This is a genomic window from Pseudoalteromonas sp. NC201 (assembly GCF_002850255.1).
Lineage (GTDB): Bacteria > Pseudomonadota > Gammaproteobacteria > Enterobacterales > Alteromonadaceae > Pseudoalteromonas.
On the sequence record NZ_CP022522.1, the window covers coordinates 3,757,501 to 3,814,670 of the forward strand.

Genomic DNA, 57,170 nt, shown 5'->3' on the forward strand with positions numbered 1-57,170 from the left:
ATACACAACAAGAAAAACAATCAAACTTATCAACCACTACATTATATGTAGGTAATCTACCATATCGAGCCAACGAACATGTTGTCCGCGAGCTTTTCGAAGAGCAAGGGCAAGTATTTTCAGTTCGCCTACTTAAGGATAAAAACACAGGCAAACGACGTGGTTTTGGTTTTGTTGAGATGTCTAAGCAAGATGCAGAAAAGGCGATTACTCAACTCAATGAACGTGAATTTCAACAGCGTACATTAAAAGTAAGAGAAGCAAAGCAAAAGCCTGAAGGTGAGATGGATCACTCACCCGCTTAATTAATCTTTATTTAAATTAATAATAGAGATTACTTCTTTACTACCCATTACTGGTGCCGTTGCATAGAAACGCACTTCCGATGCACTCGGCACCTTTTCTCCTACTACTATTTGACTTCCCAACAATGACACTGCGCGATTGGCTATTGCTTTGCCAGAATCAACCAGCTCCACATGCTTCTGTAAGCAATTCTTGATATCGTGAGCTATCAACGGAAAATGTGTACATCCCAACACTAGCCTATCAACAGTGGCTGGAATGTAAAGCCGGTCTATTTCCGCGCAAAGTGCCTCTTTATCCAACTCGTTATGCCAATAAAAGTGCTCAGCGATCCTTACAAGCTCCGTTGAATGCAAAGTTTCAACTTTACAACCTGAGGTAAAATCCATGATGAGCTTATGTGTATAAGCATTATTTGACGTTGCCGGTGTTGCCAATAGTGCGATGTGCTTGGTCTTTGAACTAGACGCAGCAGGCTTAACAGCAGGAACAACACCTATAATTGGAATCTGGGTATGTTTTCTGGCTTCTTCCAACGCGTATGTTGAAGCGGTATTACATGCAATAACGATAAGATCAACATTGCCCAAGTATTGCTGTTGCCAACGAATAAGTCCCTTGATACGTGATTTGATTAGCTCTTGAGGCTGAAGGCCATATGGGAGAAAAGCGTTGTCCATAACATAACTAAATGAACCCCCCTGCAAACATACCTTTAAGTGCGACAGCACACTGGTGCCACCGATCCCCGAATCGAAAACCAAAATATGCGACAAACTTCATACCTCAAATCAATGAAGTATGAAGTTTGCCATGAGTCCTCGCGAAAATAAACTGGCTTAGCTTGTTTGTTTTTGCTCAACTTGCTCTTTATTTAGTTCATTCAGTTTACTAAAAAAGCTACTAGCATAATCCAAAAATTCATTTAGTCTCGACTGACCTTCATTCATCCAAGCAAGCAGGTTTGGCAACTCATTATCGGCATTGAGTCCCTTAGCTTGCTCTTGCACATCTGCTAACTGCTTATTCAGTGGCATAAATGCCTTCTCTAAGTCTTTCATTGGATTGCCTTGCTGATATTGAGCAATCGCAGCAGATGTTTTACTTTGTCTTAAATCCATCGTGAAATTAGTGATCTGATCTGAGTTTAAGCTAAGCGACTTTGCCAAATCGAAAGCTTCATCGTATTCACCACCGAAAAAAGAATCACTGACATTACGGATATCTTCCATCATATCGTTAATTGCCTGCTGCTCCTCTTCGTTCAGCTCACCATTTACCTTAATTGAGAAACTAACCTCATGAGAGGACTTAGTGCCATATGCCATGCCATAATCATTACCTTTTTGCGCGACACTCGCAGCGGCTCCCTGAGCATACGCATCGGAGAATGAAATAACGACTTCATCCCCTTCAGCTGTAGTAAATGCATATTCAGCCTGATTAGAAAGGCTCGCAAACTGTGCGGCACTGATCGCTAATGCCTTTGGCGATTTTTCTTCAAACAATTCTTTTTCAAAATCATCTAAACCTTTAAAAATCCCTTCTCGTGATTTTTCAATACCATCTTCGATGTCGGAATTGAAAGCGCCCGTGCCTTTTAACTCTTCGCTGGCTTCATCAATACCCTGTAGCACGCCCTTACGTGCCCCATCTAGCATGGATTTCAATTCGTCATCATTTTTGCCGTCGACTTTGGCTTTCTTCACTGCCCCCTGAACAAAATCGAGTACATTTTTGACAATAGATTCAAAATCAAATAGTGGCTTGTCTTTTTTATCTTGTGTCGGCTTCTCAATCCCCAACGCTTCTGCAAGCTTATCATCAAGAATTTTAGCTGCTAGCTTAGATTTATTCCCCGCATAGCTGTCCGAATTAATTTGGATATTTGGTCCTATCCCTTTGCTCTTTCCAGGCTTATGCTGCATCGCTGGATTGAGCAACTGATTTAATTGCCCGATTTTCATGGTATGCCCTCCAATATATTAGTTAGATTATCGGCATATTTGCGCAAAGCTAAAGTATAATGATTAAAAAAACAGCAAACCAGACGCATCAGTGATGCTAGACTGGACAAATTAGCAACGCTCCCTAAAATAGCGCCTCTTAATTCAACATAGATGGTTTTAGCATGGCAGTAATAAAAATTGATGATTCAGCATACGAGCAACAGTTAGCAGATAAAGCTGAGCGTATCACAACACAATTTGCACAGTTTGATGCACCTGCACTTGAAGTGTATGAATCTGCAACTCGCCATTACCGCCAGCGCTGTGAATTTAGAGTATGGCATGAGGGTGAAGATCTGTTTCACATCATGTTTGACCAGCAAACAAAAGAAAAGATCCGTGTTGATAGCTTTGATCCTGGTGCGCCGCTTGTCAATGAAATGATGCAGGTGATGATACATCAGCTGAAAGGCAACGAAATATTGCGTCGTAAACTGTTTCAGATCGACTACCTCACGACACTGAGTGGTGAAGTACTGATCAGCTTGCTTTATCACAAGCAGTTAGATGAAGCGTGGCAAACCGCGATGCAGACATTGAGAGCCGAGTTGCAACAAACCTATAAAGTTGATTTTATCGGTCGTGCTAGAAAACAAAAGGTTGTGTTTGGCAACGACTATGTAACTGAGAAACTAAGCGTTAACGGTAAAGAGTATATTTATCAGCAGGTTGAGAACAGCTTTACGCAACCGAATGCGGAAGTGAATCAGAAAATGCTAGCTTGGGCGCAGTCCATCAGTGAACCGCTAAGCAACGATCTACTTGAGCTTTATTGTGGTAACGGTAACTTTTCAATTGCATTGGCTGGTTCATTCAATAAAGTGCTGGCTACGGAGATCTCTAAATCATCAGTAAAGTCTGCACAATTTAATATTGCAGCAAACAAAGTCGATAACTTAGATATTATTCGCATGTCGAGTGAAGAGTTTACACAAGCCATGAAAGGGCAGAAGTTTTCTCGATTAGATGGTATTGATTTACAGTCCTATGATTGCCAAACGATTCTTGTCGACCCGCCTCGTGCTGGTATGGATGAATTAACCTGTCGCTTAGTCAGCAACTACGACAACATTATTTATATCTCATGTAATCCAGACACATTAGAGCGTGATTTAGCCTTGTTATGTGAAACACATAAAATCGCACGCATGGCAATTTTCGATCAGTTCCCTTATACCCATCATATTGAATCTGGCGTTTACTTAGTGAGAAAGTGATCTCTAACGATTAACGACTGGCTGCCATCGCTGTGATAAGTGCTGGCAGTTGAGTTTCGCTAAAGACTTGAATACCGGATTGCTGTAATAAAGACGCCGTTAGCCCCTGCCCTACTATTTTTTTACCTGTATGACTACCATCGTAAATCAGATTGCTGCCGCAAGACGGACTGGACTCTTTTAACAACGCAAACTTTATATCGTGCTGAAGACAAGCCGCTAGCGCTTTTTTAGCACCGAGTTCAAACGCGGTGGTAAAATCATCCCCTTGTTTACTCAAAACTTTACCATCTGCTATTTCAGCCGATGGGCGAGGTGTTGGTAAACCACCAGATACTTCGGGGCACAGCGGTAAGACCCAATTTTTTTGCCGCCAATACTGCAACGTATTGTCTTGAAGGCTTTGTGAAGAGGCGTCATACCTCACCGGATAACCTAATAAACAGCTAGAAACTAAAACTTTAAACATAAAAAAGCCCCGCAACAATTGCAGGGCTAGTCTAATACAAATTAGATTTTATTTCTTTGCTAAATAATTCACCAAAGCTGCAATTTGCTCAGGCTTAGTCGTACCAGACTCACGAAGCAATAGCTTGTATTTACCGTTTACCACGAACATTGGTACACCTGTTAGCGCGCCTTTATCAGAAAGTGTCTTCTGCATTCGTTGCATTTTTGAAGCTTTAGTACGAACAGAGAAACTGGCATAAAGTTTATCAAACTTCTCTTCTTCAACACCTTGTGCAATAAAGATATCTTTTACATCAGCAAGTTCATTGATTTTTGCGCGCTTGCCATGGATATGATTAAACATGGCTGCAACTATCTTGTCTTTTTGTGGCAGCACTTCAGCAGTTGCAAGTGCTTGTGCCAACACTTGTTGGATCTCAGGCTCTCTTGGACCAACAAAATCTATATGGCTCTTTTTAAACTTAACGCCTTCGTCCAGCTTTGGTTTAACGTCAACGATTAAATTTTCCATTGCGTTACAGGCTGGACAATAAAAAGAAAAATACTCCATTACCTCAGGCTTTTTCGTGCCACGCTCGGCAATAACTTCATAATGCACACCTTCTTCAAATGGCGCAGCCTGAGCAAGAAGAGGAAGCATTAGTGCAACCGCTAAGCCTTTTAATACTTTCAACATACTAACTTTCTCCAGTCCTTATTTTTTTAATAGATATGCGATCAATTCATCAAGCTGCTCTTGGCTCTTGATACCTTTCATTTCGATTCTGTATTTGTCATTTACGATAAAAGTTGGAACGCCTGTTAGTGCACCTGCGTCAGAAAACTTATTTTGTGCTTTAAGCATGTTATTTTCAGCACTCACGACAGGCATACTCGTTACAGCCTGCTCAAACTTTTCAGCAGAAATCCCATTTAACTCCATTAGTGTTTTCAAATCTTTAATGTCTAACAGTTTGTTTCTTTCAACATGAATAGCATTAAAAATCTTCTCAGCAATCACATCCGCTTTGCCTTCTTGCTCGGCAATAATATAGGCATAGCTAAGATTACTTTGCGTCTCTGTAGGAATACCTCGTAGGAAGTTTACATGGCTTTTTTCAAAGCGAGCTTCCTTTGGTAAATTCTTTTCAATCGCTTTTGCAATTGGCTCAAAGCGGAAACAGTGAGGACAGTAAAAAGAGAAAAACTCGGTAACTTTCTCTGATTTACTCTGTTCGGTTGTTAAGGTCGTGTAGTGCTCACCTTCGGTAAAGTCTGAAGCCATTGCTGCAATAGGCAAAAATAGTGCGACTAATGCGATTCTGAATTTCTTTAGCATGTTACTCTCTCTAATTTTAAGGAAATAGGCTCAAACTTGGTTCATCTAATGCGGCAAATTGCTCTTTTAACGCTAGGATCTGTTGTTCCCAGTATTTGTCTGTCGCAAACCAAGAAAAGTTCCGTTCGAATGCAGGATCCTGCCAGCGCTGTGCCAACCAAGCCATATAATTCACCATTCTCATGGCACGTAGCGGCTCAATTAACGCAAGCTCTTTTGAATCAAACGGCATAAATTCTTCGTAACCCATAAGCAGGGTGTCTAACTGTACCAATTGCTCGTTGCGTTCGCCATTTAACATCATCCACAAGTCTTGTATTGCAGGGCCTTGCTGACAATCGTCAAGATCCACCAACATCAATTGATCTCTAGACCACAATAAATTTCCAGCATGACAATCCCCATGAAGCCGAAGTGTTTTAGTAACTTGATACTTTGAGGTTGCTTTGTTAATAACTTGCTCAAGAATAGTAACAAATGGAGTATGTAGATGACTAGGTACTAGCTGGCTTTTTAGCAGTGTTTGTTGCGCATCAACCAAAAAACGCTGGGTATCGAGCTGTGGTCTATGCTCGAATGCTCGCTCAGCCGACAGACAATGCAAGCGCCCTAGATAGCGACCTAAAATTTCTAAGTGGTCTAGATTATCGAGCTCGAACTGGCGTCCACCAACGCTTGGAAACAACGTATAGCGGTAACCTTCATGAAAGTGCAGACTACGCCCAGCAATAATTAAAGGTGCCACAACTGGCACTTCAGCTTCTTTCGCTGCCAGCGCGAACTCATGCTCTTCAAGAATTTGTTCATCCGTCCAACGCGCTGGGCGGTAAAACTTCACTACATAACGCTTGCCGTCCTCAGAACCAAATTGATAAACACGGTTTTCATAGCTGTTCAGGGCCAATAACCCCGTTGTAGGATATATCTCAAGTGCCTCAATCGCATCTAAAATAAGATCCGGTGTCAGTGCGTTAAAACTAAAATCGTTCATAATGTTTATAAAAAAGCGAGGTTTTATACCTCGCTTTTACCTTACTCTATTATCTTCCTTTGAAGAAATTGGTCGGCTGCGCCAGCCGCTCTTCTGGATCTTCTTGGTTAATAAGCACAAACTCAAATTCGGTTACTGGCTTTTTCAAATCATATGGATCAATCACAACAGAGAGTGGCACATCTAATGTCGTGCCTGCAGCTAAGTGCACCTCATGCTTACCGATCACCTGATAATTACTTAGACCCGTTATTGCAATAGAAAATTTCTGCTCAACTTGCGCTTTGTTTATCACTTTCAAGGTATAGGTATTTTCTACCAATCCCTCAATATTGACACGATAAAGTTGATTTCTATCCCGAATAATATCAAGATCCATCGGCTTACGCATCGCAATATTCGCAACTAATGCACCAGTGATAACGACCAGGATCATTAAATAACCGATTAATTTACCACGTACTGGTTTGGTCTTTTCGCTAGATGATTCTAAATTGCGCTCTGTAGTGTAAGCAATTAATCCGCGCGGGTAGTTCATCTTATCCATAACACCATCACAGGCATCAATACACGCACCACAGTTGATGCATTCATATTGCAAACCATTACGAATATCGATACCGGTAGGACACACCTGAACACACAGGTTACAATCAATACAATCTCCTAGACCTAGCTCTTTTGGATCTTGCTTGCGTCCTCGAGGACCGCGACTTTCACCTCGTTCGCTATCATAAGCGACGGTAAACGTATCCTTATCAAACATGGCTGATTGGAAGCGAGAGTAAGGACAGATGTGTAAACACATAATTTCCCTCATCCAACCGGCATTACCATAAGTACAAATGGTAAACACGATGATGCTAATGACGGAATAAAAACCTGCTGAAAAAGTAAGTAAATCAGGGAGCAATGAGCGGATCGGGGTAAAGTAACCAACAAAAGTGATTGCGGTATACAGTGAAAAGAGTATCCAGCTACCGTGTTTTGCCGTTTTTCGCCAAAACTTGTCAAAATCCATCGGTCTCTGATCTAGTTTTTTCCGTTGGTTTGCTGTTCCTTCAAATTTTTCTTCAAACCAAATAAAAATAAACGTCCAAACGGTTTGCGGACAGGTGTAGCCGCACCATACCCGGCCATAGAAGGTGGTCACCAAGAACAGAGCAAATGCCGCTATCATCAGAATAAAAGCAAAGATAGTCAGATCTTGTGGCCATAGTGTCATGCCAAAAATATTAAACTTCTGCTCAAAAATATCGAACAACACCGCTTGATGGCCGTGAAAGTTTAACCAAGGTAAAGCCATAAATGCCAACATACCAATAAAGCCGATACGCCTTCTTAGCAGTTGATGTAGGCCAGACACCGCCCGGACATATATGCGATTACGAGGATTAAAACGATCGGGCGTAGAGCTATTGAGCGATTTCCCTTCAGTGCCACCTATTGGCTTTTGAATTTTTACTTCAGACGGTATGTTTTTAACCTTGATTCTTTCGTTCTCCATGGAAGCTCCTTAGTGCTTTGGAACGAGATGCACTTGCTACAGTGACCTTGAAAAATACAGGCTAAACTATTGCAATGTGCCCCATGACATAGTTTAGCGCTTACTATTATACGCTTTGAAACCCTATGATTAATAGTAAGTTGAGCTAAAACCCACCATAAATGATGAGAGACTTGTTGCGACCTGACAGACAAGTTTATTACACTAGGAACAAGATTTTTGTTAGCTAGATCAAATCAGCGTCAGATTATGAAAAAATTCTTAGTATTAGCCATTATAGTCGTTGCTCTGTTTACTGTGGATCATCCATTGATTAAAGAGCCAAGAGATAGGTTACTCGGTCAAGGCGTTGAAGTGCTAAGCGAGTCCAGCAAAGTACAACGCAGTACGGCTGCAAGAATCGCCAGAGCCAACGTCGTAAAAACAATTACCATGACAGATGACGAAAAGCGCTATATTGATGAAGCCCTTGCAACAGATGAAAAAGTAAGACTTTTCCACCTCAAGTATTGTAAAGAAAACGACTATAACTTGTATTTTTACGGCCCCGATCTCGTCAAAATCTGTGAAATTGCAGAGCAAGCCATTCATGAAGCAAAGGGATTATAATGGACTTTAGTCAATTAAATAAAAAGTCGGCAAAATCCTTTAATGATCAAAAAGCACTCATTAAAAAGCTTAGTCAGGGACGTGATGTCAATTGCCCAAGCTGTCAGCAACCCATAGCACTCAGTTTAAGCCAATCGACGTCAAATAGAGCTGTGGCGCAATGCCAGCAGGGTTGCACATTTATCGAGTTAGATCTCGCATAAAGATTATTCAAATAGTCCACTATTCACTGCGGCAACTTCGACTAACTCAGCATAAGATGCGGCAAACTCGTCAGCCAATTGCGCTTGAGTTAGTTGAAACTCGGCCAGTGACTGTCCTATTTTGTCACAGTAAATCGTTAACTGTTGCTCACCAAGTGCAAAAAGCCCTAGTTGTTCTGTACTCACTTGCAAAGCTTGTTTAATATCGTCGGCGAGCGGACTGGACATCAATTGCTCGTAAAAGGGCGTTGCCGCCATTAAAAATCCTTCGGCCCAATTAATTTTTTGCTCAAGTGGTGTTTCACCATTCCAAGGCAATTGAAATTCAGTTTCGTATACCTGCTCAGAAATCTCATGATGTAAGGCCATCAATGCAAACGCAATACTCTCATCTAATTCTGGATCCGCATTGGTTAAAGTCTTAAGCCACTTATCAACCTCAATACCGTTTGGGTCTATGCAGGTAGCAAATAAATATCCTTGTAAAAAAGCGATATCAATAGAAAGCTTGCGCGCAGAAAAGTAGTTTTCTAAATTCAGCTGATCAGCTGCAGTAAAAGAGAAGTCGTGCATAGTGTTGCCTTGAACTTAGGCGCCGTATCAGCGCCTACAAAAATACTTTTATATTAATAACTAACCTGAGATTAGATTAATACCAATTAGTCTTAATACTTGCTCAATTTGAAGGAGCAAATCTGACGCTAACTGCGTTAAAAATTTCTCATTTAGAACAACTAAATAGCAAAATTTTCGCCTTGCCTACATGGATGTAGGTACCTTGGCGATAGCAGGACGCGTAAGCGGTGTTATCGGCAAGATTTTCTCGCCTCAAAATAGGTCACTTAATTAAGCAAATTGGTATAACTAAAGTCTGATATGACAGAAGTATATTATAAATTTACCGGGTAACGACCTTCGCCATCCGGTCTACCCAAAAACTTAACCGCATCGTGTACTTCTTTTGGTAGACTTGCATCTGGCTTAATATTACCAGATACGCGAAACTGGAAATTGGCAGCAAGTGTCGCATCAGCCTGTAAGCCCAGACGATTTTCAGGGTCAACAAGCACGGCAATATCTCCTGATTTACAATCGAGCTGGCCACTAAGGTCGCCGATACTAAACCAACCATTCATGCCTTTAACATCAATATTTGGACTACTTATCTCACCATTTAGTCCTTCACAGTATGGTGCACCACTTTGGTACTTTTTCACATTGACGATAACACGCCCTTTGGCATCAACCGGCAATGGCAGGGTTACTTGATCCATAGCCTGCTCAACACTGAAACGAAGTGAGGCATTATTTACCATCACTGATTTACTGACTAAATTCGATGAGAAATTAGCTTTTCCTGAGATCTCATTTTTATCTCTCGCATTACCAAACTGTACATTGCCTGCCAGATCACCGAGTAGTAAAGCCGACGGTTCAAGCTCCCACTGAACCTGATTCAATTGAATGTTATTGAATCTCACACCGCTCACTTGACCATGCCAAACAGAACCATTTACTGCACCTAGCTGCAAATTAGCTGGCAATTGACCTTTAAAAACTTGCAGCAACACCGCTGCTGGCATAGTAAAAGCACTAAAAATAATAAATGCGAGTAAAAATATAATGAGTAGAGATAGTGTTTTTTTCATAATTATTTCTCTAAAACCAAGCGACTAACACGCACAAAGCCAGGTAAATTCCCTTGTGTAAGGTCTAGGTTTTCTACTTTTACTCCATGCTTATTTGTCAGTTCATCTATCCAAGCAACAAGTTTATTAAATTCCACATCATCGATGGTTAAACGCAGGCTTTCGCCACTAGGTTGCATTTTACTGATATCGATTTGAAAGCGGCCACGGGTGTTATTGACTATCTGGCTGATATTACCGCCGCTAATCACCTGTGCAGGGCTGTTAGATTTCAGCTTATTCACGCTTTGACCAACCCAATTTACGAGCTCGTGATTACGTTTTAGCTTAGCTTCGGCATCGCTGACAGCCTGATTTAAAGGTTTGAATATACCCATTATCAGAACAAAAACGACAAAAATAACGCCGGCAACGATCAGCAGTTTTTGTTCTTGCTCTTTTAAACCACGCCAATAGTTAACTGCTTGCTGCTTCATGCTGCACCTCGAATACGAATTTCACCCACCACAAAGTCACCATCATTGTTCAGGGCCCCCTGTTCAACGCTTACACCGCGTTGCTCTAAAATTGCTTTGACCTGACCAAATATCTGGAACTCTTTTGCGCGCGCTCTAATTCTGAGTTCATTCCTACGTTTGTCGTAACGTAGCGTTTCAGGAGCGAAAGCATCAACCTCTTCATAAATGGCCACAAAATGATTTGTTAATTCGAGCAAGCCGCCTTGCTCCGTACCAGATAAAGCATCAAGCTCATTTTGGATCTGTTTTTTCAATAAGTGCGGACGCACTACTTTATTTGGAAATGCCTGTTGATACATAGCAACCGCTTGGGTTTCTAGCTGATTAGCTTGATGACTTATTACATACAGTTGAGTGCCTTTAATTGCGATAAAGCTCACTACTGCCACGCTCGCCGCTATTAAGCCACTGCGCCAATCACGCCACCACTGCGGTTGCTTTTTCTTCGCAGCGAACCGACCTTGACGCAAATTAAAATCAATATTTGATAATGATTTCGCGAAGATGGCTAAAGGTAAATCGTAATCTTGTTGTTGCGCAGTGAGCGCTATCGTTTCTGAGAAATCACTTGCAGGGCTAAAATGCGCCAGCTGCTCAACACCCGCAATGGCGAGGTACTCGTTAACCCAGCTAAGTTCAGCAGTGCCAACTTGCCAAGCATTGTGTTTGAATAGCCATTGCAGCCCTAACTGCACGGCACTAGTCATCTCTTCATGAAGCGGCAGACATAAGGCGTCTGGTAGCGCTTTACTTACACTGATCCCTGCGTCATCGAAGGCACTAAACCAGCTTTGTAGCCAACTGCTATCACAAATCGCAACATCGATAGTATGTGTGTCGGCTTTCATACCCGGTTTACCAATTGCGATAAATAGCGCATCGATGTCGGTCGCGACATGTTCCTCAAGCATAAATGGTAAGGCTTGCTCTAGTTTCCTATTCCATTTTGCTGGTAATTCTAGCGTGCGTAACTGCACCGCTGTCGCTGGTAGTAACAAAACAACTGGTCTCGTTTGCGCTTTTTCGGCAAGGCTACCAAGCTGTTCACTCCCTTCTAATTCACCACTGGCAATAATTTGTTGTTGTTCTGTTGACCACACTAACCAGTGTATTGTCGCCTGGTGTGACTGATCCACACGGATCAATAATTGTTCTGTCACTCTACGCCTCCAAATTTACGAGCAAGCACGTACGCTTTACCATCTTTTGTTTCTATAATTGATGTGAGAGAAAAGCGTCGCTCATCAAACACAGCTGTTGCTCGCAACTGAAAATAATTGCTGTTAATCGTAAAAATTTTGGAAGTCTTGTTAGGGTCTTTGACCCCTTGATTCGCGACTTCCGTGTAAAATTCATTGATATCGGTAAAACCTTTTTTCGGCCTTGCAGAAATAATAGCTTCAGCACCTGATTTCGATAAACCAGGCATAAGCGCACTGAGTAAAAGCGCTTGTTCTGGCAATATCGTATTGACGTTTACCGCGAGCTCCTCACTACCGGGGATCACGCAAACATAAGGCTTAATTTTTTCCATCACCAGTGGGTTAAAGCCCTTAATCACGCGTAGCTCACTAACAGACGCCATCAAATTATTAGCCGTTAAATAAGGCGTCTGATTAGACATATACTCGTCTTCTTCTGCCCCTGAGCGGTAAGTAATGCTATCTTCGTCAAGCCAATCGTAGACACTATCAGCAAGGGCTTCCTCGCTTTCGTTACTCGGCAAATCCTCAATATTCTTCAAAAGCTCCAATAGCGCAGCATGGGCTGGGTTAGTGTTCTTTCCACCAATCTGCTGACCACCTTGGTTATTTCCATTTGTTTGTGACTTTGCTCTCAAGGCATTCAGGTTTAGGCATGCCTGTAAGTCTGTAACTTTACCGCTCAACGTACCATGGTCAACGGGGTAAGGCACTTCTTCACGAGCCCAAGGCTGGTCTAGATTAACGGTATCAGGATCATCTTTTTTCGCTTGTATCAACGCTCTTTTGACTAATTCCTCAGCACCATAGCTATACCACTTGGCTTGTTGCTGAGTTTGAATATTCGAGGCCTTTTGTACCTGCACCATTAAACTACTCGCCATTTCAGCGGCAATTGTCGCTGCCAATGCAACGATGAAAAGTACGATAACAAGCGCTGCACCTTGCTGCTTCATGGCTGTTGCCCCTTATCATCAGCGACACCACTGCCTGGCGTTAAAAATAAACGGCTTATTGGATCCGAGTCTTTTCTTTGCAACGTCACTTTAATCGCTTTAGGTAACGATTTCGACTTCCAATCAGCTTGCCATTTTAGTTTGTCGTCCAAAAATTCAAACTTTAATTCTTCGACATCTTCCAAGATGACCTGCGCGCGTGGCTCTGTTCCATCTAGCTGATCAACGTATATTCGATAAATACGCTCAAGCTTGTCATCGATAACCCGATAGCCCACTGCCTGCAGTTCAGAGCGAGGCAATAAACTAATAGGGTTAGTCCAACCATCACGAACAAAAGCGATACCATCATATTGGCTCTCAAGCTCATACCGGCCATGGATGATATAAGTTGGGCTAAAATCCCCTGCTTCATTTCTGACTTCTCGCTTAGTGATCTGATTAAAATCCTGATCCATCAAGCGGAAAGTCGTTTGTAGACCTTCAATTTCGGCAATTTTTTCCGCTGATGCAGCTTGGGCCTTCAGCGTTGAATCTAAAATTTGGTGAGTCGCCGTCACCACCACCGCTAAAATAGCCAGTGCCAACAATACTTCTATTAGCGTGAAACCACGCTGAGGTGTACGCACTGTCACTACTTACTCCGGTACATAAAAGTGGTGATGTCATACACTGAGTTTTTGAGTTCAGGTTCGCGGAAAACGTGCACGGTGAGCTTTACAAAGCTAGGATCTGCGGTTTGTTGGATATGCTGTTGCCAATACCAAGTGACCCCGGCCATTTCCTCTTCGCCTTTGTTACCATTCTTCCCATGCCAGTCATCGCCTTGCGCACGCAAAAATACCAAGCGATTTTCTGCCACCCACGACGCATAGGTCTGCTCTTCAAGCGAGCCGATATGGTTTATATGTTCGCTTGTTGCTTGCATTGCAGCAATACCAGCGACAGCACAAATACTGAGCGCAACCATGACTTCAAGTAAGGTAAAGCCTACGCTTTTTTTAGCGTTCATTCTTCAGGTTCCCGCTTCAGCCCTACTGGTGCCATAAATTCACCTTCGACAAAAAATATTGGCTCTTGAAGCTCTTTATTTTCCACACTTAATCTAAATGCGCTGACTTCACCGGAAGATAAAATAAGTACTTGCGGGATCTTGAGCTTTTTAAGTTCAAGCAAATTGTCGTCGTCGCCGCCACTCATCAACTCTCGCCAATTTGCTTGCTCAAGTAAGTTATCTTGAGACCAAGGCAGATCTTCTAAGATTAATTCCACTTTGTACTGCTCAGGCAGCTCAATTGGTTTGTAGATATCGTCGGCTTCGAAAGTTCGCCACTTCTCACCGTCAAAAACCAAAAACTCAATCACACCTTTATCTAAGTGAAAACCAAGTTCAACCTGATTTAGTACTGCAAATTCTGATGCAAGATTAATCGTCCCCTGCACACGCATAGCCATGGTTTCGAGCTCTTCCTCATCACTATCACTGACGGTATAAGTAATGAGGTTTACTGAAAAAGCAATGATCACCAAGACAATAAGGACTTCTAGTAAACTAAAGCCCTTTACCTTAGCTAATGCCGGTTTATGCAGAGGTGCTAACATAGATTAACGTTCGTCTTCCGTATCCCAGTTACCGATATCATCATCAGTTCCAACTTCGCCATCCGGACCCATTGAAAAGATATCGATTTGGCTCATTTCGCCAGGACTTACTAATTGGTAAGGATTACCCCATGGATCTTCTGGAAGCTTAGAAATAAAGCCACCTTCAGGGAAACGTTTTGGTACCGGGTCAATATTGGTTTGCGTTACCAAAGCTTCCAAGCCTTGCTCTGTAGTTGGATAGCGTTTGTTTTTTAGTTTGTACATCTTCATTGCGTCTTCAATCTGACGAATATCTAGACGTGCCTTTTCTTTTGCTGCTTCTTCTTGTTGACCCATCACGTTAGGCGCAACGATAGATAAGATCATACCGATGATAACAAGTACCACCATCACTTCTAGTAGTGAGAAACCTGATTGTTTTTTCACAATGTTTACCTCAATGCTGTTATTGATGACCATGCAAAAACATGCGATGGCCTTTCCTTTTTGACTACAATCCTACGGCTTTGTTCATCGCCATAATCGGCTGAAGAATCGCCATAACTATAAAGAGTACAATAATTGCCATCGTCGCTATCATCGCAGGTTCTAGCAACTTCAGCGAGACATTTACCATACTTTCAAATTCTCTTTCTTGGTTATTCGCTGCACGCTCAAGCATCTGTTCTAATTCACCCGACTTTTCTCCGCTGGCAATCATGTGCAGCATCATAGGTGGGAACATTTTGGTCTGTTGCAACGACGCTCTAAGGCTTGCACCTTCACTCACCCGAGTCGCAGCTTCAGCAACGGAGGCTTTGATTTTTTCGTTCTCAAGTACTTGGCCTGAGATTTTCATGCCCTCAAGTAGCGGAACAGAACTCGATGAGAGAATACTTAAGGTACGCGCAAATCGTGCAGTATTGACACTGCGAGTTACCTTACCAAGACCTGGTAAACTCAGCAGCTTACTATCATACCAAAAGCGGATCTTAGGTTTTTGTAATGCTTTTTTAATCGCGTAGGTGCCAATGACAACCACTGCCAATGTGATCATCCAGTAGTTTTGTACAAAATTACTGGCAGCCATAACCCACTCTGTTGTCCAAGGCAGTGCTTGCTTAGATTTCTCAAAGGTCTTCAAGATCTTTGGTACTACCGTTCCCAATAGAATGGAAACAATCGCGATAGCAAAGATGACCAAAATAATGGGATACACCATCGCTTGCGTAATTTGGCTGCGCATATGCTGGCGCTGTTCAGTGTAATCGGCCAAGCGATTTAGTACTTCATCTAAGTGCCCTGACTTTTCTCCAGCGGCAACCATTGAGCGGTACAAGTGATCAAATACGTGAGGAAACTCCGACATACCATCTGCGAGTGTATAACCTTCAACGACTTTTGATCTTACCGCCATCAGCATACGCTTTAGTCTTGGCTTTTCGCATTGCTCAGCTACAGCCATCACCGCAGCTTCAACAGGTAAAGAGGATTGGATCAAGGTCGCCAACTGGCGCGTGATCAAGGCAAGGTCTGATACCGAGGGACGGTAGCCTTTAAAAAGCGTAAAACCACCACTACTTTGGTTTTTATCTTTCTCCGCAGCAGGCAAAACTTCAAGTGGCATCATGGCTTTTTCTCTTAGCATCTGCCTAACTTGCTTCGCCGTATCCGCCTCTAAAATTCCTTTCTTCTCTTTGCCTTTACCATCTAAGGCGCGGTATTCAAACGCTGCCATTAGCCTTCCTCACGTGTTACACGCATTACTTCTTCTAAGGTTGTTTGACCAGCAAGTACTCGCGAACAGCCATCTTGTCGGATGCTTGGCGTACGCTTACGAATATACTTCTCAACCGCCTGCTCACCTTTACCGTTATGAATAAGTTCACGGATGGGCTCATCAACGATGAGAAGCTCATGAATACCTGTACGGCCTTTGTAACCATTGAAGTTACACTCTTCACAGCCGACTGCACGGAAGATTTGCGTGCCACTGTCTTTGGCCACACCCAGTAGTTCACATTCTCGTTCATCCGCCAAATGCGCTTCTTTACAGTTAGGGCAAAGCGTTCTTACCAATCGCTGTGACAGCACGCCTAGCAGTGATGAACTCAAAAGAAACGGCTCAACCCCCATATCTTCCATACGCGTGATAGCACCGGCGGCTGTATTCGTGTGTAGTGTGGATAATACCAAGTGACCGGTCAAAGATGCTTGAACACCAATTTGCGCGGTTTCTAAATCTCGGATCTCACCGACCATCACTACATCGGGATCTTGACGTAGGATTGCACGTAAACCTCGAGCGAATGTCATATCCACTTTTGGATTCACTTGTGTTTGGCCAATGCCAGGGATCTCATATTCAATCGGATCTTCAACCGTTAAAATATTGCGATCCTTAGAATTGATTTGTGTCATGCCTGCGTACAGGGTCGTACTCTTACCTGAACCCGTTGGACCAGTAACCAGTATAATACCGTGAGGCTTGGCTATGATCTCTGCAAACGCATCGCGGTTTGCTTGGGTCATGCCCAAATCTTCGAGATCTAATCGCGCATTATTTTTGTCTAACAGACGTAGCACCACTCGTTCACCAAAGCTTGATGGCATCGTTGATACACGCACATCCACGGCTCGTCCCGCGATCCGCAGACTAATACGACCATCTTGCGGCACACGTTTTTCTGCGATGTCGAGCTTAGCCATTACTTTGATACGAGAAACTAATAATGAAGACAATTTACGGTTTGGCTTCAAGACTTCTTTCAGTACACCATCAACCCTAAAGCGAATAACTAGTTCTTGCTCGAATGTTTCGATATGAATATCCGATGCACCTTCTTTTATCGCTTCACTCAACATGGCATTAATTAGCTTGATGATAGGCGCATCATCATCCGCGGCAAGCAGGTCTTCTGTTTGTGGCAATTCTTCAGCAAGCGAGAACAAGTCCATCTCGTTGCCGATGTCTTCCATCATCTGTTGTGTTTCAGAGCTGTCTCTTTGATAAGACGCCTCAAGCATATGCTCAAAGCGTTCTTCATCTAAAGCTTCGAGATGTAATGTCTTTCCTGCAACTCGGCGTACCTCCATCAGCGTTTCAAGATCAAGCGTACCTTTGTGAAAGAGCTTAGCCTGATCGCCATCAGGGCTGAGTAACACCCCTTTGCGACGTGCAAACGAAAATGGCAAACGTAAAGTGATTGCAGGGACGGGCGGCATTTCAGCCACCTCACCTAGTATTGGCTCAGCGCTTTGCAGCTGCGCTGCCATCTCTTCAGCTTCAGCTCCTAAATCCGGCGTGACTTTCTCATCAATCATTTTCACGCTCTTTTTTGTTTTGTTCTTTTAAGAACTCTTCATACGTCGGTGGCAGAGTAAGCTTATCATCCCACTTAGGTAAGATTGGCGTGTCTTCAAATGGCATTAGCTCAATGCCATCTTCTCTTTGTTTATGCTGCTCACCACGGATAAAGTTATATTTTGAATGGCTAATTTCATTCATACTGCGGCTATCACGTACAATAGTCGGACGAATGAATACTAATAGGTTGCGTTTTTCCTTTTTAGTCCCTGTTGATCTAAATAGGTGACCTAATATTGGAATGTCACCCAATAGTGGTACTTTAGATACACTTTCTTGAACGGTTTCATCAATCAGACCACCTAAGATAACCATGCCGCCATCATCAGCAATAACCGTGGTATTGATAGCACGTTTAGCCACTCGAATATCCACCGACGTCGCACCTTTCACGCTTGATACTTCTTGTTCTATCGTCAGTTGAACCGCTGTGCCATCGTTAATCTGAGGGGTTACTTTTAATTTAATACCCACTTCTTGGCGGTCTACCGTTTGGAACGGGTTTGAATTATTGTCGTTCGCCGTTGAACCCGTAACAATTGGCACTTCTTCACCGACGATCATGGACGCTTCTTCGTTATCCATAGTCGTAACCGATGGCGTGGCAAGAATATTTGAGTTGGTATCAGTAGTTACCGCTTGAATGATTGCACCCCAATCATTCTTGACAATACCTGCGGCTAACCCATTAATACCGCCTAGAACTTTGGCAAGCCCAGTCAAATCGCCCTTAACAGTCTCATCATATTCCGTTGTTTTTCCAGATTCTGTACCTGTTATATTTTTAGTGACTGTTTTGTCACGTGCTTGCTCAGCAGCAACCGCTATGGATCCAATTGGTGCAGTTGTACCGTCATTAAACTGTAGCATACCGCCTTTTTCAGAGATCCATTGTAAGCCAAGGTTAATACCATCGGCTTCAGAAACCTCAACAACAATCGCTTCAACCAATACTTGGGCACGACGGATATCCAGTTTTTTAATAACTTGACTCAGTGAACGCATAGTGTCTGGCTGCGCCGTTATCACCAATGAGTTTGAGTCTTCATGCGCCTCAATGCTGGTTTCATTTTTGCTACTACTGCGAGTTCTTGCTTGCTGACCTGCGGCTTGCTCTTCTTCAATCGATTTACTCACGCCTTGAAGAACCTTAACCAGATCTTCAGCTTTTGCGTAATTCAGATAGAAGACCTGAGTATTGCCTTGGGATTGCAACTCGTCGTCTAAACGCTTTATAAGCTCAGCAGCTCGGCTACGCGCCTGTGACTCGCCGCTGACAATGACGCTATTAGTGCGGGTATCTGACACAATTTTCGGGATAAGGAAGTCTGGTACACCGCCTTTCCCTGAGTCTTGAAAAATCTTTTCAACGACTTTAACAACATCTTCAGCAGTGGCATGCTTCAGCTTAACGATATCAACACGTTTATCACCTGCTTGGTCAACCGTTTTAATTATATCAACTAGGCGATTCACCGAGGACGCGTGGCCAGTTAGCATCATCACGTTTGCTGAATTTAGATTGGTTACGTGACCACCATCTTTTTGGTCACTGAACTGACGAATAAGTGGACCAAGCTCTTGCACGCTAACGTTCTTCACGCGAACAACGCGTGTTACCATTACGTCACCATTACCTAGCTCTTCACCAGATACCAAAGGTACATTTGACTTTTTACCATCAGAACTACGAACTACCTTAAGCACACCGCTATCCATTTCAATAACAGAATAACCATACACTTCCAGCACGTTTAAAAAGAACTGATAATAAAGCTTTTCATCCATCAACTCATAACTGCGAACATTGATATTACCGCGCACGTTAGGGTCTATGATGATAGTTTTATTCAGCTTATCACTAACGATATTAATGAATTCATTAATATCGGTACCTTTGAAGTTCGCGGCATATTCAACCGCAGAAACAGAAAGTGAAATACCAGCAGCAATCAAGAGCGTTGCATACTTAGCTAACCCTTTTTTGGTTTTTGTGAGGTGTAGCTTTTTACCCATTATTCTAAAACTCCAAAATTAGTAACTTTACAGGCTAAACTGCACATCCATCACTTGACCGTCTCGCTCAATCGTGATGTTCGCATCTGTGCTCGTTCTAAGTTCATTAATAGCTGACATAGCCTGTTTCATATCCGTGAGCTGAAACCCATTAATTGCGATTGCTAAATCATTCGCTTTAAGCCCCACCTGTTCGAACAATTCAGGATCCTTTCCAGGTGAGAGACGATAGCCAATAACTTCGCCGTTACGCTGTTCCGGAGCAATCTTAATATAATCAAATAATTTACCTGGATCGCTGAGCAATTCCTGGCGACGATTTGCTAGTTCATTTCGAGATGGGGTTGGTGAAGCTGTGCTGTTGACGGTTTTCTTTGACTTTGTTGGCATCGCCACAGTGCGACTAAACTCTATACCATCTAACATCAGCGTTTCAAAACGCCCACTGACATCCAAAATCACACGATCAGGTAACACTCGGGCAAGCTTAGCGCGAGTGCCTGTGATTGGTGCATCAACTGAGTAGGTCTCCTGGCGACCCTGAGACTCGATAATAGCAAGACCCGCACCATCATCTTGGCTTACCGCTACGATACCGGTTAGCCTAACGTTAAGCGTTGTTTCTGGTGCATCAGAAACCACGGGCTGTGGTTTGGTATCAGGCTTAGCATTTGCCTCACCAAACAAATTTTGAGCGACAATTCCTTGGCTTGTGATACCGCTACTTGATTGACTATACAGTTGTGATGCTGGAAGCAAGGGTTGTGTTTGTGGCACTGGCCATAACAACCAAAATAATTGCGAAAAGAGAAACGCAACGTAAACAACCGACAGGACAACAATGATACGACTCAATTTTGCGTGAGGCAAACCAAGCCAAAACTTCTGAAGCTGTTGTAACTGTAATTCCATATAATACTTTTCTTATTTTCTTGAACGCCCCAGTGTACCGCCTCGAAATTTTTTCAACAAGCGTGCATTTGTTAAACTTTTAATTAAATAGGTACACCGTAGGCCAATTAACTGAATCTAAACTTAACCTTGGAACATAGACACACATATTAGTTCATTTTTTAGGTAAAGTGCGATTAACTCACAAGTTTAGTGCCTGTCATCTACTTTGTTTGCATAACGAAATATGCTAAATTTGTTAGGTTAAATTTCACACTAGCAAATAGTTAACGAATTGTGACAAAACTCCAACAGGAAAACAACCAATCTGAACAGAAAGTTCGTATTGATAAGTGGTTATGGGCTGCTCGCTTTTACAAAACACGAGCGCTTGCTCGCGATATGGTCCAAGGTGGCAAAGTACATTACAACGGTCAACGCTGTAAACCAAGTAAAACGGTTGAAGTCGGCGCGGTAGTGAAATTAGCCCAAGGATATGAAGAGAAAGAAGTAACCATACTCAAAATCATGGAAAAGCGACAAGCGGCTCCAATTGCTCAAACTCTTTATGAAGAGTCTGAAGCAAGCATTGAAAAACGAACGCAAAACGCGTTGGCGCGCCAAAACAATAGCTTGTTTGCGCCTCGTCCTGCCACTAAGCCGGACAAGAAACAACGCCGTGAATTACTTAAATTGAAATCAAACTAGGATTTTCATTGATGCAGACTGATTTACTTCATCGTTATATTTTTGACAAGCTAGACGTACGTGGTGAGCTTGTACAAATAGAACAGACTTTTACTGACATCATTAGCGGTCACAACTACCCAGAGCCTGTGCAACACCTATTAGGCGAGTTATTGGTTGCAACCAGTTTACTGACCGCTACGTTAAAATTTGAAGGTGACATTGCGGTTCAGCTCCAAGGTGATGGTCCAGTAAAATATGCGGTGATCAATGGTAATCACAAACAACAGATGCGTGGCGTGGCAAGGCTGCAATCTGAGGTTTTGGGATCATCTATACCTGAGCTCATGGGCAAAGGGTATATGGTTATCACCATTACACCGACAAAAGGCGAACGCTATCAAGGCATAGTTCCCCTTTCTAAAGAATCACTTGCCGAATGTTTAGAAGAATACTTCGAGCAATCTGAGCAATTGAAAACCCGTTTATGGTTCGCAACAAGCCTAGTCGGCGATAAAGTGAAAGCGGCAGGTCTGTTTTTACAAGTACTGCCCGTCAATAAAGAAAAGTCTGTTGCCGATTTCCAACATCTTGAAGCACTAAGCGACACGATTAAAGATGAAGAGCTACTAGATTTAGACGCCAATACCGTACTAACTAGACTGTATCACGAAGACAATCCTCAACTTTTTGAACCGCAAGCTATCTCGTTTGTATGTGGATGTAGCCGAGAAAAAACCGAGAATGCGCTGGCCAATGTCGGACTAGAAGCCTTGATGGAAGACTTGCAAAAACACGGCGAAGTCAATATTAGCTGTCATTACTGCTTGAAAAACTACGTTTTTAACGAGCAAGATATTAAATCGTTATTTAATTAAGTTGCGCTTTAGCCCTTAATTACAAAATGAAACCGCCATTTTTGGCGGTTTTTTTATGGCTATTGGGTGATACCGGTGTCATAAAACATACAAAAGTTATGACACCGGTATCATTGAAATTATTCAAGTTTTTTGACGTTTTTATGTAATTTTAAGCACTCTAAAGGCTCGAATATCTCAATTTCATCTGTTACTATAAATTTAGCTAAGGGCAAGAGTACCCCAGAGCTATCCCGTTCAACTCTCACTTTTTAGGTATAAACATGACTTCAAGCGCTACTCGTTTTGTCGATTTAACCGCAGCTGAACTTGTCGAACACGCTATCCGTCGTGGCGAGGGCACTTTAGCCGCAAATGGAGCTTTTGTTGCAAAAACTGGTCGTCGTACTGGACGTTCACCAAACGACCGTTTCATCGTAAAAGAATCAAGCACAGAAAATGACATCCAATGGGGTAACGTAAACCGCCCATTCGAAGGTGCTAAGTTTGATGCTTTATGGGCTCGCGTAGAAGCGCACGTTCTTGAAAATGACCACTTCGTCTCTCACTTAGAAGTCGGTGCGGATCCAGAGCACTATTTACCAGTCGTTGTAACGACTGAAACTGCTTGGCACCACATTTTCGCTAAAAACATGTTTATCGAACCTAACTCTTATAACAAAACTGATTTACCTGAATGGCAGGTGATGAACGTTCCTTCTTTTGTTTGTGATCCTGAGCGTGATGGTACAAACAGCGATGGTACCGTTATCATCAACTTTGCACAGCGCAAAGTGCTTATCGCAGGTATGCATTACGCCGGTGAAATGAAGAAGTCGATGTTCTCTGTACAGAACTTCTTACTACCAGCAAAAGGTGTGCTACCTATGCACTGTAGTGCAAACGTTGGCGAAGCTGGTGACACAACGTTATTCTTTGGTCTATCAGGAACAGGTAAAACTACGCTTTCTGCGGATCCTAAGCGTTTTCTTATCGGTGATGATGAGCACGGTTGGGCACCTGGTAGCGTATTCAACATTGAAGGCGGTTGTTATGCGAAATGTATCGACCTGTCACAAAAGAACGAGCCTGTTATTTGGGATGCAATCCGTTTTGGTACTATTTTAGAAAACGTCGTGCTAGATGAAACGCGTACTCCTGATTATACCGATTCAAGCTTAACGCAAAATACGCGTGCAGCTTACCCTCTTGAGCATGTTGAAAAGCGTAAAGTTGAAAACCGCGCGGGCGAGCCTCGTGCAGTTGTATTCTTAACTTGTGACGTGAGCGGCGTATTACCTCCAGTTTCAATCCTAAGCGAAGAAGCTGCGGCTTATCACTTCCTTAGTGGCTACACAGCGAAAGTAGGCTCAACTGAGATTGGTTCAACTTCTGATATCGAATCAACTTTCTCAACTTGTTTTGGTGCTCCTTTCTTCCCGCGTCCAGCAGGCGTGTACGCTGAGCTACTAATGAAACGCGTGCGTGAGTTTGGCGCTAAAGTTTACCTAGTAAACACAGGTTGGACTGGTGGTCCTTATGGCATTGGTAAGCGTTTTGACATTCCAACAACTCGCGCCGTGATTGATGCAATCGTAAACGATACATTAGAGGGCGTTGAGACACAGCACATTGAGGCACTAAATTTAGATGTACCAGTGGCAGTGGAAGGTGTTGATAGCAAGCTACTTAATCCGGTAAATACATGGCAAGATCAGGCTAAGTATGCGGAATATGCAGCTAAACTTGCGGCTGACTTCAAAGAAAACTTCGCTAAATACGATGTTTCTGAAGCAATCAAAGCAGCAGGCCCTCGCGGCTAACCTAAGAAAGGTTCCTTTATCAAAAGCGCCCCTTGTTTGGGCGTTTTTTTGCGCCTGATTTTTTACACATGAATATCTTTCAACAAACTTATTATTAACATTTAGGTACATACATGCTTATATATTGCTGATTATTTAAACAGCACGTATAAGGAAAACCATGAAATTACAATTAAAAAAGAAACAACTAAAATCGCTGCAAGCGAAAGATCTAAACAATCAGGCGACCAGAAAAATTGCTGCCGCGGGCGCGACTTTTGGCTCTAGAGTTGATTGTGGCAGTTGGCAAATTTGTGATACTCACGTTGCAATTTGTGAGTCAATGGGACTTTGTCGTTCAGTAGATATCTGCTAATAACGCGATAACCAAGTCCTTTAATAGGGCGAAAACTCGCCCTATTACGACGTACTCCAAAGCTTATTTAGCACCAACTTTTTAAAGGTTAATACAAATTGTTTCATTGTGATTGGAATGATAGCCACAAGCGCAATTCCCTTATCAAAGTCAGGATTAACACAACAGTAAAGTGCAATCTCAGTTTTGCTGCTTTCTCTAAAGCGTGTAATTTCAGCCTCGCTGTAATTGGTTTTGCGTCCAACAGCTTTCAAACACCTTAGGCCATTATAAGGGCTTACCAAGCCAACTGGATTGATGGTGTCATAGAGAATTGCTATCGCGCTATTTTGAGACAAGCTATTCGGATAAACTTCGGCGATATTTTTTGCCATGGCCCTGAACATGGCGGGACTGAGCATGGTATCTGCATATAACAGTTTTCTACGTGGGTTACGTATATAACGTTTTAATACCTCGATAAGAGAAAACCTAAAGGTACTGTTTTTCCCTCTAAAGTCAGGCAAAAAAGCAGCTGAAGCGCCAACAATGCAAACATCCTTGTTGCTATCATCAAAGGTCAATAAGCAATAGCCGACAATGTCACCGCCTGATAAAAACAACCGGAGTCTGCGCTTTGTGCTTTCGCCTTTTTCAAAGTACAAAGCAAAGTAATGCTCTACCTCGACATTGGAAAAGCTTGTCGCTATCACTCGCTTCAATTGGTTTAAATACTGTGTATCTAACACTCCCTTTTGATAGCTTAAATCCCTATGCTTTATTGTGCTCAACTTGCTCGCCTACCCTATTGAAAATCATGCTTCCTCAAGCTTTCCCCGATAAGCTGGCAAAGAAACCTCCGCGATCAGACCACCACCATCTCGATTTCGTAGTCTTACTTTACCGCCGTGTGTGGTCACGATACGTTTGATAATGGCAAGCCCTAAACCACTCCCCTCACTCCCTCTAGCCTGATCTCCCTGTTTAAATGGTTCGAATACAGACTCTAACTCTGACTCAGGAATACCAGGCCCTCTATCCATTACTTTTACGATAACAGCACGGTGCTTGGGGCTATACTCTGTCGTCACCTCAATATCTTGTTCAGAATAACGGATCGCATTTTCAATCATGTTAGTAAACACTCGCTTTAACGCGACGGCATTCATCATTACCGCTGGTAAGTATTCCTCTGCTTGCAGGTGAATTGGTCGCTGATGCTGCTGCTCTGCATGAACAACTTCTTCAATAACCGTGTTAACATCGTCTGCCGACATTTCCGCACCGTTGTGATGACGGAGATATTCGATGAACTGGTCAATAATCGCATTCATATCTTCAATATCGTCGATTATCCCCTCGCGCAGGTAGTCTTCTTCATCCGACATCATTTCAGTTGCTAGACGAATTCGGGTTAAGGGCGTACGTAAATCGTGCGATACACCAGCCATTAACAGTCGTCTATCACTTTCTAGGTCTGCGATCCCTTTAGACATTTTATTAAACGCCCGAGTCACCTCTATGACTTCCGTGGACCCTTCTTCAACAAGCCGGGTTGAAAAGTCCCCGACCCCTACTCGACTAGCAGCAATTTGTAGTGATTTTAGCGGTTTATTTAGATGCCGAGCAAAAAGCCAACCCCCTAACACACTTAAGAAACCAATACTGGAGAGGTAGAAAACTAAAAACTCCATTTTTGTTTCACTGAGTCCGCTAAGCGGCACTCTTACCCAATATCCTGGCGCTTGTGGTGGCTCAACCCAATAAACAACCGGATCTCCTTGGCTTATCCTGACTCGCGCAGAGCCCTTAAGTTGCTCCGACATACTACGAGACAGCAATGTATATTCTTTGGCCTGCCCCAGCCCATTTACATACGCCTCTCTTTGTGTCATCACCTCAATGCCGGTTATCTCAAAAAATTTGCGAGATAGTGTATTGTCCACTTCAACACCATCTTCCCAATCAATGAAGACCGTTTTAACCTGCTTAGCGAGCATCAGATTCACTTGTTCAAAGGTTGGTTTGAAGACGTATAAGGTAACGGTAATGTAAGACACGACTTGATTTATCAATAGTAACGCGCCGACAAAGAAGACGGTTTGCCCAAATGCACTACGAGGTAACATGCTGGCTACTTCACACCGTCAGGCACAAATACATACCCAAGACCCCACACCGTTTGTATATAGCGAGGATTAGAGGCGTCATCTTCAATCATACGACGTAAGCGCGAAACCTGAACGTCAATGCTACGCTCAAGTGCGCTATAATCACGCCCTCTAGCAAGGTTCATTAACTTATCTCGACTAAGCGGCTCGCGAGGGTGACTCACCAGTGCTTTAAGTACCGCAAACTCACCTGAGGTAAGTGAAATTGTCGCTTCCCCATGTTGCATCTCTCGCGTCGCTAAATTAAGGGTAAAGTTACCAAAGCTCACTTCATTTTCTTCTGCCGCAGGCGCACCTGGTACTTCTTTGGCACGACGACGAAGAATGGCTTTTATTCGCGCCAGCAGTTCTCTTGGGTTGAATGGTTTTGGAATGTAATCATCTGCGCCAAGCTCAAGGCCAATAATACGGTCAACTTCGTCACCTTTCGCCGTCAACATAACAATTGGGATCTCATTCTCTTTTTGTCTTAAACGACGACAGATGGAAAGGCCATCTTCTCCAGGAAGCATCAAATCTAACACCATTAAGTGAAAGTTTTCGCGTTCAAGTAGTCTATCCATTTGTTCAGAATTGGCTGCGCTGCGGACGATAAATCCCTGCTCAACGAGATAACGCTCTAAAAGACTGCGTAAACGCATATCGTCATCAACTACGAGCACTTTGGTGGTTTCATTTCCCATTTATATTTCTTCTATTTATTAATTTACTAAAGCTTGCTGATCTGCGACATTTCGTGCACAAATCATCATCCTGTTCATTTAACGCTCATGGCGATAATGGACCATGATATTATTATGCTTAAATATAATTGAATTTGGTGCTTTTCGACACCATACATTGATACTAGATTGTTACCGAACATTACAAGGGTTTAACCCAAAATACCTGAGAAACATGAAAACGAATTTGATCACGCCCGAAGGATACCGCCAACTGCAGCAAGAACATGATCATCTGTGGTTTGAAAAGCGCCCAGAGATCACCAAAATTGTGAATTGGGCAGCGAGTTTAGGCGATCGCTCCGAAAATGCCGACTACACCTTCAATAAACGTTTATTAAGGCAAATAGATAGACGGGTGCGCTTTTTACGAAAGCGTATGCCCGAACTAAAAGTCGTGGAATATAGTCCCGAACAAGAAGGTAAAGTATTTTTTGGCGCTTGGGTAGAAGTAGAAAGCGAAGAAGGCGAGGTTCGTGCATTTCGGATTGTTGGACCTGATGAAATATACGAACGCAATGACTACATCTCCATCGATGCGCCAATGGCAAGGGCCTTACTAAGCAAACAAGTCGATGATGAAATTACGGTCACCACACCGCACGGCCGAAGACTTTGGTATATCAACCAAATCGAATATCGCAGAAACACCGAACAATGATAACATTGAGCTAAATTTTGTTTGCCCGAGATGAGTATTATCTAGGCAACACAGACCGATTAAGAAGAGTATAAGGATTTTGCATGAGCAATATCACACAACGTTTAGCAACTGAGCTTAACGCCAGAGAACAGCAAGTTAATGCTGCTATTAGTTTGCTAGACGAAGGGGCAACCGTTCCATTTATTGCACGTTACCGTAAAGAGGTAACGGGTGGCTTAGATGACACTCAACTGCGTTTGCTTGAGCAAAGGTTAGGTTACTTACGAGAACTTGATGAACGTCGCGAGTTTATTTTAAAAACCATCGATGAACAGGGTAAACTCTCTGCTGAGCTAAGTGCAGAAATACAAGCCGCCGACAGTAAAACCGTACTCGAAGATTTATATCTCCCATACAAACCAAAGCGCAGAACAAAAGGCCAAATCGCGATAGAAGCAGGTTTGGAACCCTTAGCTGACGCTTTATTTGCAGATCCAACATTAGACCCAGAGCAACAAGCGGCCCCTTTCATTGATGAAAGCAAAGGCGTTGCTGACAGCAAAGCGGCTTTAGATGGCGCTAAATTCATTCTCATGGAGCGTTTTGCAGAAGACGCTAAACTACTTGCTAAGCTCCGAGCACACCTTAAAGACAACGCGCAAATCGAAGCAAGAGTCATCGCAGGTAAAGAAGAAGCAGGAAGCAAATACCGTGACTACTTTGAACATAATGAGCTACTAAATAAAATTCCATCACACCGTGCGCTGGCGATGCTAAGAGCACGTAACGAAGGCTTTTTGCAGTTATCTATCAACCCGGAACCAAGTGCAGAAGACGCCGCTCAATTTTGTGCACAGATCATTGCCGATCATTACCGCCTAGCCGTCTCTGGTAAAGCTGCCAGTGATTGGTTGATGGGTGTAGTCCAGTGGGCATGGAAGATTAAAATCGCCCTGCACTTGGAAAACGAATTCTTAGGGTCAATGCGTGAAAAGTCAGAGCTAGATGCTATCGAAGTTTTTGCGAAAAACCTAAAAGATCTGCTGATGGCTGCGCCTGCAGGTGCAAAAGTGACAATGGGTATCGATCCGGGATTACGTACCGGATGTAAAGTCGCTATTGTCGATGCCACAGGCAAACTGATTGCAACCAGTACTATCCACCCTCATGCCCCTCAAAACCAGTGGGATAAGTCGCTGAAGACACTAGAGCAAATGTGTCGCCAATACAAAGTTGAGCTTATTGCTATTGGTAACGGAACCGCGTCTCGCGAGACCGACAAACTGGCCGCAGAACTGCTAAAAAGCGCCACCGAATTAAAACTTAATAAAATCATGGTGAGTGAAGCTGGCGCATCGGTGTACTCTGCCTCTGAATTTGCCGCAAACGAATTTCCAGATCTTGATGTATCTCTACGTGGCGCAGTTTCTATTGCAAGAAGATTACAAGATCCGTTAGCAGAGCTTGTAAAAATCGAACCAAAATCAATCGGTGTTGGCCAATATCAGCATGATGTTTCTCAAAGCCAGTTAGGGCAAACGCTAACTGCTGTGGTCGAAGACTGCGTAAACTCAGTGGGTGTCGATGTGAACACGGCATCGATACCATTACTAACGCGCGTCTCGGGCTTGAATAAAACATTAGCCAGTAACATCGTAAAATACCGCGACGAAAATGGCTCTTTCACGGATCGCAAAGCGCTTAAAAAAGTTGAGCGATTAGGACCTAAAGCATTTGAACAAGCAGCCGGTTTCTTACGTATCGCCAATGGCGACGATCCACTGGATGCATCAGCAGTGCATCCTGAAGCTTACCCTGTTGTCAAAGCGATTTGTAAAAAACAAAATCTAGAAGTGAATACCCTTATCGGTAATCGCGAAGTCTTGAATGGCCTTGTGGCAAATGACTATGTAGATGATAAGTTTGGGGTACCAACGGTCACTGATATTATCAAAGAATTAGATAAGCCAGGCCGAGATCCTCGCCCAGAATTTAAAACGGCGCAGTTTAAAGCTGGTGTTGAGACAATCACAGATCTTAAAGTCGGTATGATTTTAGAAGGTGTGGTCTCTAATGTTGCCAATTTTGGGGCTTTTGTGGATGTAGGTGTACATCAAGATGGACTTGTTCACATTTCAGCACTCACGGATAAGTTTATTTCCGATCCACGTGAAGTCGTTAAAGCGGGAGATATCGTTAAGGTCAAAGTGATTGAGGTTGATGTGCCTCGTAAACGCATTAGCTTTACCATGCGCTTAAACGATGAAATATCTCAAGCTCCAGCGCAAAAACAGAACGCTAAGCCGCACAAAGGAAAACCGGCGCCTAAGTCTTCTAAGCCAAAGTCACGAGATGCAGGTAACGCCGCGATGGGTAATGCTTTTGCTGAAGCCTTCGCAAAGCTGAAGAAGTAATCTCAACAGAACAGTGAACAAAGAAAAGCGCGGCCTTGGTCGCGCTTTTCGTTTGTCGGGGGTTTTAACTCGTTTTCACTGCAATGACCCGCGGAGGAGAAGGCCAATACCTACGGTTAAATTTGCACTGATAGCGATGCGGGTTGGTTAGGCATCGCTACATGTTGATAAAAATTTGAGATCCTGAGCGATCTTGCTTGGATTTCAGGGTCAGCTTCAATTGGCATCGCAACAGCGTAAGGATCTGCATCCTGCTTAAGCTTGGCTTGCTCCTCTTCACTCTCTGCTTTTGCCTGCTCACCACTCAAGCGGCGAGTTTGAATGTTTTGTACCCGCTTGCTATCACTTTGCTCTTCACCACTGATAGAAGCTTTTGCCAACTCAGCCTGCGCCGCCGAGAGTTTTTGAGTCGCATCTGCTGCGATGGCTCTGTCAGCGCCAGATGGTTCTGCTGGTGCTAACGCTGCCGCTCTCACCGTTTGCATTTTTTCAATCGTGCCCTGCGGGTCACCTTCAAGCGGCGCAACGTCGATCATCACCTCACCGCCAATAGCGTAGTTATTGCCATCAGGACCGCGCTGATATTCATAACTCGGTGATCCGGCATATTGCCCACCTACTCTGGCATGAGCCTGCTCATGTAATCTTACTTCTCTATCTCGAGATTTTAATTCTTGAACGACCTGCTCATCTTGCTCTGTTTGTTGCTGCTCTTGTTCATTCTTTTCTTTTTCTTGGCCTTCGCCTTTTTCACCTTGCTCTTTGCCTTGAATAGTTTTGCTTTGCTCTGTTTTACCATCAGAGCCGTAAACTTTTGCATCGTCTACGTTAGAAGAGCGGCCTTTTTCAGAATCGGAGAGGTTGCGGTTTTCAGTAAATGAGGGATTAGTTGGTGCAGGTTTTGGGATCGCTTCACGCAGCTGGTTATCGCGTACAACCGTTTCGGTGTACACGTTGGCAGTGTTTAAATTCATCGCCGGTGGTGGCGTTACTATGTTCATTACACTTTAATATCAATCAACGTACCTAGCACTTCATCTGCAGTGCGAATAGTTTGCACATTGGCTTTCGCGTTAAACTCTTCAACTTTTAAGGCTACCACTGATTCGGTCAAGCTTGGCGTCTCACTCACTGGAGCCGTCACAGCTTCACCGGCACTAGCCCCCTGCAACTGCCGCCCAGCTGCACGTTCAGAATCACTTTGTTGATCGATGGCAGCGCGGTTAATATCAGCACTTGCTTGGGCAATCCCCTGAGCAGCGCGGTTATAACCGTCAATTCCATTATTTAACACATCACCTATTGGCATATTAGCACCTAGATAAACCTTTTCTTACTGACTAATTATTGCGCAAAATATCAACAAAGAAAAGTAAAAGCGGCAATTTTTTGCCGCTTTATTACTCCAAATATTTAAACAATTGATTTAAGGAGTGATAAAAAGGCTTCTTTATGAGAGATAAAAGGCGCATGAGAGGCCTTTGCAAGCGTATGAGCCTTAAAATTTGGATTGAGTACCTGCATTTTCTCTACAGCCGCTTGTGGAACAAGAGAATCTAAACGGCCGAATATACCTATTATGGGAAGTTGCAGCCGTGAAAATTCATCTCGTAAGTCCTGCGATTTTAATATCTCCAGTCCACCAGCTAGTGCTTTCGCCTCCGCTTCCGGCAGTGTGCCCAGTAGCGCTTTGAGTTGTTTGATATCTTCTCTGGCATGTTCACTGCCCATCGCTTGAATCGCTAAAAACCTTTCTATCGTCTTTGCGCTATTGGTTTGCAGTTGAGTCTCAAAGTTGTTTAGCACCTTAGGGGCTATTCCGGGCCAATCTGCTTGCTCACAAAAAAATGGCGTTGAAGCGACCAAAATAACCTTGCTAACTTTGTCTGGAAAATGAGCAGCTAAATACAATGCAAATAAGCCCCCCAAAGACCAGCCTATCAACACGCTTTGTGGCATCAGCTGCTCAGCAATAAGTAAAGCGTTACGCTCAAGAGAATAATCGCCCTCAGCGCTTGGTGTACCACCAAATCCAGGAAGATTGACCGCTTTAATTAGTGTTGTAGGTGCAAAAGCTTCCTCGCATAACTGCCACACCGCTTTGTTCATCCCCCAACCATGGAGCAGCACAACTTCATTTTGCATTTATCTGTTCTCTATACCAAACTTGACGCCATGATAGCTAACCCGGGATGGAAAGCAATGATCCAACTTAATCGGTTATTACCTAAAAAGTGGTGTCAGCCTTGTGTATGTTGTGAACAACGCACAACAGAAGCCTTGCTTTGTCCACACTGCTTACAAGCCTGCTTAGACTTTATGGAACAAGAGATTAATCTACTTAACTACCCCAATATCCAACGCATGGTTAGCCTTGAAGACTGCGATGGGTTAACCGTGGCGAGTTGGTACCGCACGCCTATAAACACATGGTTGCAAGGAATAAAGTTTAACCACAGCAAAGCCTATCAATGTGCCTTAAACCTGCTAGCTCAGGCGCTATGGCAGCGCTTCAGTGAAGAAAATGCTTTCCCTGTAGACCTTGTTTGTTGTTTGCCACTACACCGAAGACGGTTAATCCGACGAGGTTACAATCAAGTTGAGCAAATTTGGCAAGGGCTACCACTCACCCAAACAATACTCAAAAGAACAAAGCACACCAAGCCACAATCTGAGCTGACCAAAGCTAAACGAAAACGTAACTTAAACAATGCCTTTGTGCTCAGCCAACCTGTTGAAGGAAAAAATATCGTATTACTTGAGGATGTGATCACAACGGGCGCGACCATGAATGCAGCGGCAAAAGTGTGTAAACAAAATGGGGCAAAAATGGTGTGGGCGATGGCTATCAGCCTCACACCATTCGACGCTTAAAAGCGTATTATTTGATTGATATAACAGATACCAATCAACTTGCTAAATGTTCTGGACCTTATCTTATGCCGTGTGCAAAGAACAACGCGTTATTTAGCAACCGGCTAGAACCGAACCAAAAGCCACGAAATACCGGGTTGTCAGTCATTCCAACAGCCACCCCACGTCCAGACTTTGACGCAATCAAGACAGAGGAACCTGCGATCTGCTCAACGTTGATATTATCAGTATACCCTGCCAATAAAGGCTTTTGAGTGTAAGTCAACGACTCGATAAATGGCTTATTATTACGATGCATCACCCAAGTACTATTTTTAAAGACAGGTAATTCCCGGTTCTCGAAGCCAAAAGACAAGGGATGACTTAAATCCAAACGCGCATCAAAAATCGCGCCGGCAATCCGCTGCTTTGCCGAAAGGCTATCTTGATCTGCAAAGGTGAGATTTTTGCTGTCAAACTGGGCTCGCATTTCTTTGCTTGAAACCATTTTAGCGTCTAGTAGTTGCTGTTCGATTAGCCACTGTGCACCACGCTTTTGCCCCCAAATCACACCGCCTTTAGCAACCCAACTCAAGAGCTTGGCTTTGCTCTTGTCACTTAAATCTCCATATTTACCATCAGCCAATAAAATATGGGTGTAGCGTGTAAGATCGAGTTTCTCGATATGCTGCTTTTCCACAATCGACGGGGCTAGTTTTAAATGCCTATCCAAATGATACCAAAGCTCACCCGCTTCATATTGACTTACACCCGCACCACCTATGATGAGGACTTCTGGCTTTTGCAGCTGCAGCATTTGTCTTGAACCAAAATCGACGCCACTTTGTGTCATGCCTGTAGTCACACTATATACTGGAAGTGAAAGCTCTCTGGCGATTGTTTCAAGCTCAGTAAACCAGTCCGCTTGCTGTTGAATACCACTTGCTATCACCAATGTACCGGCCTGAAAGTCATGAGAGCCTGAGGTGGTTGATGCTGAAAATGGTGACATTGCAGCTGCTACTTTCACTCCAGCCCGTAAGAGGCGATTTGCTAATTGTGGCGCCAGGTAATGATGCCATTCTATGGTGTAAGCATAACTTCCTGCAACGGGAGCCAATATATTTGAGTCAGTGCTCGATTCACCTTGAAGCTTTAAACCCCAGCCACTTTTTACTGCGGCAAAAGCTAAATCATAAGCATACGGCATCGTCCAACCTGAAACATCGTAGAACGTGTTGTCCTTAAAATGCGTCTGTGTGCTAAATAGTGCTTTTATCAAGCGATATTGCGGCTGGGCTAGAGGAATGTATAAATCCCCTTGCTGATATTCGGTGTTATCAACTTCTTTGGCTTTTGAGAGGTATTTAACCTCTATCTGATGCTGTTTCAATAAATCCACAAACGCTTGAAAACGGTAGTTATCTTTGCCGCGAGCAACAACGTAACCGTTGATTTCATCTTTACTCGCAAGCTCGTTCGCTTGTTGATAAAACTGCTGCTGATAATCAAGTAAAGCGCGTCGATGCGTTATGCTGGCTTGGAATGTCGAGAGACTCGTCGTGACTTGATTTTTAATCGTTTCAGGAAAACTCAACACGCCATACTGAGTTTCTTGTGCATGCCCTCTACTACTAGCTTGTTCGAATAAAATGCCAACCGCACCATTTACGTCGGGGTACGTAGAACCTTTGCCATAATAAAAGTCATCAAAACTCTCTTGAGTGAAATATAACTCCCCTTGCGCATCAAGAGCTTTGGCATGAAACTTACCAATCTCGTTGGTTAGCGCTACGTTTTGTAATGGGGTAATTGGGTGAGTTCTTGATGGGATCCCTGGTTGGAAAAAATACGTACTATTTGGTCCCATTTCATGAAAATCGGTCAGTACGTTTGGTTTCCAACGATGGAACGCTTTGATCCGTGCTTTTGACTCAGGATGTTGTAGTAGTAACCAGTCACGATTGAGGTCAAACCAATAATGGTTAGTGCGACTAGAAGGCCAAGACTCATTATGCTCACGATGTGCAGGATCGGTTGATAGCGACATGCTCTTATTGGCGTTTGCCCATGTAGCAAAACGTGATAAGCCATCAGGGTTCAAAGCTGGATCTAACAATATCACCGCATTATCAAGGAGCTGCGTAACAGACTCGCCCTGCGCCGCAGCTAAATAATATGCCATGAGTACCGCGGCATTGCTTCCTGAAGACTCATTACCGTGCACGCTATACCCCATCCACATCACAACTGGCTGGTCTGAACGGTTTTGGCTACTGCTCAATGAAGCAATATGATCTTGCTGAATACGCGCCAAGTTTTGTTGGTTTTGTGGCGAGCTCGCTTTTAGGAGTAACAAAGGACGTCGCTCATGGCTAAACCCGATTGTTTCGACACTCAGTCTTGGACTTTCGCTTGCAAGGGTATGTAGATAATTAACGATTTGATCGTGGCGCAAATGCCACTGCCCAACTTCATATCCAAATGCTTGTTTTGGCGTAGTTATTGTGGGATCAAATTTTACTTCATCGCCAAAATAATAGGCAATGGGCTTGGCCTGCAAGCTAAAGCTCAACAGCACGATAATACAGCTTATTAACCGCATGATAATGTCCTTTAATTCCGATTACTTTTCAAGCTAACAAGCACACCGCCGATTGCCAAATTTTTACGCCGAACACTAGCGACAACACGACGAGGAGAGTATGATACGTATTAACCGAGTAATTTAGTCAAGTATAGAGCGAATTATGATCCATATTTCAGATTCTGCCCAAAGCCATTTCGCGAAACTATTAGCCGATCAGGCTGAAGGCACCAATATTAGGGTTTTCGTGGTTAATCCAGGCACCTCTCAAGCTGAGTGTGGCGTGTCATATTGCCCAGCAGATGCCGTTGAACAAAGCGATATCCGCTTACCGTTTAATGGTTTTGAAGCCATCGTTGATGAAGAAAGTGCACCATTTTTAGAAGAAGCCGATATCGATTTCGTTACCGATAAAATGGGGAGTCAGTTGACGCTTAAGGCACCGAATGCCAAAGCTAAACGATTACGTGACGATGCGAGCCTAGCTGAACGCGTAGAGCACATGCTTGTGACAGAAGTAAATCCACAATTGGCCAATCATGGTGGTCAAGTTAGCCTAGTAGAAATTACCGCAGATGGTATTGCAGTACTTCAATTCGGCGGTGGTTGTAACGGCTGCTCAATGATTGATGTCACATTGAAAGAGGGCATCGAAAAAGAGATGATCGCTAAGTTTGAAGAGATCAATGGCGTACGTGACATCACAGAGCACGCGCGTGGCGAACACTCTTACTATTAATGAGCAAAACCCTCATTTATCGCTTAGGGTCTCACCCTAAGCGAAGCCTCAAATTTTTCCTTTTTGGCCTTGTTATTGTGTTACTCGCGGGTGCTTTAATCGCACTGGGTTATTATCAAGATCATCGCTTTCAAATCGCAGGTTTAGTGCTTTTACTTCCTGGTTTGTGCTGTGCCTTTTACGGTTATATTGGTATTTTTTCTAATCGCTTTTCTCAAGTGATAGAAGCCAGAGAAAAACGCCGCCAAGCCCTAAAAGATAACGACCCATTTGCTTAACGCAGCTCCATTATTCGAGTAAAGCAGCTTCTCGAGAGAGCTGATGATATTTATATGCCAAAGTCAATCCACGCAACCCCATAAAACAACTCATCGCAAGCCAGAGCGCATGATTACCGAGTGGCAATGCAATCAAAAACGGCAAGAAGAAACCGAATACCGCAGAAACTAACATGCTGTTTCGCATTTCTTTAGCACGAGTAAGCCCCACAAAGATACCGTCAAATAAAAAGCAACTCATGGCAATCAAAGGTAATAGCACCAACCAAGGTAAGTAAGTGCCTGCTAACGTTATCACTTCGGGGATATTGGTTAATAAGCTAATGATCCAGCCACCAGCTAGATAAAAAATAGCGCTGTATAAAAGCGCAAATGCGGCCCCCCAAAACAGGCTTACTTTTACCCATAATTGCAATTGCCCCAACGAGCCTTGTCCTTTTGCTCTGCCGACCTTAGCCTCCGCAGCATAAGCAATACCGTCCATCGCAAAGCTGACTAACATCAAAAAATTCAGTAAGACAGCGTTGGCCGCTAGTGTGATCTCACCAAGCCTTGCGCCATAGAAAGTCATGAAACTAAAGCAGAGTTGTAAGATCAAGGAACGAATAAAAATATCACGATTCAAGGTGAGTAAACTGATCCACTGTGCGCGCTTTGGTAGAGTGAATTTCAACGTAATACCGTGACGCTTTGCGACCAATGCGCTCAAAAACAAGGATAAGCCTAATGCCGAATAGTCTGCAATCAGTGAAGCCCAAGCTGCGCCTGCTACTCCCCACTCAAATCCGACAACAAATAAAATGTCCAAAGCTATATTCACTATGTTTGTGAACAACACCAGATAGAATGGCCCTCGCCCGTAATGCATCCCAAGCATAAAGCCCAGCAGCACAAGGTTTAACATTGCTGCAGGCGCACTAAATACACGGATTTGAAAATATAATTTTGCTTGCTCAAATACTTCACTAGAAGCATTTGAAAGCTGAGCAATAACTTGGATCAGCAGAGGAGATAACACAATCAAACTCATGGCGAAGAGCAGCGCAATGAGCATACTGGTATATAGTGAACGTGTTAGCTTGTCATGGTCTTGCTGGCCGCTTGATTGAGCGATCACTCCTGTTGTACTCATTCGCAGAAAACTTGCAAGCCAAAATAGTACCGAGATAGCGCTAGAGCCAAGCGCAATCCCAGCCAAAAAATGCGCATCCCCCATATGACCAATTACTGCCGTATCGACTAATCCTAACAGTGGCACCGTAATATTTGATAGTATCATCGGACCTGCAAGTAGTAAGAGGCTCAGATGTTGCGCTTTATGGCATTTAAGAAATTGATACAACATATTATTTTTGGTTTGGCCCTATTTTCAGCAAATAGTTGGAGTGCGGTTATCTTACAGTATCATCACGTGAGTGAGAAACTCCCAGCGGTCACCAGCGTGAGTGAAGAAACCTTTAAATCTCATCTTAACCACATTAAAGAACATGGTTTTTCGGTGATACCTTTACCACATTTGTTAGATAGCCTGAAGTCGGGTAAGTCTTTACCAGAAAAAACGTTAGCTATCACCTTTGATGATGGCTATGAAAACAATATCACTGCGGCGGCCCCGATCCTGGAATCTTTTGGCTTTCCCTATACGATTTTCGTCAACCCTCAACTTATTGACGAAAAGAAAAGCTATGTCATGACGTGGGATGAACTGAGGGCATTAGCAAAACGCGGGGCTATTATCGCAAATCATAGTGCTAAGCACGATTACCTCCATCTCAAACTAAAAAATGAAACAGTGGCACAGTGGCGTGCGCGTGTTGAGCACGATATCACATGGTCACAACAGCGAATTAAAGAAGAAATTGGCCACGATTACCCCTACCTCGCATACCCGTACGGCGAATTTAATCATGAATTACAAAAGCTAGTAGCAGAGCTTGGACTTATTGGTATTGGGCAACACTCTGGTGCGGTTGGTATTTCTTCAGATTTTACACGTATCGCTCGCTTTCCCGCATCGGGAAACTACAGCAACTTAGAAACATTAAAAACTAAGCTCGAGACCAAAGCGTTCTCTCTACAAAAATTAGAGTACCTTGATAGCGTCACGAACAATAAAACCCCAGCAATCACGTTGCATTTTAACAATAAGGATTTTCATCAGAGTCAATTTGCATGCTACGTTTCAGGTGTTGGGCAAGCTGAGCTGACGTGGCTATCAGAAACCAGCGTACGTATCCAAACCCCGAAAGCACTATCCATAGGACGGTCACGATATAACTGTACTGCACCTTCAATCAAAGACACAGGACGATATTATTGGTTTTCACAACCTTGGGTTATTGAAAAATAACAGCTTTGGGTAGGAGCAAATTAGCTCTTACCCTTACTTTTTAACCGCGCTCAGCATGGTTTCAGTCACTTTACTCAAAGGTACTAGGCTTTGCACTGCACCAAGCTCGTACGCAGCTCTAGGCATTCCCCATACCACACAGCTAAGTTCATCTTGTGCAAATGTTTTAGCACCTGCAGCTTTCAAAGCTAGCATTGCTTTTGCTCCATCACTGCCCATTCCCGTGAGCATAGCAGCACAAACATGCTTACCCATTGGCACAAGGGAGTTAAATAACACTTCAACGGAAGGTTTATGACGATTAACAGGCTCAGTATCATCTAATCGGCAGACATATCCGGTTGCTGTGTGTGCCACCTTAAGATGTTTGTCTCCCGGTGCAATGAATACATGACCTGGTAATAAAACATCTCCCTCTTCCGCTTCTTTGACTGATACCGCACAGGTGCGATCCATTCTTTGTGCGAATGAGGTACTGAAAACTGGTGGGATATGTTGGGTGATAACAACAGGAGGCGCGTGTGTTGGTAATCGCATAAGCACCTCTCTGATAGCTTCAGTTCCTCCAGTTGAGGCGCCTATGGCTAAAATAGTATTACGCGAAAATGTATAATTACGGCCAATTTCTAATTCGCTTTCCTGTTTTGGTGCTTTAAAAGCCCTCACTCGTGCACCTGCCGCTACTCTAATCTTCTTAACCAGTAAATCAGAATAGGACATTAAGGTATCAGCAACATTGCTGGTGGGCTTAGAAATAAAATCAACTGCACCTAACTCTAGTGCTTCTATCGTGGCGGGTGATCCCTCTTGGGTCAACGTAGAGATCATCACAACAGGCATAGGCCTTAAACGCATTAAGTTTTTAAGAAAATTAATGCCATTCATTTTTGGCATTTCTATATCCAAAGTTAATACGTCAGGTGAAGTAGACTTAATGAGCTCTCTAGCTTCATAAGGGTCTTCCGCGGTGCCAACAACTTTAATACCATCCGCCTGACCTAAAATTTCTTTTAACAACCCACGAATTAACGGCGAGTCGTCAACAATCAGAACTTTGATCATATTTCACACCTAAAATAGCTCAATATCCGTTTTATTGTCTTGAGCCTCAATGTCATGTAAGTAACGCACTTCACGTTGTTCAATTGTGTTATTGTGCATGGTTCGTAACTTTTTCACTTGTGCTTTGCCACTTTGAGGATGAAAGATAACTTTTCTTGGCCAAGGGCCACCTACATCCTGTGAAATTAAATTCAAACTTTCCTCTTCCACATAGGCTTGAGCAAATCTGATATTCCCTTCTCCAATATCAGTCATTGCGCTAATAATTTTTCCACCGCCAAAAAGTTTGATTTTTAAATTGCTTCTAGACGCCCCATTTTTGAGTACTTCATTTATCAGATACTCCATCGCCCAGTTGCCGTAGCGACAATTTAGGTCATCCGCATGTACTTCTCTTAGTGCCTTTGCTCCGGGTAACATAAAGTGATTCATGCCACCAATCCCCAACTTCTCGTCATATACGCAGGCGGCAATACAGGAACCTAATACAGTCGAAATCAGTTCGTCCTGCTTGGATACATAAAACTCCCCCGGAAGTACTTTTGCGACGACTTTGGCACGCCCTGAATCCCAAAAGCGTTTTACATGCTCGAAGCCTCTGAGAACAGGTCTAAACTCTCTCATTCAACTGGCCTTTTTGATAAATGGTTTTACCTAGATTTTTAAATTCTAGGTGCTCTTTCCCCATCGTTTCGGAATGCCCGATAAGTAAGTAACCATTGGGAACTAACATGTCATGATATTGCTCAAAGAGTTTGTCTTTGGTTTCTTTATCAAAATAAATTAAGACATTACGACAGAAAATAACGTCAAAGGGTCCTTTCATTGGCCATGGTTCTAGAAGATTAAGTCGTTTAAAATGGATGAAGGATTGCAATTTAGGCTTCACTTTATACATTGCTCCATCAGCACTTCTAAGAAACCATTTTTTGAGCTTATCTTCATCTAAACCCGTGACGTTATTTGCCGTATATTCTCCAAGACTCGCTTTGCCCAAGACGTTGGAATCTAGATCTGTTGCTAGCACTTTGACATCCCAACCACTTGGAAAAGCATTCGCAATGGTCATCGCGATACTATAAGGCTCTTCACCTGTAGAGCATCCAGCAGACCAGATCCGAACTCTTCTATCGTGTTTGTGCCTGGCAATAATTTCAGGAACTATTCTTTTCGTTAAGAACTCGAAGTGATGATTTTCTCGAAAGAAAGAAGTTAAGTTAGTTGTTATTGCATTAATAAAATGGCTAAACTCAACATCTTGATTTTCTTCCAAAAAAGATAAATACGCCTCAAATGATTTTAGCCCGTTGGCTCTTATGCGCCTTGCCAACCTTGAGTAAACCATTTCCCTTTTATGCGGCCCGAGTACTATGCCGCATGTGTCATAGACCCGAGCCGAAATTTCGGAAAAATCCTTATCGGTCAACAGAAACTCTCGCATCGTCGTATTCCTTCAGCCAACCCCACTAAGGAATTGGTCTATTACCAAACCCTAAAACTCTTCCCACTCTTCCGAGTCATCAGCAAACTGATTACTTCTCGTGTTTTGCTGCGGTGGCTTATTGGAGTTCATTGTCCGTTTTGGTAATTGCTTTTCTGGCGCTTTATAGTTCTTCGGTGACTCAGATATTTCTAAGCTACGGTGTGAAGATTCATCAAGAGTGAAGAAGTTTAATAATCTTCTCATATCATTTGCTTGCTCAGCCATCGACTCCCCTGCGGCTGACGCTTCTTCAACTAAGGCAGCATTTTGCTGCGTCATTTCATCCATTTGTGACACTGCTTTATTAACCTGCTCAATACCTGAACTCTGCTCAATCGACGCTTCAGCAATGTCAGAAATCATGTTTGTCACCCGCTTAACAGACTCAACTATTTCTTTTAGTGTTTCACCTGACTCATTAACCAGTAACGTACCATCTTCAACCTTACTTACACTGTCTCTGATCAGGTCCTTAATTTCTTTAGCTGCTGCGGCAGAGCGCTGAGCTAGATTACGAACTTCACCGGCAACCACAGCAAATCCTCTACCTTGCTCTCCAGCCCGAGCAGCTTCAACGGCTGCATTTAATGCCAATAGGTTTGTCTGGAAAGCAATTTCATCAATAACACCTATAATGTCAGCAATTTTCTTACTTGAATCATTAATTTCAGACATGCTTTCAACTGCGCGTGTGACTACTTCACCGCCTTTGGTCGCCTTGTCACAAGTATCTTCAGCCAACTCATTAGCTACTTTCGCGTTATCTGCATTTTGTCTAACTGTGCTCGTCATTTCTTCCATGCTAGAAGCAGTTTCTTCTAGCGAGGAAGCTTGCTCCTCGGTCCGCTGACTCAAATCTGCGTTTCCTTGAGATATTTCATCTGCACCACTGGCAACTAGATTTGCAGATGTACGTATGCGACCAAGCATTTCGGTTAACTTTTCAGCAGTGGTGTTTGCGTCTTTTTTAAGCTTTTCATAAGCCCCGCGATAATCGCCTTCAATACGCCTAGTCAAATTACCAGTCGCCAATGCGTCTAACATATCCCCCATATCTGTAACAGTCTCATCGACAGTAGACACTAAACTATTTAACCCTTTGGTTAGTCTTAAATAGAAGCCATCTTTCCCATCTTCTGATAAACGAACACTAAGGTTACCAGCGTTAGCCGACTGAACGAGGCCATTCACCTCTTTCTCAATCGTAACTTCTTTGGTTCTATCTTCCCATTCGACAACGGTGCCCACGCGTTCATTATTGCCATCAAATATCGGGTTGGCGACTAGACCAAAGGTTCTTCCGCCGACAACGATTTCCGTTTTATACTCAGTTTCGAGCCGAGAAAGCATACTGCGTTGATGACTTGGGTTGCGGTGGAATACATCAATATTCGCCCCCATAAGATGGTTACTGTCAAAATTAGGCAGGTCACGCCTTAGATCGCTCTCAGCATTTCTCATCATATCTTTCACTGCGCGATTCAAGTAAACGATCTCAAACTGCTCATTTGCTATCATCGTATTCGTTGAAACGTTGTCTAATGCTCTTCGGACGCGTAAGTTTTCAGCTGCGGCAGTTTTCTCTTCTTCTTCACGAACTAAACGCTCTGTTTTGTCGTCCCACTCTACAACGGTACCAATCCGCTTTTTCTCTTCATCAAACACCGGGGTCGCAATTAAACCAAAGGTGAAGCCAGCAACTTTGATATCTGTACTGTATACATCACTCAGTTTCTCAAGCAGATTTCTTTGATGGCTAGGGTTCGCATGAAACACATCAATACATTGCCCTACAAGCGTATCCACATCAAAGTTCGGTAATGATTTTCTAAGCTGCGTTTGATTGTCTCTCAACATTCGCACAACCGAATCATTAACATAAATAATATTCAATCCTTCGTCCGCTAGCATTACGTTTGCCTGACAAACGTCCAGCGCGCTCGATATACGAGCATTGTGACTCGCCAAGTCCGCCTGCTTTTTCTCTAGCGCTAATTCTCTTGTAAGGTCTTTCCACTCAACTAAAGTCGCGATCCTTTGCCCTTCATCATCGAAAACAGGCGTGGCAATAAGATCAAAGGTCAAACCTGCCACTTTGATTTGTGTGACATATGGACGGGTCAAATTAGCTAGGATGCCTCTCTGATGGCTGGGGTTTTTATGAAATGTATCAATGTTTGCACCAATCAAACTATCCACATTAAAGCCAGGCAATTCTTGCTGTAACTTAGCCTGATTTTTACGCAGCATACTGGTTACGGAATCGTTCAAATACACAATATTGAGAGAAGCATCTGCAAGCATAACATTGGCCTGACAGACCTTTAAAGCTAGCAACAAACTATGGCTATGATCTTGACTATCTACTGCGTCACCATTTAATAAATTAGCAACCGCTTTGTATAAGGATGATTGACGTGACGCATTACTTGCATCGAGTAAGCTAGCATCTTTACTCTCTATCGCGGGAACAATTTCCTCAACATCTTGTAACTTAGAAAGCAGAATATTTGCGCTCTGCTTAAGTAGTAAAATTGCCAGCACCACACTGACAGCTGCTATAACCATCGCCACATAGGCTTGTGTAGACATATTAATATTCAACATTTGAACACTAATTGCCAAGCCCACAAATATTATGGCACCCGCAATCAGAACCCTACTGTTGAGTTGACTTGCTAATGCTTGATCGCTCATGTTATCCCCCGACAACCAATTGCTCATTCTGCTTGACTTCAAGATCTAATATCTTCTTCAAATTTAAAAGTACGACCATTTTTTCACCAACATTTACAAGTCCTTGTACAAATTGACTATTTTCCGAGTCTTGAAAATCTGGAACATCCTTCGCTGTTTCTTCGTTGATGCTGTATACGTCAGAAACAGCATCAACAACTAACCCCATAATTTTTGTTGCCTCTTTTATTACAACGGAGACAACGATAACCACAGTTAGAGCTCCATATTCGATTTGCGGTAAGCCGAATCGAATCCTTAAATCTATGATTGGTACTATCGTGCCACGTAAATTAATCGCACCGTTCACATACTTAGGAGCATTTGGAATTGCAGTGACTTCTTCCCACCCTCTGATTTCCTGTACGGCCAGAATATCCATGCCATACTCTTCGCCCGCCATCATAAAGGTGAGAAATTGTGTATCGTCATCTCTGTCTGCAAGCATGACTTGTTCATTAATCGAGGCTTTTTCAGTGATCATGACACCACCTCATCTAACTCTTGTTCTACTAATAATTCTTGAGTTCCTGGACGCTTTAAGCCACTTAGCTTGATAAGACCACTAATATCAACAATTAAAGAGACTCTGCCATCACCTAAAATTGTCGCCCCTGAGATCCCATTTACTTTCTGATAATTCGCTTCGAGACTTTTAATAACGACCTGTTGTTGCGCCAGCAAATCATCAACCAACAACCCCACTTTGTGATTATCACTCTCAACAACCACTAACAGTGTTTTATCCAACTCTTCTATTGCACCACCATGATTAAATAATTGATATAGCCTTAGTATTGGTATGTATTCATCTCGTAACCGTAGCACCTCTAAGCCATTACCTACTTTGCTCACTTTTTTAATATCTATTTGTAAAGACTCAACAATAGAAATAAGTGGAATGATGTAGGTATGCTTTGCAACTTTAACCAGTTGACCATCAAGAATGGCCAGCGTTAATGGCAATCTAATTGTAAACGTTGAGCCAACCCCTTTTGCTGAAGTTACTTCAACGCTGCCGTTTAATGCTTGAATATTTCTTCGAACAACGTCCATACCCACGCCGCGACCAGAGATATCACTCACTTCATCGGCTGTTGAAAACCCAGGCCTAAAAATAAGTTCATTAACCTCTTCAATAGTCAGCTCATCAGTTGCTTGAATTAGGCCATTGGCAATTGCTTTACTTTTTATTTTTTCGGTATTCAAGCCTCTGCCATCATCCATGATTTCAATCACAATATTTCCACCTTGGTGGAAAGCATTCAGTGTCACCGTACCCACAGGATCTTTTCCGGCTTTTATTCTGTCTTCCGGTGTTTCTAAGCCGTGATCCAAAGAGTTTCTTACTAAATGAACCATAGGATCGGAAATTTTTTCCATCACGGTTTTATCTAATTCTGTTTGCTCTCCTAGCAGTTTTAGCTCAACCTGTTTGTTCAACTTCTGTGATGTGTCTCTTACTAAACGAGGAAATCGGCTGAAGACAAAACTAATAGGTAACATCCTGATCCGCATTACATTTTCTTGTAAATCTCGCGTATTATGGGCTAATTGAGCGAGGCCTTCTTGCATCGCAGCAAGCGTATTTTCGGTCGGTTCTTGCTCGCCTAATTGAGTCAACATAGCTTGGGTAATAACCAACTCCCCTACCATATTGATAAGCGAATCAACTTTATCAATCCCAACACGGATCGAAGTCGATTCTGCTGATTTCTTGCTAGCCTCAGGCTTAGCCTTTGTCGCTGTCGCTGAGGATGTTTTTGGTACATCAATATTTTGAGTGTCGTTGCTCGACGCTTCTTTCTTCTCACTCTCTGGTTCTGGCGTTGTGGAGACACTCACATCATCTTCAAATAAACCACCACATAAGGTAATAGAAATTTCAGCATCATCCTCAACCCACTCAAATACTTCTTTAATCGCCGACTCTGGATGACTGGTTGTTAAGTATAACCGCCAACTGAGGTAGCAATCCTCTGGATTGAAGTCATCAATTTCAGGTATTGCATCACAAAACGCATGAGTTTCTAAATCCCCCAATTCTGATAGCTCACTTAACATATAGAGCGGTTCGTTACCGGTTTTAAACAAGTGGGGGAGCGGTTTAAAGTCTATTTGATAGGTTTGAGATTCTTGCCCTTGAGGTATGCTATCGGCAGTATCTGAGCTAACACTCTCTTTACCACCTAAAATCTCTTCAAATTTAACTTTCAACTCATTCGCATTGGAAAGATCTGGCTCTTCTTCGGCTTGTAATGCGGTTAGTAAGGCCCTTAAACAATCAACGGATTGGAGCAGCAAATTGACATGTTCAGCGGTCAACTGTCGACGCCCATCCCTGATTTGATCGAGTAAGGTTTCCAACACATGCGTGAAGTTAGCGACAGAAGTAAAACCAAATGTTCCACTGCCACCTTTGATGCTGTGTGCTGCGCGAAATATAGTATTGATCGTTTCTGAGTCTTCATGGCCTGGCTGTAAATTCAGCAGCTCAGCTTCCATTATGTCTAGGCCTTCAAAGCTTTCTTCAAAAAAGACATCAAAAAATTGGCTTAAATCAATACTCATATCGACGCCTCTCTGTATCTATCTTATGACTTTTTTCAATACCGCTAGTAGTTGTTCAGGGTTGAATGGCTTCACTATCCAACCAGTTGCTCCCGCCGCTTTACCTTCTGTTTTTTTATCTAACCCCGACTCGGTGGTCAGCATTAGTAAAGGGGTGAACTTATAGTTGGGTAGGCTACGCAGCTCTTTAATAAGTGTGATCCCATCCATTACAGGCATGTTTACATCAGAGATCACGGCATCGAACCCTTGTTGCTTGGCAATAGATAGCGCTTCACTGCCATCTTTGGCTTCCGTAACATCAAAACCTGCTTTTTTCAAAGTAAAGCCAACCATTTGGCGCATTGACGCCGAATCATCCACAGCTAAAATCTTTTTCATATTCACCTCTTAATTTTCAATACTATGGAATAAATAATGGGTTAATCCCAACTCATTGACAGCCTGCGCTAAAGCGTCACTTTCACCATGCCATACAATTTTATGTTCTAACGAGAGCAAGTGTTTCTGTACGGCACAGAGCAGTTGTATAGATGCTGTATCGGCTCTTTGCACTTCACTAATATCAATCGTGATGTCTGATGTTTCCATAGAGTCTTGGAAAATCTGATGGTACAGGCTTTCCACATGGTTAATCGCCATTTCAGGTGGAAGTTTCAACATGAGCTGAAGACTATCCTTGTAAAAATGAGTAATAAAATTAGCTTAGACCGTGATGGTAAAAATGCCACAAAGATTGATTAAAAATCCGCAAATAATTAAAGCGTTAGAGGTAAGATAGTGCAGCGACACTAGGGTCGACCAGTGTCGCTATAAGACTAATTGATGATCTTCTCAAGGTCAGCAAGAAGTAGTTTGTCATCGATTGTAGGGACAGCTCCCACTGTATGTGTAGGTTTGAAAATAGCCTCAAGCTGACCTTTTGGGTTAATTAATGCTACAGACGCACTATGATCAACATAATACTCTTCTGTCTGTTCCTGATTTATTGCGTATATTAAACCGAGATCTCTCACAAACGGAAATAAAGCAGAATGCTCGGCAGATACCGCTTTAAAATCAGGATCAAAGTGCTTGATGTAGGCCAAACGCTTTTCTTCAGTATCTCGGTTGGGATCGACCGATACAAACCATACTTGTAAGTCACCTTTATTTTTTACAGATTGATATACGTGAGTTAATTTCAACAGCGTCATAGGACACACGTCGGGACAACTCGTGTAACCCAAAAATAGCAAATTCCATTTATCGGTAAAGTCTTGGTTTGAGACTATCGCACCGTGTTGATCCCTTAATTCAAACGCTTTAACGTCCTTAGGCTTTGGGTACCAAACCACTTTTTCCGACACATCTGGTGCAGGCCCACAACCAAACAAAGTTAACATAGAGATAATTAACAGAAATTTTTTCATATAAATGCTTTATCCACAAAAAGTGCAATGAACACTATCAAAAGATGCCAGATAGAGAAATAAAATACCCTCATAGCATACTCTAAACTATTTGTTCTCATAAGCTTTGTCGCTTTGTAAATAAAAGCGACATTTGCCATACCAGAGACCAACAAGTAGATCCAACCAGACATTCCCACTAGGTAAGGGAGCAAACAGACTAAAGTCAAAATGATGGTATAAAATAGCACACAGAGTTTTGTAAATTCGTTTCCATGCGTTACTGGTAACATGGGGACTTCGGCTTTTTCGTAGTCTCGTTTACGAGCAATAGCTAATGCCCAAAAGTGGGGAGGTGTCCAAGCAAAAATGATCATTACTAACAACCAAGGCTCTGCACCAAGCTGACCAGTCTCACTGACCCAACCTAACAGGGGTGGCATCGCTCCTGCTAACCCCCCAATTACTATGTTTTGAGGTGTTGCGCGTTTTAACAATAACGTATAAATCACGGCATAGCCGAATAGCGCGGCTAAGGTAAGTAGCGCACATAACTGATTGGCGAAAATAGTTAATAGAGCATACCCAGAAATTGCGAGGCCTATCGCAAAGATTAAAGCTGATGATACAGAAACAGAGTCTGTCGCTAACGGTCGGTTTCGTGTTCGCGCCATCTTTTTATCTATTTCTCTATCCACGATATGATTTACAGCTGCTGCACTACTCGAAAGCAAACCAATGCCAAACAAACTCATTAATTGTGCCAATAATGTTTTATCACTTTGTGGTGCTAACATCATCCCGACCCAAGCGGTAATAACCAACATACATACTACTTTGAACTTACACATGCCAAAGTAGGCTTTGAATAAAGTAGTTGCTTTTTGAAGCTCTGAAAAACTAGTTAATTGAAGCATGTTTTACTCCTACTTTTTGCGCCAAGCTGATAAAGAAACACAATTTCACCATTGCTAATAACACCATTGCTGCCATGAAGTTATGGAATAAGGTCAACAACAGAGGAAATTGGAAGTGTACGATTGCCCCCCCCACCAAAACTTGTATAGAAACTAAAGCTAAAACGACAAGCGCTGAATGTCGGAGTAAGTGGTTTTGACCAGCTCTAAGGAGTGGCCAACATGCAGCAAGTAGCGTTAAAACGGTAACAACTGCCCAAACCCGATGGATAAAGTGAATAGATACTCTAGATTCAAACGGTAACACTCCAAACTCGTAGGTCGCTGAAGCTTCAGGAAGCGTAAATAAGCTCTGCCAAGAGAAAAGCTGAAGGTTGTCACATAGTGGCAGCCCTGTACAATGTGGAGCAGCATAATTGGCTGCAAGCCATCCACCTAGCGCAATTTGTATAATCAACACACCAAGAGCCACATAACATAAACGACAGGTAAGGCTAGTTACACTAGCAGTAATAGTGGTGTATTTCAGCCTTAAAACCAATAACACCAGCAATGCAAGAATACTAAACCCACCTAGTAAATGACCCATCACAATGACTGGCTGTAAATTCATCGTCACGGTCCACATCCCAAGTGCCCCTTGAAATAACACAAGCAATAGCAGTAAGTAGTAGTGACGATTAGGGCTTTTTGTTTTTTGCTTCTTGAACAGCCTTATGCATGCAAGTGCCAAAATAAGTAACCCGAGGAAACTGGCAAAATAGCGATGGATCATTTCAATCCATGCTTTTTCTGCTTCTATTTCTAAATGTGGAAAACTGTCTTTAGCCGCAGATAGTTCATGAGTCTCATTTGGTACTGTTAAAAAGCCGTAACACCCAGGCCAATCTGGACATCCAAGTCCCGCATCACTTAAACGTGTGAAGGCGCCAAGTGTCACTACCGTTATTGCGACGAAACAGGCAAATATTGCGATTTTTATTCTTACCTTGGACATATTTACCTCCTAACTTGAACGAGAGTAGTTCAATAATTTCTTCAGATCACTCAGTAGCCCTTTTTGTACATTTCGCATTTCTTCTAAGCTTGCTACTGGTGCATACTTGAGTACAAATAACCCTGTTTTATCAACCAAATAGAGATAATTTTCGTCTAACTGGTTGAGGTATATCGGCAAAGAAGTAGCGTACTCAATACCTTTTTCATTTCGCTCTTGTAATACCACAAGCGATACTTTCTGCTGGTTTTTCCCCAGCGCTAAATACAAATTAGGTAAGCTATCTAGTAGTAAAGAACATTGCTTATTACACTGTTTTGGTCGCTGGTAAACGATACTCCACTCAGTATCTAAAACCAGCTCTGATTGGCGAACCTCCTGACTTAAAAATTCACCGTGATTAGTCGTGCTATGTGGTATCCAGCCAACCTTCAGGGCAACAAATGCCAACAGTAAGGGGAATACGAACAGCCCTATAAACCATGCCGCACTTTTAGACATTTTTATTCTCCTTTTTTGAAAGTTTCCAGCCAATTACTACCGCAGCCAAGGCAATAAGCAACCACTGTAAAGCATAAGCTTCATGTTTTTGCGGTGACATTACTACCGGTTGATAATGGGGCTCAGTCCCGGCAAATCTGTTTTTAGTCATGTAGGCAATTAGAGGTAAAAGAGGTTTACCTGACTCCGCAGATAAGTAATCAACATCAATATATTGGATCACAGATTGTTTTGTTGCCTCCTCTGCCGCAGACTTAGCTAAGGTGAACCGCTTACTAGCACTAGATTTGATATAGACAGGTAGAGAAACGGTACCACTTGGAAGAGAAAAAACGGTAGGCACGCGACTAGCTTGCTGTGGCACAAAACCCAAATTCACAGCTAGATACTCATCAGTTCCGGAAATTTTTATAATGCCAATTACATCAAAACCGACTCGGCCTTTTACGACTTGATTATCTAAATACCAAACCGCATCGCCTACAAAATTCCCTGTAATCGACACTTCAGCATTAACATATTGCGTTAGCTGCTGGGATGTTACTTGCTGCTCATTAGCTACACCTAGCGATTTTTCAATCTCAACTTTATGCTGCAACACATGTTTTTGCTGTGCTCTTTGCCACTGCCAATAAGAGAGCGAGCCACATAAAAGAACAACTATTAATGCTGCTAATATGGGGGGTTTTGATCTACCTTTAAAAAGTGCACCTAAATCCATCGGACACCCCTTATGATTAAAATTATTATTGTTGTACTGCTACTACTCGTTTTTCTAAATCTATTTAGAGCTATGCTAGTCATGCTCAAGTCAGAGCAACAAGAGTCGATGGCGAGGCTATTGCAACAAAGAGTTTATGCATCAATAGCTGTCGTACTTCTAATCTGTCTTGCTGCTCAATTTGGCTTTATAAAACTACACTCTTCACCCGTTGTTACAACACATAAACAAATACAAACAGGCACAACCAAACAACATCAACAAAATGCCAATACCAAGCCCCAGCTTGAAAAGCAAAGTGGTTCTTAGCGGTAAAGTGGCCCTTCAACACCCTGATCCATATAACGAAAAGAATAATCGCGCCAAGAGTGACATGAAAGCCATGAAATCCTGTCAGTAAAAAGAATGTATTACCGTAAACCCCCGACTGGAGAGTTAACCCCAGATCTTGGTAAGCGTGAATATACTCTTCCACTTGCAAGGTTAAGAATGCGACGCCAAGTAGTACTGTTAATCCCAAGAACGCCTTTACTTTCGCCCGTTGCTCTTTTTCTAAAGCTACATGAGCAAAGCTAAGGGTTACTGATGATGCTAATAGAATAATCGTATTGATCAGTGGAAGTCCCTGCCAACCCATAGCTTGAGTGACAGTTCCATCTGGAGTTGTGAGCAATGGCCATACAGCTTCAAATTGAGGCCATAAAACCTCATTGGTACTGGCATTATTACTTGCACCGCCTAACCACGGCACAGCTATCATTCGTGCATAGAAAAGTGCACCAAAAAAAGCAGCAAAAAACATAACCTCGGAAAAGATAAACCATCCCATTCCTTGCTTGAACGAACGATCCATTTGGGCAGAATATAACCCATTTTGAGATTCTTGGATCACATTCCTGAACCAACCAAAAATCATATAGATCAGCACAGCAATACCCACGAGCAGTAGCATTACTCCACTATTACTGGTTGATTTAAGTTGAATAATCGTTAAGCCAGCGCCAACAGCGATAAAGAAAAGTGCAAAAGCCCCGACGATTGGCCATGGACTTTGCTCAGGCACGTAATATTTTTCTTGTTCATGGTTCATATTTGAACTCCTCTCGAGCAACTAGCATATTCAGTCCATCACTGTCTTGTTTGCTAACTCGCTCTGTAATATCAAACAACGTATATGAAAGCGTGAGTTCCTCAACATCACTTGGTAGCTCCGTATCTACATAAAACCTCAAGACAAACTCAACTTCTTCTTTGCCTTTCATTGATTGCTGATCAAAACAAAAGCAGGCCATTTTGTGTAAATACTTTGCAGCTTTCCCCGGGGACACTGAAGGGATCGCTTGCAACACACGCTCACTATCACTCAAGTTTTTTGCAATAAATTTGACATCGGTTAGCTTACCGGGTTGAACACTAACCGAATGCTCGACTGCATCGACCTTAAATGGCGCCTGGCTTTGACTATGCGTTGTGAAGCTCACATCTACTTGTCGACTTTGTGCAATTGACTCGCTCTGCTTTGCGATTTCCATGGATGGCTTACCATTTAGGCCTGTGACATCACAAAAAACGTCATATAGAGGAACCAGTGCAAAGGCAAAAGCAAACATACCTAGCGTCAACAAAATAAGCTTCTTAAGCAGGCGGCCATGTTGCATTACTTAATCTCCGGTGGCGTTGAAAAGGTATGATAAGGAGCCGGAGATGGTACTTGCCACTCTAATCCCTCTGCCCCATCCCATACTTTCCCAGAGGCCTGCTCTCCACCTTTTATACATTTATAAACCACTGCAACAAACAACAGTTGAGAAAGACCGAATGCAAACCCTCCGATACTAATGATCGCGTTGAAATCAGCGAACTGTAGAGCATAATCAGGGATCCGCCTTGGCATGCCAGCAAGACCAACAAAGTGCATTGGGAAGAACAATACGTTCACACTAACCAAGGAGAGCCAAAAGTGAAATTTAGCCAATTTGATATCAAACATGTGCCCCGTCCACTTTGGTAACCAATAATATGCGGCGGCCATTATTGAGAACACAGCTCCCGTAACTAACACGTAATGGAAATGCGCGACAACGAAGTAGGTATCGTGATATTGGAAATCGGCGGGAGTAATCGCTAACATCAAACCGGAAAATCCACCAATTGTGAAAAGTACGATGAATGCAATAGCAAAAAGCATAGGCACCTCAAAACTAATAGCACCTCGCCACATTGTAGCTACCCAATTAAAAACCTTAACGCCAGTAGGCACTGAAATGAGCATAGTTGCATACATAAAAAACAACTCACCAGCTAAAGGCATACCCGTTGTAAACATATGATGAGCCCAAACGACGAACGACAGCAGTGCAATTGAAGCGGTTGCATAAACCATTGATGCATAGCCAAACAGTTTCTTTCTTGAAAATGTCGGTACTATCGTAGAGATTATGCCGAAGGCAGGTAATATCATGATGTACACTTCAGGATGGCCAAAAAACCAGAATATATGCTGGAACATAACAGGATCACCACCACCTGCTGCATCAAAAAAGCTCGTTCCAAAGAACTTGTCGGTCAGCACCATAGTTACGGCGCCAGCAAGTACCGGCATAACTGCAATCAGAAGAAATGCAGTTATCAACCAGGTCCAGACAAATAAAGGCAACTTCATCCATGTCATACCTGGAGCTCTAAGATTGACGATGGTCACGATAACGTTGATAGCACCCATAATAGAGCTAATGCCCATTATATGAACAGCAAAAACAAAAAATGCAGTATTGTCATTGCTGTACGTTGTAGATAGTGGCGCATAAAAAGTCCAACCAAAAGCAGGCCCGCCGCCTTCCAAAAATAATGACATCAGTAAAATTGCAAATGCAAAGGGTAGTATCCAAAAACTCCAGTTATTCATTCTCGGTAACGCCATATCAGGAGCACCAATCATCATTGGGATCATCCAGTTGGCAAGACCTGTAAATGCGGGCATTACTGCGCCAAATACCATTATTAGTCCATGCACGGTCGTCATTTGATTAAAAAAATGCGGATCTACAAGCTGTAACCCAGGTTGGAAAAGCTCGGCTCGGATCACCATCGCCATAGCACCGCCAATTAAAAACATGGTTAGTGAGAACAATAAATACAGTGTTCCAATGTCTTTATGATTGGTGGTAAACAGCCAGCGCTTTAAGCCTTTGGGAGCTGTATGGTGTGAATGTTCGTCTACGATGGCACTCATTACTTACCCTCCTCTAGTGCATCTATCTCACGCTGTATTTGGCTTGGCTGAATAACATCGCCAGTGTCATTACCCCAGCTATTTCTTTTATAGGTGATCACCCCCGCGATCTGCTTAATTGTTAATTGCTTTGCGAAAGATTGCATCGCAGTTCCTGGGCGACCTAAAAGTAGAATATCTATATGAGCTTTAATATCTCCAGTGACGACTTTACTTCCTTTCATTGCAGGGAAGACTCCTGGTAGCCCAAGCCCAGTTGGTTGATGGCAAGCTGCGCAATAAGCCATGTAAGTTTGTTCCCCAACCTCCATTAACTCTTCTTTCGAAAGAGTTTGTTGCGCAACTGCCTGTGACTCCGCCTCTGCTTTTGCTTTTTCAGCTTTAGCATCGTTAAGCCAACTATCAAATTTATCAGGACTTACGGCCTCGACGACGATTGGCATAAAGCCATGATCTTTGCCACATAATTCAGCACATTGGCCTCTATAAATTCCCTCATCGTTTACCTTTGCCCATGCCTCATTTATAAATCCCGGATTGGCATCCTTCTTCACCGCAAAATCAGGCACCCACCAAGAATGGATGACATCATCCGAGGTCATCAAAAAGCGGACTTTCCTATCTGTAGGAATAACTAAATGCTTATCAACTTCAAGCAGGTAATTTTCATTTTTTTCTTTAAGATCACTAATTTCATCTTTCGAAGTAGAGAGCAAAGAATAGAACTCAACATCATGCCCCATATACTCATAGTGCCATTTCCACTGAGAGCCTGTGACCTTAATGGTCAGATCAGCTTTACTCGTGTCTTCCATAGCAATAAGCGTTTTTGTGGCTGGTATTGCCATACCAATGAGTATCAGGAAGGGAATTGCAGTCCAAAGTATTTCCACTTTGGTGCTTTCATGAAATTGCGCTGCAACAACGCCTTTTGACTTTCTGTGTTTTATAAGCGCCCAAAACATAATCCCAAATACAATCACTCCAATGACACAACATATTAGAAATATGGTCATGTGAAGCTCATACACTTGATGACTAATGTCTGTAACACCTTGCCTCATATTGTAAGCGCTGTTAGCAAGTGAGGGCATGGCGATTAGCACCGCGATGAATGCTACAACTAATCGACAAATTTTCATTTGACGTCTCCTTCAAGACAACTCGTGGTTGTCTCTTGTTATTATTGGATGACTGTCATATTGTCTATTTGTACATAGACTTACTGCACGACTATTAACCAATTAGTCAAAAAACAAACAAATTGCAAGATTTTCGAGAAGACCGACTTTAGAATCAAAACTGGGGACTATAGGGAGTAAAACGAAGAATGATGAAAAATAGTGTATAAAGATCAGAAAACTAAAAATATTACTAAATGATTAAAGTCACTATAATTATCTAACTTTCACACAGTTAGAAAAGTTAATTATTACTTTCTAAACAAAATATAGTTAAAGCAAGCGCAACTTTATATTTAACGCTACGCTCGCTCTCATAAACTACATCCAGTCTGCACTTCGGATAACACCGACAGCTAACCCTTCAATGGAGAAATTTTGATGTTCTAGATCTACTTCAATCGCTTTAAATTCTTCATTCTCAGCATGTAAAAAAACTTTCTTTCCTTTCTTTTCAAGGCGTTTAACAGTCACATCTTCTTCTACACGAGCAACTATCACTTGCCCATTTTCTGCCACTTGAGTTCTGTGAACAGCCAATAGGTCACCATCTATAATACCAATATCCTTCATGCTCATACCATTAACTCTCAAAAGGTAATCAGCATTAGGTTTAAAAAAACTAGCATCTACATTACAGTGGCTTTCTACATGTTGCTCTGCCAAAATAGGCTCACCAGCAGCAACACGACCAATAATAGGCAAACCAAGTTGTTCTGATTCATCCTCTACAAGTCGAATCCCTCGGCTTGCGCCTGGGACCATTTCGATAACTCCCTTTTTCGCAAGCGCTTTCAGGTGCTCTTCCGCTGCATTTGCACTCTTAAAACCCAAAGCATCAGCTATTTCAGCACGAGTTGGAGGCATGCCTGTATCTTTTATGAATACTTTTATTAATTCAAAGATTTGTTCTTGTCGTTTTGTTAGAGGACGCATTAACTGGTATTCCATACAGTGGTTTATTTACTGTAAGTATATACAGCTCAAAAAAAATCGCAAATGTTTCTTTCTTCGCCATATTTTAAGTGTATTTATTGATAGCATTAATTAGATCAGCATTAAACAAGAATCGAAGTCTGTGCTTCAGAGCATAACCTACGACTCTA

General features: G+C 42.8%; 61 protein-coding genes (1 of these 61 running past the window's edge). 15 read left to right on the forward strand and 46 right to left on the reverse strand.

Features of this window, described 5'->3' with window-relative positions; translation table 11 throughout:
- On the forward strand, window positions 1-305 hold the 3' portion of the coding sequence (locus tag PNC201_RS16450; RefSeq protein ID WP_102057648.1) for an RNA recognition motif domain-containing protein. Its footprint begins 163 nt before the window's first position; only the last 305 of its 468 coding nucleotides appear in the window; the start codon falls outside the window, past its left edge; its stop codon occupies window positions 303-305.
- On the opposite strand, the gene murI is transcribed toward PNC201_RS16450, so the two are convergent.
- Window positions 306-1,082 carry a glutamate racemase gene (gene murI / locus PNC201_RS16455; RefSeq protein ID WP_102057649.1) on the reverse strand — a complete coding sequence of 259 codons (777 nt, stop codon included), beginning with the start codon at window positions 1,080-1,082 and terminating at the stop codon, window positions 306-308. It lies immediately after the preceding gene.
- Between the two features lie 63 nt (window positions 1,083-1,145).
- Window positions 1,146-2,273: a DUF5610 domain-containing protein gene (locus PNC201_RS16460; RefSeq protein ID WP_102057650.1), complete on the reverse strand. Its 1,128-nt coding sequence runs from the start codon at window positions 2,271-2,273 to the stop codon at window positions 1,146-1,148.
- A gap of 164 nt (window positions 2,274-2,437) precedes the next feature.
- Here PNC201_RS16460 and trmA point away from each other — a divergent pair, with 164 nt between their 5' ends.
- Window positions 2,438-3,532, forward strand: a complete 1,095-nt coding sequence (gene trmA / locus PNC201_RS16465; RefSeq protein ID WP_010604384.1) for a tRNA (uridine(54)-C5)-methyltransferase TrmA — start codon at window positions 2,438-2,440, stop codon at window positions 3,530-3,532.
- A gap of 10 nt (window positions 3,533-3,542) precedes the next feature.
- Here trmA and PNC201_RS16470 read toward each other — a convergent pair whose 3' ends face one another.
- The 5 genes from PNC201_RS16470 to ccoG are packed head-to-tail and all read right to left on the reverse strand — an operon-like array spanning window position 3,543 to window position 7,819.
- Window positions 3,543-4,001: a DUF523 domain-containing protein gene (locus tag PNC201_RS16470; protein WP_010604383.1), complete on the reverse strand. Its 459-nt coding sequence runs from the start codon at window positions 3,999-4,001 to the stop codon at window positions 3,543-3,545.
- 48 nt (window positions 4,002-4,049) lie between these two features.
- On the reverse strand, window positions 4,050-4,679 hold the full coding sequence (locus PNC201_RS16475; protein WP_010604382.1) for a thiol:disulfide interchange protein DsbA/DsbL: 630 nt from the start codon (window positions 4,677-4,679) through the stop codon (window positions 4,050-4,052).
- A gap of 18 nt (window positions 4,680-4,697) precedes the next feature.
- A complete protein-coding gene (locus PNC201_RS16480; protein WP_010604381.1) occupies window positions 4,698-5,321 on the reverse strand; it encodes a thiol:disulfide interchange protein DsbA/DsbL in 624 nt (207 codons plus the stop codon).
- A gap of 16 nt (window positions 5,322-5,337) precedes the next feature.
- Window positions 5,338-6,312, reverse strand: coding sequence for a serine/threonine protein kinase (locus PNC201_RS16485; RefSeq protein ID WP_102057651.1), 975 nt, complete (start codon window positions 6,310-6,312; stop codon window positions 5,338-5,340).
- A gap of 49 nt (window positions 6,313-6,361) precedes the next feature.
- Window positions 6,362-7,819, reverse strand: coding sequence for a cytochrome c oxidase accessory protein CcoG (ccoG, locus tag PNC201_RS16490; protein WP_102057652.1), 1,458 nt, complete (start codon window positions 7,817-7,819; stop codon window positions 6,362-6,364).
- Window positions 7,820-8,068: 249 nt separating this feature from the next.
- On the opposite strand from ccoG, the gene PNC201_RS16495 reads away from it, so the two are divergent.
- Both PNC201_RS16495 and PNC201_RS16500 read left to right on the forward strand, forming a co-directional pair.
- Window positions 8,069-8,428, forward strand: a complete 360-nt coding sequence (locus tag PNC201_RS16495; RefSeq protein WP_223193819.1) for a hypothetical protein — start codon at window positions 8,069-8,071, stop codon at window positions 8,426-8,428.
- Window positions 8,428-8,631: a hypothetical protein gene (locus PNC201_RS16500; protein ID WP_102057653.1), complete on the forward strand. Its 204-nt coding sequence runs from the start codon at window positions 8,428-8,430 to the stop codon at window positions 8,629-8,631. The genes PNC201_RS16495 and PNC201_RS16500 overlap by 1 nt, the downstream gene beginning before the upstream one ends.
- 3 nt (window positions 8,632-8,634) lie before the next feature.
- Here PNC201_RS16500 and PNC201_RS16505 read toward each other — a convergent pair whose 3' ends face one another.
- From PNC201_RS16505 to gspC, 13 genes are all read right to left on the reverse strand, one after another.
- Window positions 8,635-9,204, reverse strand: a complete 570-nt coding sequence (locus PNC201_RS16505; protein ID WP_010604377.1) for a UPF0149 family protein — start codon at window positions 9,202-9,204, stop codon at window positions 8,635-8,637.
- 317 nt (window positions 9,205-9,521) lie between these two features.
- A complete protein-coding gene (locus tag PNC201_RS16510; protein WP_010604376.1) occupies window positions 9,522-10,280 on the reverse strand; it encodes a type II secretion system protein N in 759 nt (252 codons plus the stop codon).
- A 2-nt stretch (window positions 10,281-10,282) separates the two neighbouring features.
- The gene (gspM, locus tag PNC201_RS16515; protein ID WP_010604375.1) at window positions 10,283-10,756 is read right to left on the reverse strand and encodes a type II secretion system protein GspM; all 474 of its coding nucleotides are present in this window, start codon (window positions 10,754-10,756) and stop codon (window positions 10,283-10,285) included.
- A complete protein-coding gene (gene gspL / locus PNC201_RS16520; protein ID WP_102057654.1) occupies window positions 10,753-11,958 on the reverse strand; it encodes a type II secretion system protein GspL in 1,206 nt (401 codons plus the stop codon). The genes gspM and gspL overlap by 4 nt, the downstream gene beginning before the upstream one ends.
- The gene (gene gspK, locus PNC201_RS16525) at window positions 11,955-12,956 is read right to left on the reverse strand and encodes a type II secretion system minor pseudopilin GspK (RefSeq protein WP_102057655.1); all 1,002 of its coding nucleotides are present in this window, start codon (window positions 12,954-12,956) and stop codon (window positions 11,955-11,957) included. Before gspK ends, gspL begins: the two co-directional genes overlap by 4 nt.
- Window positions 12,953-13,591 carry a type II secretion system minor pseudopilin GspJ gene (gene gspJ, locus PNC201_RS16530; RefSeq protein WP_095728107.1) on the reverse strand — a complete coding sequence of 213 codons (639 nt, stop codon included), beginning with the start codon at window positions 13,589-13,591 and terminating at the stop codon, window positions 12,953-12,955. Before gspJ ends, gspK begins: the two co-directional genes overlap by 4 nt.
- Entirely contained in the window at window positions 13,591-13,968 is a 378-nt protein-coding gene (gspI, locus tag PNC201_RS16535) for a type II secretion system minor pseudopilin GspI (protein WP_102057656.1), read from the reverse strand. The genes gspJ and gspI overlap by 1 nt, the downstream gene beginning before the upstream one ends.
- On the reverse strand, window positions 13,965-14,558 hold the full coding sequence (locus PNC201_RS16540; RefSeq protein WP_010604370.1) for a prepilin-type N-terminal cleavage/methylation domain-containing protein: 594 nt from the start codon (window positions 14,556-14,558) through the stop codon (window positions 13,965-13,967). The genes gspI and PNC201_RS16540 overlap by 4 nt, the downstream gene beginning before the upstream one ends.
- Before the next feature lie 3 nt (window positions 14,559-14,561).
- Window positions 14,562-14,987, reverse strand: coding sequence for a type II secretion system major pseudopilin GspG (gene gspG, locus PNC201_RS16545; RefSeq protein ID WP_026001105.1), 426 nt, complete (start codon window positions 14,985-14,987; stop codon window positions 14,562-14,564).
- Between the two features lie 64 nt (window positions 14,988-15,051).
- A complete protein-coding gene (gene gspF / locus PNC201_RS16550) occupies window positions 15,052-16,278 on the reverse strand; it encodes a type II secretion system inner membrane protein GspF (RefSeq protein ID WP_010378505.1) in 1,227 nt (408 codons plus the stop codon).
- Window positions 16,278-17,765, reverse strand: coding sequence for a type II secretion system ATPase GspE (gene gspE, locus PNC201_RS16555; protein ID WP_174171065.1), 1,488 nt, complete (start codon window positions 17,763-17,765; stop codon window positions 16,278-16,280). The genes gspF and gspE overlap by 1 nt, the downstream gene beginning before the upstream one ends.
- Window positions 17,766-17,856: 91 nt before the next feature.
- On the reverse strand, window positions 17,857-19,923 hold the full coding sequence (gene gspD / locus PNC201_RS16560; protein ID WP_010604368.1) for a type II secretion system secretin GspD: 2,067 nt from the start codon (window positions 19,921-19,923) through the stop codon (window positions 17,857-17,859).
- A gap of 27 nt (window positions 19,924-19,950) precedes the next feature.
- On the reverse strand, window positions 19,951-20,835 hold the full coding sequence (gene gspC, locus PNC201_RS16565; RefSeq protein WP_102057657.1) for a type II secretion system protein GspC: 885 nt from the start codon (window positions 20,833-20,835) through the stop codon (window positions 19,951-19,953).
- Window positions 20,836-21,111: 276 nt separating this feature from the next.
- Between gspC and hslR the strand changes: the two genes are divergently transcribed.
- The 4 genes from hslR (at window position 21,112) to PNC201_RS16585 (ending at window position 24,536) form a co-directional block, all read left to right on the forward strand.
- Window positions 21,112-21,522, forward strand: coding sequence for a ribosome-associated heat shock protein Hsp15 (hslR, locus tag PNC201_RS16570; RefSeq protein ID WP_010378496.1), 411 nt, complete (start codon window positions 21,112-21,114; stop codon window positions 21,520-21,522).
- An 11-nt stretch (window positions 21,523-21,533) separates the two neighbouring features.
- The gene (gene hslO, locus PNC201_RS16575) at window positions 21,534-22,379 is read left to right on the forward strand and encodes an Hsp33 family molecular chaperone HslO (protein WP_010604366.1); all 846 of its coding nucleotides are present in this window, start codon (window positions 21,534-21,536) and stop codon (window positions 22,377-22,379) included.
- A 263-nt stretch (window positions 22,380-22,642) separates the two neighbouring features.
- Window positions 22,643-24,181: a phosphoenolpyruvate carboxykinase gene (locus PNC201_RS16580; RefSeq protein ID WP_010378491.1), complete on the forward strand. Its 1,539-nt coding sequence runs from the start codon at window positions 22,643-22,645 to the stop codon at window positions 24,179-24,181.
- Window positions 24,182-24,341: 160 nt separating this feature from the next.
- Window positions 24,342-24,536: a hypothetical protein gene (locus PNC201_RS16585; protein WP_010604365.1), complete on the forward strand. Its 195-nt coding sequence runs from the start codon at window positions 24,342-24,344 to the stop codon at window positions 24,534-24,536.
- A 44-nt stretch (window positions 24,537-24,580) separates the two neighbouring features.
- Here the strand turns inward: PNC201_RS16585 and PNC201_RS16590 are convergent, their stop codons facing one another.
- From PNC201_RS16590 to ompR, 3 genes are read right to left on the reverse strand one after another with little or no spacing between them, the layout of a single operon-like run.
- The gene (locus PNC201_RS16590; protein WP_233525187.1) at window positions 24,581-25,306 is read right to left on the reverse strand and encodes a hypothetical protein; all 726 of its coding nucleotides are present in this window, start codon (window positions 25,304-25,306) and stop codon (window positions 24,581-24,583) included.
- 24 nt (window positions 25,307-25,330) lie between these two features.
- A complete protein-coding gene (gene envZ, locus PNC201_RS16595) occupies window positions 25,331-26,644 on the reverse strand; it encodes a two-component system sensor histidine kinase EnvZ (RefSeq protein WP_102057658.1) in 1,314 nt (437 codons plus the stop codon).
- Between the two features lie 5 nt (window positions 26,645-26,649).
- A complete protein-coding gene (gene ompR, locus PNC201_RS16600; RefSeq protein ID WP_010378483.1) occupies window positions 26,650-27,369 on the reverse strand; it encodes an osmolarity response regulator transcription factor OmpR in 720 nt (239 codons plus the stop codon).
- Between the two features lie 214 nt (window positions 27,370-27,583).
- Between ompR and greB the strand changes: the two genes are divergently transcribed.
- Together greB and PNC201_RS16610 are read left to right on the forward strand one after the other, a co-directional pair.
- Window positions 27,584-28,069, forward strand: a complete 486-nt coding sequence (gene greB / locus PNC201_RS16605) for a transcription elongation factor GreB (RefSeq protein WP_010378480.1) — start codon at window positions 27,584-27,586, stop codon at window positions 28,067-28,069.
- 83 nt (window positions 28,070-28,152) lie between these two features.
- Complete coding sequence (locus tag PNC201_RS16610) at window positions 28,153-30,465, forward strand: Tex family protein (RefSeq protein ID WP_102057659.1); 2,313 nt, start codon at window positions 28,153-28,155, stop codon at window positions 30,463-30,465.
- A gap of 116 nt (window positions 30,466-30,581) precedes the next feature.
- Here PNC201_RS16610 and PNC201_RS16615 read toward each other — a convergent pair whose 3' ends face one another.
- From PNC201_RS16615 to bioH, 3 genes are all read right to left on the reverse strand, one after another.
- On the reverse strand, window positions 30,582-31,466 hold the full coding sequence (locus PNC201_RS16615; protein ID WP_010604361.1) for a putative metalloprotease CJM1_0395 family protein: 885 nt from the start codon (window positions 31,464-31,466) through the stop codon (window positions 30,582-30,584).
- Window positions 31,466-31,774: a hypothetical protein gene (locus PNC201_RS16620; RefSeq protein ID WP_102057660.1), complete on the reverse strand. Its 309-nt coding sequence runs from the start codon at window positions 31,772-31,774 to the stop codon at window positions 31,466-31,468. The genes PNC201_RS16615 and PNC201_RS16620 overlap by 1 nt, the downstream gene beginning before the upstream one ends.
- A 104-nt stretch (window positions 31,775-31,878) precedes the next feature.
- Window positions 31,879-32,610, reverse strand: a complete 732-nt coding sequence (gene bioH / locus PNC201_RS16625; RefSeq protein WP_102057661.1) for a pimeloyl-ACP methyl ester esterase BioH — start codon at window positions 32,608-32,610, stop codon at window positions 31,879-31,881.
- Between the two features lie 57 nt (window positions 32,611-32,667).
- Between bioH and PNC201_RS16630 the strand changes: the two genes are divergently transcribed.
- Window positions 32,668-33,339: a ComF family protein gene (locus PNC201_RS16630; RefSeq protein ID WP_102057662.1), complete on the forward strand. Its 672-nt coding sequence runs from the start codon at window positions 32,668-32,670 to the stop codon at window positions 33,337-33,339.
- 58 nt (window positions 33,340-33,397) lie between these two features.
- Here PNC201_RS16630 and PNC201_RS16635 read toward each other — a convergent pair whose 3' ends face one another.
- Window positions 33,398-35,923, reverse strand: a complete 2,526-nt coding sequence (locus tag PNC201_RS16635; protein WP_102057663.1) for a M14 metallopeptidase family protein — start codon at window positions 35,921-35,923, stop codon at window positions 33,398-33,400.
- 145 nt (window positions 35,924-36,068) lie between these two features.
- Between PNC201_RS16635 and nfuA the strand changes: the two genes are divergently transcribed.
- Window positions 36,069-36,644 (forward strand): Fe-S biogenesis protein NfuA, encoded by a 576-nt coding sequence (nfuA, locus tag PNC201_RS16640; protein ID WP_010378467.1) that lies wholly within the window; start codon window positions 36,069-36,071, stop codon window positions 36,642-36,644.
- Window positions 36,644-36,922 carry a hypothetical protein gene (locus tag PNC201_RS16645; RefSeq protein ID WP_102057664.1) on the forward strand — a complete coding sequence of 93 codons (279 nt, stop codon included), beginning with the start codon at window positions 36,644-36,646 and terminating at the stop codon, window positions 36,920-36,922. The genes nfuA and PNC201_RS16645 overlap by 1 nt, the downstream gene beginning before the upstream one ends.
- Before the next feature lie 10 nt (window positions 36,923-36,932).
- Here the strand turns inward: PNC201_RS16645 and PNC201_RS16650 are convergent, their stop codons facing one another.
- A complete protein-coding gene (locus PNC201_RS16650) occupies window positions 36,933-38,201 on the reverse strand; it encodes an MATE family efflux transporter (protein WP_010604356.1) in 1,269 nt (422 codons plus the stop codon).
- A gap of 27 nt (window positions 38,202-38,228) precedes the next feature.
- Here PNC201_RS16650 and PNC201_RS16655 point away from each other — a divergent pair, with 27 nt between their 5' ends.
- Window positions 38,229-39,272, forward strand: a complete 1,044-nt coding sequence (locus PNC201_RS16655; protein WP_102057665.1) for a polysaccharide deacetylase family protein — start codon at window positions 38,229-38,231, stop codon at window positions 39,270-39,272.
- 33 nt (window positions 39,273-39,305) lie between these two features.
- Here the strand turns inward: PNC201_RS16655 and PNC201_RS16660 are convergent, their stop codons facing one another.
- The 13 genes from PNC201_RS16660 to PNC201_RS16720 form a co-directional block, all read right to left on the reverse strand.
- On the reverse strand, window positions 39,306-40,334 hold the full coding sequence (locus PNC201_RS16660; RefSeq protein WP_039490870.1) for a protein-glutamate methylesterase/protein-glutamine glutaminase: 1,029 nt from the start codon (window positions 40,332-40,334) through the stop codon (window positions 39,306-39,308).
- Between the two features lie 9 nt (window positions 40,335-40,343).
- Window positions 40,344-40,958, reverse strand: a complete 615-nt coding sequence (cheD, locus tag PNC201_RS16665) for a chemoreceptor glutamine deamidase CheD (RefSeq protein WP_010378457.1) — start codon at window positions 40,956-40,958, stop codon at window positions 40,344-40,346.
- Complete coding sequence (locus PNC201_RS16670; protein WP_095728126.1) at window positions 40,945-41,775, reverse strand: CheR family methyltransferase; 831 nt, start codon at window positions 41,773-41,775, stop codon at window positions 40,945-40,947. Before PNC201_RS16670 ends, cheD begins: the two co-directional genes overlap by 14 nt.
- A gap of 51 nt (window positions 41,776-41,826) precedes the next feature.
- On the reverse strand, window positions 41,827-44,514 hold the full coding sequence (locus PNC201_RS16675) for a methyl-accepting chemotaxis protein (RefSeq protein WP_102057666.1): 2,688 nt from the start codon (window positions 44,512-44,514) through the stop codon (window positions 41,827-41,829).
- Between the two features lies 1 nt (window position 44,515).
- A complete protein-coding gene (locus tag PNC201_RS16680; RefSeq protein WP_010604350.1) occupies window positions 44,516-45,037 on the reverse strand; it encodes a chemotaxis protein CheW in 522 nt (173 codons plus the stop codon).
- The gene (locus PNC201_RS16685) at window positions 45,034-47,124 is read right to left on the reverse strand and encodes a chemotaxis protein CheA (RefSeq protein WP_010604349.1); all 2,091 of its coding nucleotides are present in this window, start codon (window positions 47,122-47,124) and stop codon (window positions 45,034-45,036) included. Before PNC201_RS16685 ends, PNC201_RS16680 begins: the two co-directional genes overlap by 4 nt.
- A gap of 18 nt (window positions 47,125-47,142) precedes the next feature.
- Window positions 47,143-47,505, reverse strand: coding sequence for a response regulator (locus PNC201_RS16690; protein ID WP_010378447.1), 363 nt, complete (start codon window positions 47,503-47,505; stop codon window positions 47,143-47,145).
- Window positions 47,506-47,514: 9 nt separating this feature from the next.
- Entirely contained in the window at window positions 47,515-47,787 is a 273-nt protein-coding gene (locus tag PNC201_RS16695) for an STAS domain-containing protein (protein ID WP_010604348.1), read from the reverse strand.
- A gap of 155 nt (window positions 47,788-47,942) precedes the next feature.
- Window positions 47,943-48,536 (reverse strand): SCO family protein, encoded by a 594-nt coding sequence (locus tag PNC201_RS16700; protein ID WP_010604347.1) that lies wholly within the window; start codon window positions 48,534-48,536, stop codon window positions 47,943-47,945.
- Window positions 48,533-49,432 (reverse strand): heme o synthase, encoded by a 900-nt coding sequence (gene cyoE, locus PNC201_RS16705; protein WP_029215745.1) that lies wholly within the window; start codon window positions 49,430-49,432, stop codon window positions 48,533-48,535. The genes PNC201_RS16700 and cyoE overlap by 4 nt, the downstream gene beginning before the upstream one ends.
- Window positions 49,416-50,429 (reverse strand): COX15/CtaA family protein, encoded by a 1,014-nt coding sequence (locus PNC201_RS16710; protein ID WP_102057667.1) that lies wholly within the window; start codon window positions 50,427-50,429, stop codon window positions 49,416-49,418. Before PNC201_RS16710 ends, cyoE begins: the two co-directional genes overlap by 17 nt.
- Window positions 50,430-50,438: 9 nt before the next feature.
- Window positions 50,439-50,930, reverse strand: a complete 492-nt coding sequence (locus PNC201_RS16715) for a transmembrane cytochrome oxidase associated protein (RefSeq protein ID WP_102057668.1) — start codon at window positions 50,928-50,930, stop codon at window positions 50,439-50,441.
- Complete coding sequence (locus PNC201_RS16720; RefSeq protein WP_102057669.1) at window positions 50,923-51,651, reverse strand: SURF1 family protein; 729 nt, start codon at window positions 51,649-51,651, stop codon at window positions 50,923-50,925. Before PNC201_RS16720 ends, PNC201_RS16715 begins: the two co-directional genes overlap by 8 nt.
- A gap of 72 nt (window positions 51,652-51,723) precedes the next feature.
- Between PNC201_RS16720 and PNC201_RS23735 the strand changes: the two genes are divergently transcribed.
- Window positions 51,724-51,960 carry a DUF2909 domain-containing protein gene (locus PNC201_RS23735; protein WP_442793316.1) on the forward strand — a complete coding sequence of 79 codons (237 nt, stop codon included), beginning with the start codon at window positions 51,724-51,726 and terminating at the stop codon, window positions 51,958-51,960.
- On the opposite strand, the gene PNC201_RS16730 is transcribed toward PNC201_RS23735, so the two are convergent.
- From PNC201_RS16730 to lexA, 5 genes are all read right to left on the reverse strand, one after another.
- Window positions 51,866-52,741: a cytochrome c oxidase subunit 3 gene (locus PNC201_RS16730; protein ID WP_102057670.1), complete on the reverse strand. Its 876-nt coding sequence runs from the start codon at window positions 52,739-52,741 to the stop codon at window positions 51,866-51,868. The two genes, PNC201_RS23735 and PNC201_RS16730, sit on opposite strands and share 95 nt — an antisense overlap.
- On the reverse strand, window positions 52,731-53,309 hold the full coding sequence (locus PNC201_RS16735; protein ID WP_102057671.1) for a cytochrome c oxidase assembly protein: 579 nt from the start codon (window positions 53,307-53,309) through the stop codon (window positions 52,731-52,733). Before PNC201_RS16735 ends, PNC201_RS16730 begins: the two co-directional genes overlap by 11 nt.
- Window positions 53,309-54,883, reverse strand: coding sequence for a cytochrome c oxidase subunit I (gene ctaD / locus PNC201_RS16740; protein ID WP_102057672.1), 1,575 nt, complete (start codon window positions 54,881-54,883; stop codon window positions 53,309-53,311). The genes PNC201_RS16735 and ctaD overlap by 1 nt, the downstream gene beginning before the upstream one ends.
- Window positions 54,883-56,025 (reverse strand): cytochrome c oxidase subunit II, encoded by a 1,143-nt coding sequence (coxB, locus tag PNC201_RS16745; RefSeq protein WP_010604340.1) that lies wholly within the window; start codon window positions 56,023-56,025, stop codon window positions 54,883-54,885. The genes ctaD and coxB overlap by 1 nt, the downstream gene beginning before the upstream one ends.
- Before the next feature lie 360 nt (window positions 56,026-56,385).
- Window positions 56,386-57,000, reverse strand: a complete 615-nt coding sequence (lexA, locus tag PNC201_RS16750; protein ID WP_102057673.1) for a transcriptional repressor LexA — start codon at window positions 56,998-57,000, stop codon at window positions 56,386-56,388.
- Window positions 57,001-57,170 lie beyond the last annotated feature (170 nt).

Excerpts from the sequence above, each read along its gene's own strand:
- PNC201_RS16460 (WP_102057650.1), bottom strand. The coding sequence starts at position 2,273 with ATGAAAATCGGGCAATTAAATCAGTTGCTCAATCCAGCGATGCAGCAT.
- trmA (WP_010604384.1), top strand. The coding sequence starts at position 2,438 with ATGGCAGTAATAAAAATTGATGATTCAGCATACGAGCAACAGTTAGCA.
- PNC201_RS16470 (WP_010604383.1), bottom strand. The coding sequence starts at position 4,001 with ATGTTTAAAGTTTTAGTTTCTAGCTGTTTATTAGGTTATCCGGTGAGG.
- PNC201_RS16475 (WP_010604382.1), bottom strand. The coding sequence starts at position 4,679 with ATGTTGAAAGTATTAAAAGGCTTAGCGGTTGCACTAATGCTTCCTCTT.
- PNC201_RS16480 (WP_010604381.1), bottom strand. The coding sequence starts at position 5,321 with ATGCTAAAGAAATTCAGAATCGCATTAGTCGCACTATTTTTGCCTATT.
- PNC201_RS16485 (WP_102057651.1), bottom strand. The coding sequence starts at position 6,312 with ATGAACGATTTTAGTTTTAACGCACTGACACCGGATCTTATTTTAGAT.
- ccoG (WP_102057652.1), bottom strand. The coding sequence starts at position 7,819 with ATGGAGAACGAAAGAATCAAGGTTAAAAACATACCGTCTGAAGTAAAA.
- PNC201_RS16495 (WP_223193819.1), top strand. The coding sequence starts at position 8,069 with ATGAAAAAATTCTTAGTATTAGCCATTATAGTCGTTGCTCTGTTTACT.
- PNC201_RS16500 (WP_102057653.1), top strand. The coding sequence starts at position 8,428 with ATGGACTTTAGTCAATTAAATAAAAAGTCGGCAAAATCCTTTAATGAT.
- PNC201_RS16505 (WP_010604377.1), bottom strand. The coding sequence starts at position 9,204 with ATGCACGACTTCTCTTTTACTGCAGCTGATCAGCTGAATTTAGAAAAC.
- PNC201_RS16510 (WP_010604376.1), bottom strand. The coding sequence starts at position 10,280 with ATGAAAAAAACACTATCTCTACTCATTATATTTTTACTCGCATTTATT.
- gspM (WP_010604375.1), bottom strand. The coding sequence starts at position 10,756 with ATGAAGCAGCAAGCAGTTAACTATTGGCGTGGTTTAAAAGAGCAAGAA.
- gspK (WP_102057655.1), bottom strand. The coding sequence starts at position 12,956 with ATGAAGCAGCAAGGTGCAGCGCTTGTTATCGTACTTTTCATCGTTGCA.
- gspI (WP_102057656.1), bottom strand. The coding sequence starts at position 13,968 with ATGAACGCTAAAAAAAGCGTAGGCTTTACCTTACTTGAAGTCATGGTT.
- PNC201_RS16540 (WP_010604370.1), bottom strand. The coding sequence starts at position 14,558 with ATGTTAGCACCTCTGCATAAACCGGCATTAGCTAAGGTAAAGGGCTTT.
- gspF (WP_010378505.1), bottom strand. The coding sequence starts at position 16,278 with ATGGCAGCGTTTGAATACCGCGCCTTAGATGGTAAAGGCAAAGAGAAG.
- gspE (WP_174171065.1), bottom strand. The coding sequence starts at position 17,765 with ATGCCGCCCGTCCCTGCAATCACTTTACGTTTGCCATTTTCGTTTGCA.
- gspD (WP_010604368.1), bottom strand. The coding sequence starts at position 19,923 with ATGGGTAAAAAGCTACACCTCACAAAAACCAAAAAAGGGTTAGCTAAG.
- gspC (WP_102057657.1), bottom strand. The coding sequence starts at position 20,835 with ATGGAATTACAGTTACAACAGCTTCAGAAGTTTTGGCTTGGTTTGCCT.
- hslO (WP_010604366.1), top strand. The coding sequence starts at position 21,534 with ATGCAGACTGATTTACTTCATCGTTATATTTTTGACAAGCTAGACGTA.
- PNC201_RS16580 (WP_010378491.1), top strand. The coding sequence starts at position 22,643 with ATGACTTCAAGCGCTACTCGTTTTGTCGATTTAACCGCAGCTGAACTT.
- PNC201_RS16585 (WP_010604365.1), top strand. The coding sequence starts at position 24,342 with ATGAAATTACAATTAAAAAAGAAACAACTAAAATCGCTGCAAGCGAAA.
- envZ (WP_102057658.1), bottom strand. The coding sequence starts at position 26,644 with ATGTTACCTCGTAGTGCATTTGGGCAAACCGTCTTCTTTGTCGGCGCG.
- ompR (WP_010378483.1), bottom strand. The coding sequence starts at position 27,369 with ATGGGAAATGAAACCACCAAAGTGCTCGTAGTTGATGACGATATGCGT.
- greB (WP_010378480.1), top strand. The coding sequence starts at position 27,584 with ATGAAAACGAATTTGATCACGCCCGAAGGATACCGCCAACTGCAGCAA.
- PNC201_RS16610 (WP_102057659.1), top strand. The coding sequence starts at position 28,153 with ATGAGCAATATCACACAACGTTTAGCAACTGAGCTTAACGCCAGAGAA.
- PNC201_RS16615 (WP_010604361.1), bottom strand. The coding sequence starts at position 31,466 with ATGAACATAGTAACGCCACCACCGGCGATGAATTTAAACACTGCCAAC.
- PNC201_RS16620 (WP_102057660.1), bottom strand. The coding sequence starts at position 31,774 with ATGCCAATAGGTGATGTGTTAAATAATGGAATTGACGGTTATAACCGC.
- bioH (WP_102057661.1), bottom strand. The coding sequence starts at position 32,610 with ATGCAAAATGAAGTTGTGCTGCTCCATGGTTGGGGGATGAACAAAGCG.
- PNC201_RS16630 (WP_102057662.1), top strand. The coding sequence starts at position 32,668 with ATGATCCAACTTAATCGGTTATTACCTAAAAAGTGGTGTCAGCCTTGT.
- PNC201_RS16635 (WP_102057663.1), bottom strand. The coding sequence starts at position 35,923 with ATGCGGTTAATAAGCTGTATTATCGTGCTGTTGAGCTTTAGCTTGCAG.
- nfuA (WP_010378467.1), top strand. The coding sequence starts at position 36,069 with ATGATCCATATTTCAGATTCTGCCCAAAGCCATTTCGCGAAACTATTA.
- PNC201_RS16645 (WP_102057664.1), top strand. The coding sequence starts at position 36,644 with ATGAGCAAAACCCTCATTTATCGCTTAGGGTCTCACCCTAAGCGAAGC.
- PNC201_RS16650 (WP_010604356.1), bottom strand. The coding sequence starts at position 38,201 with ATGATACTATCAAATATTACGGTGCCACTGTTAGGATTAGTCGATACG.
- PNC201_RS16655 (WP_102057665.1), top strand. The coding sequence starts at position 38,229 with ATGTTGCGCTTTATGGCATTTAAGAAATTGATACAACATATTATTTTT.
- PNC201_RS16660 (WP_039490870.1), bottom strand. The coding sequence starts at position 40,334 with ATGATCAAAGTTCTGATTGTTGACGACTCGCCGTTAATTCGTGGGTTG.
- cheD (WP_010378457.1), bottom strand. The coding sequence starts at position 40,958 with ATGAGAGAGTTTAGACCTGTTCTCAGAGGCTTCGAGCATGTAAAACGC.
- PNC201_RS16670 (WP_095728126.1), bottom strand. The coding sequence starts at position 41,775 with ATGCGAGAGTTTCTGTTGACCGATAAGGATTTTTCCGAAATTTCGGCT.
- PNC201_RS16675 (WP_102057666.1), bottom strand. The coding sequence starts at position 44,514 with ATGAGCGATCAAGCATTAGCAAGTCAACTCAACAGTAGGGTTCTGATT.
- PNC201_RS16680 (WP_010604350.1), bottom strand. The coding sequence starts at position 45,037 with ATGATCACTGAAAAAGCCTCGATTAATGAACAAGTCATGCTTGCAGAC.
- PNC201_RS16685 (WP_010604349.1), bottom strand. The coding sequence starts at position 47,124 with ATGAGTATTGATTTAAGCCAATTTTTTGATGTCTTTTTTGAAGAAAGC.
- PNC201_RS16690 (WP_010378447.1), bottom strand. The coding sequence starts at position 47,505 with ATGAAAAAGATTTTAGCTGTGGATGATTCGGCGTCAATGCGCCAAATG.
- PNC201_RS16695 (WP_010604348.1), bottom strand. The coding sequence starts at position 47,787 with ATGTTGAAACTTCCACCTGAAATGGCGATTAACCATGTGGAAAGCCTG.
- PNC201_RS16700 (WP_010604347.1), bottom strand. The coding sequence starts at position 48,536 with ATGAAAAAATTTCTGTTAATTATCTCTATGTTAACTTTGTTTGGTTGT.
- cyoE (WP_029215745.1), bottom strand. The coding sequence starts at position 49,432 with ATGCTTCAATTAACTAGTTTTTCAGAGCTTCAAAAAGCAACTACTTTA.
- PNC201_RS16710 (WP_102057667.1), bottom strand. The coding sequence starts at position 50,429 with ATGTCCAAGGTAAGAATAAAAATCGCAATATTTGCCTGTTTCGTCGCA.
- PNC201_RS16715 (WP_102057668.1), bottom strand. The coding sequence starts at position 50,930 with ATGTCTAAAAGTGCGGCATGGTTTATAGGGCTGTTCGTATTCCCCTTA.
- PNC201_RS16720 (WP_102057669.1), bottom strand. The coding sequence starts at position 51,651 with ATGGATTTAGGTGCACTTTTTAAAGGTAGATCAAAACCCCCCATATTA.
- PNC201_RS23735 (WP_442793316.1), top strand. The coding sequence starts at position 51,724 with ATGCTAGTCATGCTCAAGTCAGAGCAACAAGAGTCGATGGCGAGGCTA.
- PNC201_RS16730 (WP_102057670.1), bottom strand. The coding sequence starts at position 52,741 with ATGAACCATGAACAAGAAAAATATTACGTGCCTGAGCAAAGTCCATGG.
- PNC201_RS16735 (WP_102057671.1), bottom strand. The coding sequence starts at position 53,309 with ATGCAACATGGCCGCCTGCTTAAGAAGCTTATTTTGTTGACGCTAGGT.
- ctaD (WP_102057672.1), bottom strand. The coding sequence starts at position 54,883 with ATGAGTGCCATCGTAGACGAACATTCACACCATACAGCTCCCAAAGGC.
- coxB (WP_010604340.1), bottom strand. The coding sequence starts at position 56,025 with ATGAAAATTTGTCGATTAGTTGTAGCATTCATCGCGGTGCTAATCGCC.
- lexA (WP_102057673.1), bottom strand. The coding sequence starts at position 57,000 with ATGCGTCCTCTAACAAAACGACAAGAACAAATCTTTGAATTAATAAAA.